Source organism: Flexivirga sp. YIM B11880, assembly GCF_058148645.1.
The window spans coordinates 450405-505815 of record NZ_JBMAMH010000001.1; the positions used below are offsets into that span (position 1 = coordinate 450405).

Genomic DNA, 55411 nt, shown 5'->3' on the forward strand with positions numbered 1-55411 from the left:
GCTGACCGTCTCCAACGAGATCGGGATGGTGTTGGCGAAGGGCTCCGGCAGCTGGAGGATCGGCGTCTCCGGCGACAACGGGCTGGTGAGGTCGATGACCTTCGCCGTGCCGCGGGTGAGCGCGTCGAGGAGGTCGGTGACTGCTGTCATGGTCGATCCTTTCGAGGGTGACTCGGTGAGATTTCAGCGGTGCAGCCGGGACAGGACCCGGCGGGCCGGTGGTGGTGCGAGGAGGGTCTGGGCGACCAGGTGGCCGGAGCCACCGCCCAGGCCCGGGCCGGGATGGGTGAACGCTCCGATGTGCCACAACCGGTCGATCTCGGTGCGGTGTCCGGTGCCGGTGCCGGGCCGCCAGCGCAGCGACTGGTCGAGTTCGGCGGCGCCGCCGTACGGATCGCCGGCGATGGCATTGGGATTCCTCGCCTGGAGGTGGTGTGGCGACAGGGCGCGGACCGCCCGGACCGAGTCCCGCAACCCCGGGGCGTGCTGCTCGACTCGGGCCAGCACCCGCTCGACGTACGCGTCCACACATGTGCCGGTCCAGCCGGACCTGGTGTCGATCTGCCCGGCGGCGTCCCCGATCGGCGCGAACGGCACCTCTTGCAGCTGCAGCCACAGCGTGGATTGGCCTGCAGGTGCTCGGGTTTCGTCCAGCACGGTCTGCTGACCGACGACGACCGTGGGTGCCTCTGGCAGCAGGCCCGCCTCGGCCTGCGCGCATGCGATGCCGGTACTGTCCGAGCCGTTGCTCACGTGCACCAGGGGTATGGCGTTCAGCCGCTCGTCAGTCCAAGTGACCGGCCGGTCGAGCGCGACGTGGACCTGCATGGCGGCACGTCCGGGCCGGTGTCGAGCGACCGCCGTGCGGCCGTGGCTGCCCGGTTGCGACAGGAGCTCGCCATACAACCGTGGGGTGGAGGTGGACGCCAGCACCGCGCGCTCGGCGACCAGCCGCCGGCCGTTCACCCGGACAGCGGTGGCGCGGCCTGCGCTGGTCTCGACGGAGTCGGCCGGTGCGCCCAGCAGGAGGTCGACCCCGCGCTCGGCGAGCAGCCGCTCGAACGCGGTGACGAAATTGCCGGCGCCGCCCTCGACGATCGGCAGACCGATCGCGTGCATGGTGAACGCCATCACCGGGAGCATCAGCCCGCCGGACGCGTGGTCCGGCGCGAGCCCGGCGTGCAGCAACCACGGTGTCCACAGCTGGTCGACCTCCCAGCCGGTGAATCGTTCCCGGGTGAATGCCCGACCGGACTGCAGCGCCACGCGGGCGAACTCGCCGGAACCCTCGCGGCCAAGGCCGCGAATTCCCTTGGTACTCAAGGCGACAAGGTCTCGTGAGCGCAGCTCGGAACCCAGCGCACCGAAGATGTATGGCGCCCGCGCGTCGAGCTCGGCCAGCATCGCGGCATACGCGTCGGCGTCGGCCCGGTCCGCGAAGCGAGCGGCAGTGGACTCCGCATCGCGGTCGGCGATCACGACGCCCCGCTCCGAGACCGATGCGGTGACCGCGCCGTCGGTGTTGCGGTAGACGAGGCCGTGCCGGTGCAGATCGGCGCCGAGCTCGGCATACCCGCCGCCGGCCACGAAGAGCGGGTGCCACGAGGAGAACGTGTCGTGCACGAAGCCCGGCTCGGTCAGTTCGCCGGAGGCGATGAAGCCGCCGATGCGCTCGTGCTCGTCGACCAGTGCGACCCGCCAGCCGGCACCCGCGAGCTCGGCGGCCGCGACGAGACCGTTGATGCCGGCGCCAATGACGACGGCGTCGTAGGAATCCGCCACGGGTCACTTCCTTTCGAGTCGGGCGGGCGCACATGGCTGGCCTGCACCGCCTGGTGAGTCGCACACTACGAGCGTCGGTGCGCGGTGGCTATCCGTCCGGCGAGGGGCATTGTCCGGATTGCGCAACCGCTACCGAGATATCACCTGTTGTCGGTATGACGCGCCCGTAACCACAACACCTGATATCTCGGCGCGTCACGCCGTGCCTGTGGAAAACGTGACGCATCAGCCCGCCCGCCTGTCGCACACTTCGGGGATGGTTCGTCGCGTGCAGCCGCTGCCACAGAGGCTTGGCGACGCCTTCACCTGGAGCGCGGCGCGGGCAGCAGGCGTGGCGCCGAGTCGGTTGCGGCATCCGAGCCTGGCAGCGCCGACTCGTGGGCTGCGGATGGTCTCGCCCGACACCGACCTGGCGGCCAGAGCCGCGGCATACTTGCTCGTCCTGCCCGAGCAGGTGGCGTTCTCGCACACGACGGCCGCGCGGCTGTTCGGGTTACCAGTTCCCGACGACGCGCACCTGCACGTCATGCTCCCGAAGGGGACGCTCGCGCGGCGGGCCGGAGTCGTCATGCACCACGGTCTGGAAGGACGGGCGATCTGGACGAGCAACGGCTTGCCGGTCACTTCTCCCGTCAGCACCTGGCTCGACCTGGCAGCACAACTCACTCCGCAGGAGCTCGTCGTGCTGGGAGACGCGATCCTGAGCCACGCACCGGAACTACAGTCGGAGTTCGCTCGGGCGGTCACCGCGTCGCCCGGCCGCCGCGGCATCCGGAGCGCACGCGTGGCGGCGTCCCTCATCCGGCCAGGCGTGCTGTCGCCTCAGGAGTCGTTGTGGCGGCTGCGTTTCCGCGATGCGGGATTTCCGGAGCCGGCACTCAACGTCGCTGTGCGGGACCACTGCGGCCGGTGGCTCGGGTACGGCGATTTCGTCTGGGAGGCGCAGCGGGTGGTGGCCGAGTACGACGGCGACTACCACTTCACCGTCGAGCAGCGGCGCAAGGACCAGCAGCGGCGTCGCGCCATGCGCGCCGCGGACTGGACGACCGTCGAGATCAACGGGGACGACAACCGCGCGCCGGGGCCGGTGCTCCGCGAACTCGGCAGAGCGCTCGGCATACAGTCGTGACTCACTCTCGAAATATCAGTTGATGTCGGTATGACGCACTCGTAACCACAACAGCTGATATCTCGGCGCGGCCACGGGCTCGAACCTACGCCCCGGCACCCGGTCGGATCAGTCGATCGTCCGGAATCACTGCGACGCCCATGATTTCGATCAGCGCCTCGGGTTGCCACAGTCCGGTGGTGCCGATGCCGGCCATCGCCGGATAGATGGGACCGGCGAGCTCCCGCCATACCCTGCCGATCTCCGCGCCGTGCGCCTGGTAGTCCGGGATGTCGGTCAGGTAGATGGTGATGCTGACCAGGTCCTCGGGGACCCCGCCGGCCGCTCGCAGCGTGCTGAGCACGTTGCCGAACGCCTGCCGGAACTGTTCGACGATCCCGCCCGGGACGATCCGCATGTTCGCGTCCAGGGCGGTCTGGCCACCCAGGTGGAGGGTGTTGCCGCTGAGCGTCCCGTGCGAATAGCCGCTCGGCGCTGGGAGGTCCGCGGGGTTCACCGGGATGGGCGTCAGGTCGGTCGACATCGGGTCTCCTTCGGGTTTCCTGGACTCGCCGATCCAGGCTAAACGATCTATTGACATTTACGCAACGATCGTGAGAGAACTGAAATGCGCGGTCACTTCGACGAGGAACGGGCGGACATGCGACTGGCGACAGTGCTCACCACCGACGGCACCACCCGTGCTGCGGTCGACGACGAGGGTTGGCGCGTCCTGCCGGCCGCCGACCTGTCGGAGTGGTTCGCTGCGGGTGCGTCGCTGACTCCGGGCGAGCGGCTTGCCGAGGCCGTGCCCGTTCTGCCGACACCCGCCCCGCGGAAGGTGATCTGCTGCGGTCTCAACTTCAGCGATCACATCCTGGAGATGGGTCGCGAACTCCCTGAGCACCCAACACTTTTCGCGAAGTTCGGGGACACTCTGACCGGGCCGGACGAGGACATCACCCTGCCCCCCGGGCACCGCGTCGACTGGGAGGCCGAGCTGACCGTCGTGGTGGGCAAGGAGCTGCGCCGCGCGAGCGAGGACGAGGCCCGGGACGCCATCGCCGGCTACACCGTGGCCAACGACATCTCGGTGCGCGACTGGCAGCAGCGCACGCTCCAGTGGTTCCAGGGCAAGGCGTGGGACGCGACTACTCCGGTGGGGCCAGTGGTGGTCACGCCCGACGAGTTGGACCCGGTTGCCGGCGTGGAGGTCATCTGCCGCGTCAACGGCGTCGAGCGACAACGCGGCAACACCGCCCGGCTGGTCTTCGACAGCGCCGCACTCCTCGCCTACGCCTCGACCTTCACCGTGCTGCGGCCCGGTGATCTGATCCTCACCGGCACACCGGGCGGCGTCGGCCAAGGTATGACGCCCCCGACCTTCCTCGCCGACGGCGACGTCGTCGAGACCGAGATCCCCGGCATCGGCCGCCTCCGCAACGTCGTCCGCTTCACCTGATGAAAGGAACCGCGATGGACCCGAATTCCGACAACTACGAGGGCATCGACATGTCGATGTACCGGAACGATGCCGGCCTGGTGGTGCCGTTCGTCACCCGCGGCGGCTACGAGCCGGATTCGGGCCTGACCGGCCAGTCCGAAGGAGCGACACGGGTTTCCGGCGTCAGCATCCAGCACACACCGGCGACCCGGATCTGGTTCGGCAAGGTGCACAACCTCGCGGGATACCGGTCGGTGCCGCACCACCACGGCGAGGCGGAGACCGGTGGCTACGTGCTCTCCGGCCGGGCCCGGATCTACTTCGGGGAGAAGTTCGAGGACTACATCGACATGTCGGAGGGCGACTGGGTCTTCGTCCCGCCATACATGCCGCACGTCGAGTGCAACCTGGACCGCAACAACCCGCTCACCTGGATGACCACCCGCACGCCGGACAACATCGTCGTCAACCTGCCGCAGGTGCCGGACGACGAACTTCGCGACTGGACCAGCCGACCATGAGTCAAAACGTCCTCACTTCAACGATATTCACCGACGCCGTCACGCTCACCGAGATCGCGCCGGAGCACTTCGACCGCGCGTTCACCGCGGTCACCCAGCCGTGTCCGTGGCCCAAGGCGTACGGCGGGGACCTGGTCGCGGCCGCCGTCGTCGCGGCAATGCGCACCGTCGACGGCAAGCACCTGCACTCGACGCACTCCTACTTCATGCGGCCGGCCGAGATCGGCGCCGAGGTCCGCTACGAGGTGGAGATCCTGCGCGACGGCCGGGGCTACAGCACCCGGCAGGTACGCGGCTACCAGGGCGGCAAGCCGATCTTCGTCTGTATGGCGAGCTTCGCGACCGGGGAGCGCGGTGGCGAGCTGCAGTCCGAAATGCCTGCCACTGCTCGAGATCCGGAAAGCCTGCCGAGTTCCGCGGACTACCTCGCCGGCAAGTCGGGCGGCACGATGACCGGCGCCTCGCGCGACTACTGGTCGCACGGTCGCAGCTTCGACATGCGACACGTGCCCGGGCCGGTCTACCTCACGGTCGACGGTGCGCAGGTGCCGCACCAGGCGGTCTGGGTGCGGCCGTTCAACGAACTGCAGCCCGTCGCAGGGCTCGACGACGTGCAGCGCGACACCGCCGCACTGAGTTACGTGTGCGACTACACCATTCTCGAGCCGACCCTGCGCGCTCTCGGGTTCGCTTGGGCCGACGAAGGATTGGTCACCGCCAGTCTGGACCACTCGATGTGGTTCCACCGCAGCGCGCCCGTCGACGGCTGGCTGCTCTACGCCCAAGAAGCGCTCTCGGCCGCCGACGGTCGTGGCCTCAACCTCGGGCGGTTCTTCACGCCCGACGGCACCCACCTGGCCACTGTCGCCCAGGAGGGCATGATCCGCACCACCTCTGGAGCCGCACGATGACAGACCTCGCACCCACCGGGTATCAGGACACGTTCGCCCGCGACCACCTCCCGCCCCAGGAGCTGTGGCCGACACTGGAGTTCACCACCGATCTGCTGCAGTACCCGCCACGTCTCAACGCCGCGGTCGAGCTGATCGACATTCCGACGCAGACGTTCGGGGCCGACCGGCCGGCCATCAAGACGCCGGACGGCGAGGTGTGGACGTATGGCGAGCTGCTGCAGCGCACCAACCAACTCGCCGGCTACCTGACCGACGAGCTCGGCCTGGTCCCCGGCAACCGGGTGCTGCTGCGTTCACCGAACAACCCGTGGACGGTCGCCGCCTGGCTGGCGGTGCTGAAGGCCGGCGGCATCGTGGTCACCACCATGTCCGCGCTGCGCGCCCGGGAGATCGCCCCGATCGTCGAAAAGACCGCTCCTGCCATGGCGTTGGTAGATCACCGGTTCGCCGACGCCATCCACGAGCTGCGCGACACCATCGCTCCCGCCCTCAAGATCGCCACGTATGGCGGGGGCGGCGACGACGACCTCACCCAGCTCATCGCCGGGAAACGGACCGACTTCACTGCGGTCGACACGGCCGCCGACGACGTCGCGCTCTTCGGGCCGACCTCGGGCAGCACCGGCGTCCCGAAGATCACCACCCACTTCCACCGGGACATCCTGTCGATCGACAACACCTTCGGAAAGACGACGCTGCGGCTCCAGCCGGACGATCTCGTCGCGTGCACCGCACCGTTCGCGTTCACCTTCGGGCTCGGGATGCTCGTTGTTTTCCCGCTGCGTGCCGGTGCGTGCGCGTTCCTCACCGAGAAGGCGACACCGGCCGAACTCGCCGACATGGTGGAAACACACGGGATCACCTCGCTGGCGACAGCCCCCACGGCATACAAGCAGATTCTGAAGGCCGGCAACGCCGCCCAGCTGCGCAGCCTGCACACGGCGGTCAGTGCCGGGGAGCACATCCAGCTGGAGACCTGGCACGAGGTCCACGAGCAGCTCGGGCTGAAGATCATCGACGGCATCGGCGCCACCGAGATGCTGCACATCTTCATCACCGCGGCCGGCGACGACATCCGAGAAGGATCCACCGGCAAACCGGTGCCGGGATATCGCGCCACCATTCTCGACGACGACGGCCACGAGGTCGGGCCCGGCGTCGCCGGGCGGCTGGCCGTGATCGGGCCGGTCGGCTGCCGTTACCTGGCCGACGACCGGCAACGCAACTACGTCGTCGACGGCTGGAACGTCACCGGCGACACGTTCCTGCGGGACGAGGACGGCTACTTCTGGTACCAGGCCCGCACCGACAACATGATCGTGTCGTCCGGCTACAACATCGGCGGCCCCGAGGTGGAGGCGGCGTTGGAGGAACACCCGGACGTCGTGGAGTGCGCAGTCGTCGCCAAACCGGACCGCGAGCGCGGCTCGATCGTCTGCGCGTTCGTGGTGCTGCGGGACGGCGTGGCGCGAGATGCTGGCAAGGTCAAAGAGATCCAGGACTTCGTCAAGGGCCACATCGCGCCGTACAAGTACCCGCGTGACGTGCGCTTCGTCGACACCCTGCCGCGCAACGCCAGCGGGAAGCTGCAGCACTTCCGGCTGCGCGACATCGTCAATCAGGAAGCCGGCACTGGGCCGCGCGTGGAGGCACCGTTGTGAAGATCGCGATCGTGGGTGGCGGCCCGGGCGGGCTCTACCTGGCCACCTTGATGAAGGACCTGGACCCCGGGCACGAGATCACCGTGTGGGAGCGCAACGCACCCGACGACACGTTCGGCTTCGGCGTGGTGTTCTCCGACGAGACGCTCGGCAGCATCGAGGGCGCCGATCCCGTGGTGCACGCCACCATGGAGCAGCGCTTCGCGCGGTGGACGGACATCGACGTCACCTTCCAGGGGCACGAATTCACCGTCGGTGGACAGGGTTTCGCGGCCATGTCGCGCAAGGAGCTGCTGCAGATCCTGCAGCGGCGGGTCGCCGAGCTCGGTGTCACCGTCCACTACCGGACCGCCGCCCCGGACGTCGACGAGCTGCGCCGCGACCATGATCTGGTGGTTGCCGCCGACGGCGTCAACTCCGCGGTGCGGACGAAGTACGCCGACGTGTTCAAGCCCAACTTGGACCGGCGGCACAACAAGTACATCTGGTTCGGCACCGACCTGGTCTTCGAGGCGTTCCAGTTCTTCGTCAAGCAGACGGAGTGGGGCACCATGCAGATCCACGGCTACCCCTACTCGGACAAGGGATCGACGTTCATCGTCGAGATGCACGAGGACGTATGGCGCGCCGCCGGCCTGGACCGCACGGAGCACGAGGACTTCCCGCCCGGTGCCTCCGACGACTACGCGGTCTCCCGCGTGGCCGAGATCTTCGCGGACGAGCTGAAGGGTCAACGGATCCTGACGAACAACTCCAAGTGGCTGAATTTCACCACGGTTCGCAATGATTCGTGGCACGACGGCAACGTGGTGCTGCTCGGCGACGCCGCGCACACCGCGCACTTCTCGATCGGGTCCGGGACGAAGCTCGCCATGGAGGACGCCCTGGCCCTGGCCGCGTGCCTGCACGAGCACGCCGGCATCGACGACGCACTGGCGGCATACCAGGAGGAGCGCAAGCCGGTGGTCGAGTCGACCCAGCGTGCGGCGCAGGCGTCGCTGGAGTGGTTCGAGAACATCGGCATGTACGCCGACCAGGACCCCGCGCAGTTCGTCTTCAACCTGCTGACCCGGTCCCGGCGGATCACCTTCGACAACCTCAAGGAGCGCGACCACGACTTCGCGGACCGGATGGAAGCCGAATTCGCCCGCCACAATGGCGCTTCCGAGGTCACGCCGGCGATGTTCCAGCCGGTGACGATCGGCGACCTGCCACTGCGCAACCGGATCATTGTGTCCTCGATGGACATGTACTCCGGCGTCGACGGCATGCCGAACGACTTCCACCTCGTGCACCTGGGCTCGAAGGCGCTCGGCGGCGCCGGGCTGGTGATGACCGAGATGATCTGCACCTCCCCGGAGGGACGGATCACGCCCGGCTGCACCGGACTGTGGACCGACGAGCAACGCGACGCCTGGCGGCGGGTCACCGAGTTCGTACACGACCGGTCGACCGCGAAGATCGGCGCCCAGATCGGGCACTCGGGCCGCAAGGGCTCCACCAAGCTGATGTGGGAGGGGATCGACGAGCCGCTCGAGGAAGGCAACTGGGAGGTCGTCGGCCCCTCACCGCTGCCGTATGGCGAGGGCTGCCACCTTCCACGTGAGGTGACCAAACCCGAACTGGACCAGATACGAGACGAATTCGTCGCCGCCGCGCGGCGCGCGGTGGACGCCGGCTTCGACCTGATCGAGGTGCACGCCGCGCACGGCTACCTACTGAGTTCGTTCCTGTCACCGGTGTCCAACCAGCGCACCGACGACTACGGCGGATCCCTGGCAAACCGCTTGCGGTATCCGTTGGAGGTCTTCGACGCCGTCCGTGCGGCGGTCCCGGCGGAGATCCCGGTGACCGTGCGCATCTCCGCCACCGACTGGCTGCCCGACGGCAACACCGAGGACGACGCGGTCGAGATCGCCCGCGCCTTCGTCGAGCACGGCGCAGCCGCCATCGACGTGTCCTCCGGCCAGATCAGCAAGGACGAGAAGCCGGCCTTCGGGCGGTCGTACCAGACGCCGTTCGCGGACAAGATCCGGCACCAGGTGGCGGGTGGCACCGACGCCAAAGTCATTGCGGTGGGTGCGATCTCCAGCTACGACGACGTCAACTCGATCCTGCTGGCCGGCCGCGCCGACCTGTGCGCCATGGGCCGGCCGCATCTCTACGATCCGCAGTGGACACTGCACGCGGCAGCGGAGCAGGAGTACGCCGGCGACGCCGCACCCTGGCCGGACCAGTTTGCGGCCGGCAGGCGCAAGCCGCCGACCTCACGGACGGACAAGATCCCGCCGCGGCTGCAACTGCTGCGCGAGGGCCAGCAGACGGACGTGCACGTTCGCTGGCAACCCGACCCGGCACAATCGGCACGATGACTCCTGCCCCGAAAGCTGCGCCGCGCGCCTCCCGGACGCTGCTGGTCACGTTCCTCGGTTCGGTCGTGCGGCAGCTGGGCGACTGGATGCCGATCGCCGGAACCATCGAGTTGATGGGTCAACTGGGTGTCGATGCCCCGGGCGTGCGGACGGCCGTCTTCCGGCTCAAGCAGCGTGGCTGGCTGGCGGCGGAGGCTCGCGACGGAGCCCGGGGCTACGCGCTGACCGAGCACGCGCTGGCGGTGCTGGCACGGGGCGACGAGGTCATCTGGCACGCCCGCCGCCCGGCCGATCTCGCCGAGGGCTGGTGCATCGTCAATTTCAGCGTGCCGGAGTCGGATCGAAGCAAACGGTACAAGTTGCGAAACCACCTGAGCCATCTCGGCTTCGGCAACATCGGCACCGCGACCTGGCTCGCGCCCGCGCGGATGCGGCCGGCTGCCGAGGAGGCGATCGCCGATCTCGGGCTGGACAAGCACGCGGCTGTCTTCGTCGGCGAGTATGCCGGCCGGCGTGACCTCACCTCGCTGCTCTACGAGAGCTGGGATCTGACCGCGATCGACCGCAGCTACCAGGAGTTCATCGACCGCTACCGGCCTGCGGAGGGCGGCGCCGCCGCGCTCGACCAGCCGACGGCCTTCGCGACGTACCTGGACCTCGTCGACGCCTGGCGGCAACTGCCGTTCCGTGACCCCGGGCTGCCGCGCGAGCTGCTCGCCGACGACTGGAGCGCCCCGGAAGCCGTCGCGCTCTTCGAGCGGCTCGTCGGCCTGCTCGAGAAGCCCGCGCTGGCACACGCCGCCCGCTTCTGGCGCGGGCCGGACTCGAGCGCCGACTGACACACCCGCCGCCGACTGACACACCTGCCGCCGAGTGGCACAGTCACCAGCGAATGGCACAGCTGCAGCTGAGCCACTCGGTGTTACCTGTGCCAGTCGGTGCGGATCTCGGCACGCCGGGCGCACTCCGACCCGGGTAACGTTCCGCACAGGAGCAACGACAGGAGAAGCCATGCAGCAGGTGAAAGCCGTTGTCGCCAAAGCCAAGGGCGAGCCGGTCAGCATCGAGACGATCAACGTGCCCGACCCGGGGCCGGGTGAGGCGCTGGTCAAGGTCCTGGCCTGCGGCGTGTGCCACACCGACCTGCACTACCGCGAGGGCGGCATCAGCGACGACTTCCCCTTCCTGCTGGGTCACGAGGCCTCCGGCATCGTCGAGTCGGTCGGCGAGGGAGTCACCGACGTCGCGCCGGGCGACTTCGTCATCCTCAACTGGCGCGCCGTCTGCGGCGAGTGCCGGGCCTGCAAGCGCGGTGAGCCGCAGTACTGCTTCGCCACCCACAACGCCACCCAGAAGATGACGCTCGAGGACGGCACCGAGCTCAGCCCGGCGCTCGGCATCGGCGCCTTCGCCGAGAAGACCCTGGTCGCTGCCGGACAGTGCACCAAGGTCGACCCGTCGGCTCGGCCGGCAGCCGCTGGCCTGCTCGGCTGCGGCGTGATGGCCGGCCTCGGCGCCGCGATCAACACCGGCGGCGCCACCCGCGGCCGCTCCGTCGCGGTCATCGGCTGTGGCGGCGTGGGCGTGGCTGCCGTCGCGGGCGCCGTGCTGGCCGGCGCCTCGCCGGTCATCGCCGTCGACATCGATTCCCGGAAACTCAACGCTGCCAAGGCTGCCGGCGCCACGCATACCATCGACTCGTCCCAGGGTGACCCGGTCGAACAGATCAAGGAGATCTGCGCGCAGGTCTACCCCGGCGCCGAGGGAGCCGACGTGGTCATCGAAGCTGTCGGTCGCCCGGAGACCTGGAAGCAGGGCTTCTACGCCCGCGACCTGGCCGGCACGCTGGTGCTCGTCGGAGTCCCGACACCCGACCTCAAGCTGCCCGAGCTGCCGCTCATCGACGTCTTCGGCCGTGGTGGCGCCCTCAAGTCCAGCTGGTATGGCGACTGCCTCCCCAGCCGCGACTTCCCGATGCTGATCGACCTCTACCAGCGCGGCCGTCTCAACCTGGACGCGTTCGTCACCGAGGAAATCGCGCTCGACGAGGTGGAGCAGGCCTTCACCCGCATGCACGACGGCGACGTGCTGCGCTCGGTCGTCGTACTCGACAGCGAGCCGGCGCAGCCATGAGCTCGGCGGCGGCGCACGCGGTGCTGGCCGGCCTCGCCGGCGCCCGCGAGGACCTGGAGAGCTTCTACCGCGAGTTGCACCAGCACCCGGAGCTGTCGCACCAGGAGACCGCGACGGCGGCAGAGGTCGCAAGACGGTTGACAGCCAGCGGTTTCGATGTGACGACCGGCATCGGCGGCACCGGTGTGGTGGGCGTGCTGGCCAACGGCGAGGGACCGCGCGTGCTGCTGCGCGCGGACATGGACGCGCTCCCGGTGCGCGAGGCGACCGGCCTGGACTACGCAAGCACGGCCACCGCGACGACCGCCGCCGGCGACTCCGTCCCGGTCATGCACGCCTGCGGACACGACGTGCACGTCTCCTGCCTGTGCACCGCGGCAGCGCTGCTCGCCGCGGGCAGGGAGCACTGGCGCGGCACGCTGATCGCGCTCTTCCAGCCGGCCGAGGAGGTCGGCGACGGTGCGCGCCGCATGGTCGACGACTCGCTGAGCAGCGTCACCGGCCCGGTCGACGTCGCGCTCGCCCAGCACGTGCTCGCGATGCCGGCCGGCACCGTCGGCACCCGAGCGGGCGCGGTCCTGTCGGCATCGGACAGCATCCGTGTCACCGTCCACGGCCGCGGTGGCCACGGCTCGATGCCGCAGGCGACGGTCGACCCGGTCGTGCTGGCCGCGATGATCGTGCTCCGGCTGCAGACGATCGTGTCCCGGGAGATCGGGCCGACCGAGCCGGCCGTCGTCACGGTCGGCAGCTTGCACGCCGGCTCCAAGAGCAACATCGTCAGCGACCATGCCGTGCTCGAGCTCAACGTCCGCAGCTACTCCGAGCGGACCCGCACCGGTGTGCTCGACGCCATCCACCGGATCGTCGAGGCGGAGTGCACCGCGTCCGGGGCGCCCCAGCCGCCGGACTTCGAGCTCTTCGAGTCGGTGCCCGGCACGGTGAACGACGAGGCGCCGACGGGACGGGTCGCCGCTGCCTTCGCCGACTTCTTCGGCGACGCGGCCGGCGAGCTACCGCTGCAGAGCCCGAGCGAGGACTTCAGCCACATCCCGGTCGCGCTCGGTGCGCCATACACCTATTGGGGCATCGGCGGCACCGATCCCGAGCTGTATGCCGCTGCCGACCGCGCCGGACGCGTCTCGTCCGACATCCCGGTCAACCACTCGCCGTACTTCGCGCCGGTGCTGCAGCCGACCCTCGACACCGGCACGCAGGCGATGGTCGTGGCCGCGCTGGCCCATCTCGACACGGTCAGCCCGACGTCGGCTCCGCACTGAGCACGTCCAGGTCACGCACCACGTAGCGGTGGTGCTCCCACTCCTCGTCGAGGATCGTGTGCAGGCACGACAGCACGGTCTCCTCACCGTCCGGATCCCATGGGTTGGGTCGTTGCTCGGCCAGCAGGGTGGGCGACACCTCTGCGAGGAAGCGCCCGACCTTGCCCACCCGATCGGTTCGGGCGGCGAGAACGGCGTCGTAGGACGGGGTGTCGGTTTCGAACACCGAGGTGTCGCGCCCCTCTTCGGCATATCCGTCGTAGGGCAGGCCGAGCGGATGAAACGGTTGCTCCTCACCCAGGATCGACCGGCCCAGCCACACGTCGGTCGCCATCACCAGGTGCCGCAACGTCTGTGCCACGGACCACTCGCCGCCGACCGACGCGTCGACGGTGCCGTCCGGCATCGCGGCCGCCCGGTCCAGCGTCGCGGACCAGGTGCGCTGCACCGCCTGCCACGCGGCGCGCAGCCCCTCAGGAGTGTCCGCGGCGCGCAACTCGCGGCCGGGGAAGCGCTTGTTGAGCTCGGCGTCGACGAACGCCCGCACGTCGACGCCGTTGACGCGCAGGTAGTGGTCGCCGTCGAACAACCACGGACTGTCGATCTCGATGTCCGGCACGTCGACGCCGCGCAGCACCGCCCCGGACAGGTCGGCGCCGGTGACGCGCACCCCGCGCAGATCGACATCGCGGAAGGTCGCGTCGCGCAGCTTGACTGCCCGGAAGCTCGAACCGCTCAGATCCTCACTGCTGAAATCCACCATGCCGGGACGCTACCCGGACGGACCGACAGGCGACGGTCGGCGGACTCAGGCCTCCCGGCGCTGCTCCGGTACGACGACGACGAGCACCAGCCCGAGGAGCGCGAGACCGAGGACGATCGCCACCGGGAGGTCGCCGACGCCGAGACCGTGCCCGAAGGACCGCGGCTTGGCGAAGCCGTCCGCGATCGACGCGCCGAGCGGCCGGGTCAGCACGTACGCGCACCAGAACCACAGCACCTCGTGCCGCCGCGTGCATCGCCAGGCGATCGCCGGTATGGCGATCATGACCGCGAAAAGCGCTGCGGAGGGGAAGAATCCGAGCCCGAGAGTAGCCGCGGTCAGGTCGCCCACAGCGGTGCCGAGCGCGAACGTGCACATGACCGCCGCCCAGTAGAACTGCTCCCGGCGCACCGTCACGATGTCGTGGATCGAGATGGTTCCCTCCGTGCGCCGCCAGGCGATGAAGACGGCCGCCGTGGCGGCGGCATACAAGAAGCTGGTGACCGGGTAGGGCAGGCCGAGTGCCACGTGGACCCCGTCGGCGAGCATCGTGCCGAACACGGCGACCGCGGCGACCGCCGCCCAGTAGCGCTCGGGGACGAACCGATGTGAGCGCATTTGCCAACGCAGCGTCGCGGCCAGGCCGACCACTCCGACGAGCACCGCGAGCGCCGGGCTGATCCCGGCCAGCCCGTCCGAGGCCGCTTCGCCGAAGGCCGTGGTGATCAGTTTGAGGAGCCAGAACGTCACTCCGACCGGAGCGACCCAGGAGATTGCCGTCGCGCGACGCGCGCGTGCGGAAACAGTAGTCACGAGCGTATCTTCCGGGCCGAGCACTGAGGAAACACTGAGATGTCCCGCGCGCCAGCGGTTTTCTGGCCCAGTATGGCGGGGTGATCTCGCTGACACCGCCCCGCGCACGCGGGCTGCGCCCATGGCTGGCGGCCGTCACCGCGGTGGCGGTGATCATCCCGCTGCTCGTCGGGGTCTTCGTGCTGGCGACCCTGCTGCAGCGATCGCTCACCAGCAGTCTCACCTCGCGGGTGCGGCAGCAGGCGGATGCGGTCGCCACCGCCGTGCATCGGGACGGCCTCCGCCGGTCGGTGCTGATCGGCGTCGACACCGCCATGAAGACGGTGGTGATCGACGACGCGGGCCGGGTCCGGCTTGCGGCGCCGGAGGACGTGACCGCGCCGCTCAGCGTGGACCGCCCGAGGGACGACCACCGGCTGGTCCGGGGTGCGCGGCACTGGTGGTGGCCGGGCGACGTCGACAACCCGATGGTGGTGTCCCAGGGCGTGGAGGCCGACGGAGAGCACTACGTCGTGCAGGTGTCGGCCTCCCAGCAACCGCAGCACGAGGCGATCAGCACCGACGCCAAGATCCTGCTGCTCGGCACACCTGTCCTCACCGGGCTCGCGGCCGGGCTCGCGTGGTGGGTTGCCGGGCGCGCGCTGGCTCCGGTGGACCGGATGCGTTCGGAGGTCGACGCGATCGAAGCCGGTCATTTGGACGCCCGAGTCGAGGTGCCGCTCCAGAAGGACGAGATTTCAGCACTCGCAGTCACGTTGAACCGGATGCTGGACCGGCTGGAGTCGTCGCAGACCCGGCAGCAACGGTTCGTCGCCGACGCGAGCCACGAACTGCGCTCGCCGCTGGCGACCCTGCAGGCAGCCACCGATCTGGCCTCCGCGGATCCGGCCAGTGAGTGGCCGGTGGTCGCGCCGACGGTGCGCGCCGAGCTGGACCGCATGAACACCCTGATCGGCGATCTGCTGCTGCTGGCCCGGATCGACGAGCGCCGCCCGTCGTCGCCGGCCGAGGAGGTCGACCTCGACGACCTCGCCCAGGCGGAGGCCGGACGATGGCGCGGCGGCCACGATGTGACGCTGCGGTATGCCGGCCGGCCGAGCCGCGCGCGTGCGCCGGAGCCGGCCGTGCAGCGGGTGGTGCGCAATCTGGTCGACAACGGCATCCGGCATGCCCGGCAGCAGGTGGTCGTGACGACGGCCACCGGCGCCGGCGGGACCGCGGTGCTGACCGTCGAGGACGACGGGCCCGGCATCCCGCCCGCGGACCGCGAGCGCGTCTTCGACCGATTCGTCCGCCTCGACGAGAGCCGCAGCCGTGGTGCGGGCGGCTCGGGCCTGGGGCTGGCCATCGTGCGCGAGCTGGTGCGCAGTGCGGGTGGCGACGTGCGGGTCGACGCGTCACCGCTCGGCGGTGCCCGCTTCACCGTGTCGCTGCCGGGGGCTCAGGACTCCTCGAGCCGGTAGCCGACTCCGCGCACGGTGGCGATCGTGTTGGTGCCGAACGGCCGGTCGATCTTGCGGCGCAGGTAGCCGACATACACCTCGACGACGTTGTCGTCGCCGTCGAACGCCGGATCCCAGACGTTCTCCAGGATCTCCGTCTTGCTGACGGTGTGGCCGGCGCGCCGCATCAGGAAGTGCAGGAGGCTGAACTCCCTTGGCGTGAGGGAGAACTCGGTGTCGCCACGGAATGCCCGAGCGCCGGCCGGGTCGAGCCGGACTCCACCCGCGGAGATGGTCACCGGCCGGGCCACCGGGGTGCGTCGGGTCAGCGCGCGCAGTCTGGCCTCCAGCACCGGGAAGCTGAACGGCTTGGTCAGGTAGTCGTCGGCGCCCAGGTCGAGTGCGTCCACCTGGTCGAAGTCGCCGTCCTTGGCCGTGAGCATCAGGACCGGTGCCCAGATCTCGCGCTCGCGCAGCCGCCGGAGGACGTCATACCCGTGGATGCCGGGCAGCATGATGTCGAGGACGATGGCGTCGAACGACTCCTCCGTGGCCAGCCACAGCCCGTCGACGCCGTCATGCGCGAGCTCGACGACGAACCCGGCCCTGGTCAGGCCGCGCTGCAGGAGCCGCGCGAGGGGCACCTCGTCCTCGACCACCAAAACCCTCATGGATGAGGAGTATTACTCCTGTGGTCGGCGTATGACGAGGCCGTGCAGCCACGGGGGCAGGAATGTCGGGCCGTTCCCGAAGCCGAGCGCGACGCCCACCGCGATCGAGCCCCACGCGAGCAGGGGCGCCGCGGTCACGTCCACCAGGTAGTGGGCACCGATGAAGAGCCGGCTGGCGGCGACGACCACGATCAGCGGGAGACCGACCAGCAGGATGACTCGTCGCAGTACGTGGTGACCGCCGACAGCGAGGAAGACCCCGGCGACCACCGATGCGGTGAACGCCGTGTGCCCGCTCGGGAAGCTGTCCGGCTGCCGCTCGACCACCAGCGCGTGCACGAGGGCGGTCGGCGGCCGGTGCCGGTGGAAGAGGATCTTGAAGATCTCGATGGACAGCCAGCCGCCGAGGGTCAGCAGCGCGGCCTGCAACGCGACGACGCGCCCGATCGTGCGCCACAGGATGACGCAGATCAGTGCCAGCCAGATCAGGCCGACGCCCGGCGCGCAGACGACGTTGATCACCTTGCTCACGTCGGCCAGCGCCGGCCCGCGGTCCCCGGCGAGCGTCTCGTCGAGGCGCAGCTCACCGGTGGCGCGCGCTCCGGTCGAGACGGCCCACACGCCGATCCCGGCGCCGATCAGGTACAGCACGGCGGCGACGACGAGCGCACGCGGTCGGGCCACGACCGACCTCGGCGAGAGGGATGGTCGCGGCCGAACTCGGCTCGGTGTCTCATGTTGCAACATTGCGCTCACCCTTACAGTTCTTCGCTGAGGCGACGCTGAGAGGCGCCCCGATCATCCGCCGCGATAGACGACGGTGCCCTTGACCTTCGCGAGCACTCCGTCCTTGTGCAGCCCCTTGCGCACCTCAGGCAGGTAGTGCGGGTCGTCCGGCCAGATCACCACGGCGTCGCCCGAGCGTAGGTATTGCAGTTCCACACCCTGCCAGGTGCGGTGTTCCGTCTTCAGCAGGGCCGGCTTGTCCTGCCCCATCAGGCGGCCGCTGACGTCGATCCAGCTCGGACAACCCGCGGCCAGCCCTCTGGTGAGTGCGTTGAGCCGAAGGAGCAGGGTCGGGGTGTTGGACATCACGCAGCGGTCGTTGCGCACCACCTGGGTGATCCTGCCGGCCCCGGCGTATGCCTGGACCGCCTCAGTGCCGGCGGCGGTGATCAGGGTGGTGAGCGCCAGGATCCCGGCGGTGAACACGCCGGCCGGCGACCGGACGAGGCGCACCCGGCGGACCGCCACGAAGGCGCTGCCGACCATGACTGCGAAGCCGACCGCGAAGTAGTCGCAGTAGAACTCGAACCACGACGGGGCTGCGATCAGGACGGCCAATTGCGCCAGGACCAGCACGACGAGGAACCGGCCGCGCCTGCTGCCCCGCCAGGCCAGGACCGCGAGCACTGCGACAGCGAGCAGGAACGCGACCGCCACGATGTCGGCTTCCCGGGGTCCTAGACGGTGCACCAACTGGTTCACCGTGCTCATGCCGGCCAGCCGATCGGCGATCGGCGTGGTCACCGTGCGGCCGAGTTGGCCGGTGACCACCGACTGCCACATCCCGGAGGGGTCGACGACGAAGAACGGCAGGCAGACCGCCGTCACACCGGCTGCGGCACCGGCCACCACCTCGAGGACCGCGCGCAGGCTGCGCCGGCAGCGCCCGTGCCACGCGAGGATCAGCACGATCGGCACGATCCACCAGATCTTCACGCTCAGCGGCAAGCCGATGAGCACGCCGGCGAGCAGAGCGGACCAGCGCGTGGGCCGGCGCTGGTCCCGCAGCAGCGCAAGCAGACCGAGCAGGAACAGAACGTTGCCGAGCGGCTCGAGCTTCACCTGGAATTCGGCGCTGATCGCGCCGTACCAGCTGGCGTAGAAGAGGCCCGCGACCACGGCGCCGGGACGAGCCACACCGAGACGCCGGCACAGCAGCACCACCAGCACGGCGTTCACCGAACCAAGGAGGCAGAAGGCGAGGTTCGCGACGATGAACGCGTGCCAGTCGGTCATCACCCGGGTGAGCGCGGCGAACGGCGTCAGCGTCAGGGTGATCCCGGGCGGGTGCACCATCGTGAAGTCGCGGTAGGGCAGCCGTCCGTGCAGCAAGGCGTCGGCGCCGGCGAAGTAGACGCCGCAGTCGTAGCCGATGATGCCGTGGATTCCGCCCTTGCGGAGTATGACGCCGAGCCGGAAGAACAACGCCACCAGGAAGACCCCGCCAGTCGCAATCCGGAAGCGGCGCGCGGACCATGCGCCCGGGGTGGCCGGCTTCCTGCAGACGTCGGGTCCGGACGTCGCGGTCAGCAGTCCTGGTGGGCGCATGGAACCACCATGGAACGTCGATCGTGAACCGACGATGTACGTCTCGGAAGCGGTTGAAAAGCTTGCCGTCATACGACACTCGGCGAACGTACAGCTGGCGTTCATGCCAAGAAGCGACCGTTGGCGTCATGCACGTGTTGGTCGTCGAGGACGAGGAGCGGCTTGCCGGCCTGTTGCAGCGTGGGCTGACGAATTCCGGTTATGCGATCACCGTCGCGCACAACGGCGTCGACGGCCTGTGGCACGCGCAGGAAACCAGCTTCGACGCGGTCGTGCTCGACGTCATGTTGCCCGGATTGGACGGACTCGAGGTTTGCCGGCGAATGCGGCAGCAGTCCATTTGGAGCCCGGTGCTGCTGCTGACGGCGCGCGGCCGGGTCGAGGACCGGGTCGAGGGCCTCGATGCGGGGGCGGACGACTATCTGATGAAGCCGTTCGCGTTCGACGAGTTGACTGCTCGGTTGCGGGCACTGCTCCGCCGGGGCGCGACGCAGCGCCCCGCCGTGCTCAGTGTCGGGAACCTGCGGGTCGACCCCGCATCACATGAAGCTGCAACGCCGTTCGGACGCGCGGAGTTGACGCCCCGCGAGTTCGCCCTGGTCGAGCTGTTCGCCCGCCGGCACGGCGAGGTGTTGCGGCGGGAGCAGATGTTCGACCACGTATGGGATTTCGCCAGCCTGCCGGCCAGCAACGTCATCGACCAGCACATCGCGAGTGTGCGGCGCAAGCTGGAGCAGGTGCACTCGACCGCCGAGATCGTGACCGTCCGCGGTGTGGGTTACCGCATGATTGCTGAGGATTCATGAACTACATCGTCACTACACCTGATCTGGCGCAGCCTGCTGTCGTGAGATCTTCCTGCCCGGTCAACCGGCACGTCGTCGTCGTTGCGCAGACCCATGGCGTGTCCAGGTCCCTGCCGCAGCTCGCGCACATCCTGCTGGCCCTGCCGCACGACCGGCTCCAGGTGCTGGTCGTCGACGACGGTCCTGCAGACGGCGCGGACGCGGTTGTCCGTGAGTTCGGCGGCCAGGTGCGGGTGCTCAACCGACCCGCGGCCGGTGAGGACCCGGGCAGCTACGGCCTGGCCGAAGCGCTGGCCGACGATCCGGACGTGGTGGTGCAGTTGGGCGCCGACGGCTCACATCTGCCCGGGGAGATCGAGACGCTGGTCACAACCCTCTTGACCTCCGGCGGTCCTGTCGCCGGATCGTCGCCCGATTTCCGCGCTTGGGATGCACACGCACTGCGGTCGATGCGGCCGGCTCAGAGCCGGGAGCTGGTCGGATGAGCACGGTGTCACCGCTGCAGAGCCGCTATGTGATCGTGGTGATCCCGACCTACAACGAACGGGAGTCGTTGCCGGGGACCGTCGATCGCCTGTTGTCGCTGCCGACCGACCGGCTCGACGTGCTGGTGGTGGACGACAACTCCCCCGACGGCACCGGTCAGCTGGCGCAGGAGATGTCGGTAGCGAGCAACCGCGTGCACGTGCTGCACCGCGCCGCCAAAGAGGGGCTCGGCCGCGCGTACGCCGCCGGGCTCACCGACGCGCTGGGGCGTGGCGCCGACGTCGTGGTCCAGATGGACGCCGACGGCTCGCACCCGCCGGAGGCGATCCCTGCCATGGTCGCCGCGCTGGTCAGCAGCGAGGCCGCGGTCGCGGTCGGCTCGCGGTATGTCGCGGGTGGTCGCGCCGACTGGGGGTTGCGATGGCACCGATGGCTGCTGTCCACCGGCGCGAACACCTATGTGAGACAAGTACTTCGGCTGCCCACCCGTGATCTGACCGCCGGCTTCAAGGCCTGGGATGCCACCGCCTTGCGGCTGCTCGACCCGGCGTCGGCGGACAGCAGCGGCTACAGCTTCCAGGTCGAGATGGCCTATCGGGTCGGCCTGGCCCACCTGCGCAGTGTCGAGGTGCCGATCCACTTCACCGATCGCAAGGAGGGCCGGTCGAAGATGACGCTGTCCGACCAGCTCGAGTCGCTCGCCATGCCGTGGCGGCTGCGCAGGTCGACGTGGCGTCCGCAACCGGCGTCGGAGGCGCACCGCACGTCCTAGCTCTTCCTGCGCGCTCCCGTCCTGAGCAACCGGCTCAGCGGGTGTCGCCGGAGCCGCTCAGCACGCCGCGGCGCTGCCGGTCGGCGAGCTTGTCGACGTTGCGCTGGGCGACCTCGTCGAGCGGGAGATCGAGAAAGTTGGCGAGCACTGCGGCATACCAGAGCACATCGCCGAGTTCGGCGGCCATGTCGGCGCGGTCCAGCTGCGCCAGGTCGCTGTTCCGGTCGCGGACCAGCTTCTTGACCTTCTCGGCGATCTCGCCGGCCTCGCCCACCAGGCCGAGGACCAGGTGCATGAACTCGTCGGGCGCGTCCTTGTCTCGCGCCGTGCGCAGGGCGGCTTGCTGGTAGTCGTTCATCTCCACCGGCTCACCGTACGTGCCGGAGAATCTCGGCGACAACGACGCCCAGCGGAGCGGTGGCGTCGATGACGATGCCGTCCGCCGGGATGTCCTCCTTGGTGCGATGGAGGCGCAGGACGAGGTCGCGCTGCTCGGGGGTGCCGCCGAACTCGTCCGGCGCCCGCGCGGCCAGGCGCTGCCGGAGCGTGGCGGCGTCGACGTCGAGCACGAAGACCGCGTCGAAGAGGTCGATGAATTTCGCGAAGTTCCGTGACCCGCCGCAGAAGAACGTCACCGGCACGCTCTGGTCGGCGACCAGCGCCTGAACCTGATCGACGTGCCAGATGTGGTGGTGATGCGAGGGCGTCTCGAGCGGCTCTCCGGTCTCGGGGTCGCCCTGGTACGCGAGTTCACGGTCACCGTGAATCGCTTGGTAGCCAAGCCGATTCAGCTCCTCGCAGACCGACGTCTTGCCGGTGCCGGACACGCCTTCGATGAGATAGTTCCGCACACCCATCTGCCCACCGCCCTTCCGGCGGCCATTATCCGGCTTCGGACAACCGATCCAGCAGCCGCGGGACGCACAAGCTGATCTGCCGGGCGAGGAAGCCGACGGTGCCGACCCGGTCGGCGAGCTCGTCGCCGGCGGCGGCGTGCAGATAGCCGCCCCAGACCGCGGCTTGAGCGGCGTCGGCGCCGCGGCTGAGCAGTCCGGCGACAAGGCCGGCCTGCACGTCGCCGGATCCGGAGACGCCGAGCCCCGGTCCGCCGCGGTCGATCTGCCAGGTCTGGTCGGTGGGTGTCGCGACGACCTTGCCCTGGCCACCGAGCAGCACGACCGCCCGCGTCTGGTCGGCGAGCCGACGAGTGGCCACCACGACTTCGTCCCCGTCGGGTTCGTCGTCGGCTTCGAGGGTGCGGGTGAGTTCGTGCGGGTTCATGGTGAGGACGGCGCGGCCGTCGAGGTGTGCCACGCCGTCGCGGTGGCGGGTGAGGTATGCCGACGCGACGGCGTCCAGCACGACAGGAGAGCGCAACCCCGGCAGCAGCCGGGTCATCAGATCCGCCGACGCCTTGGCGTCGGAGAATCCGGGTCCGAGCAGGACCGCGTCGGCCTCGGCAGCGAGTTCCTGCACCCTGTCCGCCGCCTCCGGTGCCAGGTTTCCGTCGTCGTCGATCGCCATCGGCACGACCAGCGCTTCGGGGACCGCGACCGCGAGCGCGGCGGCGACCGGCTCGGCGGTCGCGATCTGCAGTTTGCCGGCACCGGCGCGCAACGCGGCCTCGCCGGCGAGCAGCACCGCCCCGGGAGTCAGCGCGGTGCCGCCGATCACCAGGGCGCGACCACGTGCTTCCTTGTCCTCGCCCGGCTCGGGCAGCGGCCAGTGGCGCAACACGTGGTCGGTGACGGCGACCGGCGGATCGGTGTGTTCAGCGGGCACTTGCTGCTCGCTCGGTCTTGGACGGCTCGGTCGTCGTCGGTGCCGCGGACTGGTCGATGTGCTCGGCGTCGGCGAACGTGACCAGTTGCAGGCCTGCCTCGTCGGCTCGATAGCTGGTCACCGAACAGTTCGGCAGCGCAGTCGCTTTCGCAATGTCGAGCAGCTCCTTCTCGGTGAGCGACTCGACGACGTACCGGAAGCTCATGATCACGGCCTCGTGCGTGAACACCCACACGCGCTTGCCGGCATACCCCTCGCGCAGGTCGGCCAGCAGCGACCGGATCCGGAGGGCGACGTCGCACCAGCTCTCCCCCGACGGGGGCACGTAGTAGAACTTGCCGACGCGGGTGCGGCGCTCCGCCTCCTCGGCGAACTGCGCCTTGATGCCGACGGAGGTGAGGCCGTCGAAGCGACCGAGGTCGCGCTCGCGCACCCGTTCGTCGACGACCACGTCGGGATCGAGACCGGATTCGCGCAGGGCGCGCTCCGCCGTCTCTTCGGCGCGTCGGTATGGCGAGGTGACGACGAGCTCAGGACGACGGTCGGACCCGAGGTTCGTCATCAGCCGCCCGACCGCGTCCGCCTGCTCGCGACCGGTCTCCGACAGCGGCACGTCCGCGTCGCGGACGTCGAGGTCGAGCCGCTTGGCGCCCGCCTCGCGGGCCTTCCGGTCGGCGACGTTGCCGATGCTCTCGCCGTGGCGGACCAGCACGAGTTCGCTCGGGCCACGGTCGCCCAGCAGCAAGGTTCCGCGCGGCATCAACTCACCGTGTCGGTGTCGCCGTGCACGTCCCGGTCGATGTCCTCCGGGTCGTCGGTGTCGTCAGCGTTCCGGTCGTCCTCGTTCCGGTCCTCACTGATGCCGCCGCTGGCGACGTCGTTCTGCGCGCCGCCCGTCTCCGACTGGGCGCCGGGCCCGCCGTCCTGCTGATCGACCTCGGCCCGGTAGGTCTCCGGCTGGTCGTCCTTGGCTGCGTTCATCGGTCGTCACTTCTCGTCTCGTCGCGGTGCCGCCCGGCAGTGCACGTCGCGCGGCCTTCGTCACGGCCTGTTACCCAGCGGGGCAAGACTTACCCGTCCGGCTCGCCCTCAGCCCCGACCCACGGCGCAGCTGATGCAGGTCCGCGCAGCAGGTCTGGCCTCGAGGCGACTCGGCGAGATGAGCTGCCCACAGCGCTCGCAGAACCCGTAGCTGCCGGCAGCGAGCCGGTCGAGTGCGGCGTCGATCTCGGCCAGGTGACCGCGAACCTGCTGCGCGAGCGCGGACACCTGGGCCCGCTCGAAGGCGATGGTGGCGCCCTCGGGGTCATGCTCGTCGTCCGCGTTGGAGTCGCGGGACGCCTCCACCACGTCGTTGAAGTCGCCGGTCAGATAGCCCAGCCGGCGCAGCGCCTGCTCGCGTTCTGCTTCGAGCAGTTCGCGCGCGCCGTCCATCCGGTCATGCTGACACGAGTCGGGGCTAGGGTCGACTTTGTGCACGAACACACGCGATTCGACGACGAGGCAGCGACGTGGGACGACGACCCCGGCCATGAGAAGCGCCAGGTTGCCGTCGCCCGGGCGATCGAGCGGGCGGTGGAGCTCGACTCCGGGATGCGCGCTCTGGACCTCGGTGGCGGCACCGGCCGGCTGAGCATCCTGCTGGCCGACCGGGTCGGCTCGGTCCTCGTGACGGATCCGTCCGCCGGGATGGTGCGGGTCGCGCAGGAACGGATCGCAGCGGCGGGCCTCGCCGACCGGCTGCGCCCCATACAGGCGGACCTGACGACCGACCGGGTCGACGGGACCTATGACGTGGTGTGGAGTTCGATGGCGCTGCACCACGTGCACGACATCGATGCGCTGTTCCAGGCTGTGGCGACGCTCTTGGGCGAGGACGGCCGGCTGGCCGTCGCGGATCTCGACGCGGATCCGGAGGGGCTGTTCCATGCGGACAAGCCCGAATTCGATGGGCATGACGGATTCGATCGCGACGACCTCGCCGACCGGCTGGCGCACGCCGGTTTCACCGACATCCGCTTCACCGACGCGACCAGCATCACCAAGGGCGACCGCGAGTTCGGCCTGTTCCTCTGCACCGCAACCAAGGCGTAGCGACCCGAGCAGTCAGCGGCGGTAGAGCAGGTATTGCCGCCGGGTCCGGTCGAACGCCCTCAGCTCCGGCTGCCACGCCGCCACGATCTGCGCTGCACTGTCGCCGGCGGTGAACATCTTGAGGAACCGGTCCGACCCGGTCAGCAGGTTGATCCAGCGGCCGGCGTCGCCGCGCCAGTCGAACTCGGCATACAGGTCGCGCAGCGTGGTCATCATGGTGGTGGCCGTGCGGATCGCGTCGACGCGGCTCGGCTCGATGATGTGCACTTGCACGCCGCCGCAGACCTGGCCGGCGTTCTTGGAAAAGGTCGGGTTGAAGTACGCCTCGCGGAACTCCACGCCGGGCAGGTTCTCGCCGGCCAACCGCTGCGCCCACTTGTAGTCGACGTATGGCGCGCCGATCAGCTCGAACGGCCGTGTGGTGCCGCGGCCTTCGGACAGGTTGGTGGCTTCGAACATGCACGTCCCCGGGTAGAGCAGCGCGGTGTCGGTCGTGGGCATGTTCGGTGACGGCATGATCCACGGCGCGCCGGTGCCGGCATACAGCTCGTCGGGTGACCAGCCCTCGACCTTGACGACGTCGAGGTCGATGACCTTCGCCCCGGCGACGGTCGGCATGAACTCGCCGTTGAAGAAGCGCGCCAGTTCGCCGACTGTCATGCCGTGCTGCTGGGCGATCTTGTCCAGGCCGACGCCGGAGGTGAAGCCGTCCTTGAGGACGGGTCCTTTCGCTTGTCCGCCAACAGGATTAGGCCGGTCGAGTATGACGAACCGCTTGCCGAGTTTTGCGGCGGCGGCCATCGCGTTGTACATGGTCCAGATGTAGGTGTAGAACCGCGCGCCGACGTCCTGGATGTCGAAGACGATCGTGTCGACCTTGGCGGTCTGGTAGTAGCCGGCGAACTTCTCGATGGTGGCGCCGTAGGCGTCATACACGGTGACGCCGGTGCGCTCGTCGACATACGTGCCCTCGGACTCGCCGGCCTGCGCGGTGCCGCGGAAGCCGTGCTCGGGTCCGAAGACACCGCCGATCTCGACCTTGCCGGACTCGACCATGACGTCGACGATGCTGCGCAGCCCGTCGCGGACGACGCCGGTCGGGTTGGTGATGACGCCGATGCGCTGTCCGGAGAAGACTTTCCAGCCGTCACCGGCTGCGACGTCGGCGCCGCAGCGGAAGCCGGTATGACGGCGCCCGCTGGTCGCAGCACTCGCCCGCTCCGCGGCACCGACCGACAGTGCTCCGGCGCCGGTGATCGCCGCCGCGCTCAGGAAGCCGCGTCGGCCCAGGCGCCCGTTGCTGAATTCGCTTGTGTTGTCCATCATCCGAGCCTGCCGCAGCGGGGTGACGCGGTGGCGGAACGCGGGCAATTGTTTTCGGAAGCTGTCAAGTAGTGGTAATCAACGACCTGAGCCGGCCGAGCTTCGGCAATATCGGTGAGCGGTGCCGGATCTTCCGCCACACTCGTGCTCCTCACGGTCACTGAGTGAAAAGGGGGGTGTCGTGGAGGAACCGGTGCAGATAGTGCGTGTTCAGTCGCTGAGCCGGTGTGCCTGCGGGAGGGCATGGGCCCAGGTGATCGGGCGGGCCGCATCGGAGGACGCGGCACATTGGTGTGCTTGTGGTGCCTGGCGGACATCCAGGCCGGACGGCCGCGGCCTCGACGACGGGCGGGTGCGAGCGCGTGGCCGGTGCCCGCGACGCGGCAGCGTCATACAACGGCTGCCCGGCGGTCAGGATCGGGCCGGCGGCGCTGGACGGCCGTCCTCATGGCGGCATCGGTGTTCGTCGCGGTCGGCGCCCTTTACCTGCAGTCGCACGTCTTCGGCGCGTCGACGAGCACGGTGGCGCACGGGCTGCACGTTCCGGGCACTGATGTAGTCGTCGGGGACGGCTCGTCACTCGTGAGTCAGCACAGCCGCGGGGCGCGTGGCCTTTGGCCACCGGTGCCGAGCGACGCCAGCGCGCACCCGCTCGGCGCTCCACCGGCCTCGGCGTCGTCATCGCGTGAATTCGCTTTCATGAGAACGATCTCCGGTTCGGACCGCCCGGTCGCGTGGGATCCCTGCCGACCGATTCACTTGGCCGTCAACGACACCGAGCAGCCGGTCGGCGGCGAGCAGCTGGTCGAGGAGGCGGTCGCGCAGGTGAGCGCGGCGACCGGGTTGCGCTTCGTCATCGACGCACCGACCGCGGAGGCACCGTCGACGACGCGCGGTCCGATGGACAAGAATCGGTATGGCGACAGGTGGTCGCCCGTGCTGGTGGCATGGACCGACCCCTCCGTGATCCCTCGTCTGGCGGGACGGGTCGCGGGTCTGGCCGGGCCGTACGGAGCGCCGTTCTCCTCCCCTGACGAGCAGCACTGGGTGAGCGGCGAGGTCGATCTCGACGGCCCGGACTTCGCCGAGATCCTGCGTCTCCCCGACGGCTGGCCGCTCGCGCGGGCGATCGTGATGCACGAGCTCGGCCATCTTGTCGGACTGCAGCACGTGCCGGACGCCCACGAGCTGATGAATGCCGAAAACACCGGCCAGATCGCCTTCGGGCCGGGCGATCGGGAAGGTCTGCGACAGCTCGGCCTCGGGCCGTGCTTCACCGACTGACGGGCGTTATCGGTCGCCGGCGAGTTCCTGCAGGTGCCGATGCATCTCCGCCATACCGTCGTTGCCGATGCGCGGGTCGGCCGACTGCCCGCCGCGCATCACCTCGTCGAGGTAGCGGCGGTCGGCATCCAACCGCTGGCGCGCATCCGTGCCGATTCGACCGTGACCGGGCACGACGAACTCCGCGAGATCGACGACTTCGGCGAGCCGGTCGAGACCCGCGAGGTATGCCGGCACGTCGTCGGGCCAGAACGGCAGCGGCAGTTCCACGTCGCTGAGCATGTCGCCGGGGAGCAGCACGCGCTGGCGCGGAAGCCAGAGCGCGGTGTGGCCGGGCGCGTGGCCGTCGTGGATCACCAGTTCGATCTCGAAGCCGTCCGGCAAGGCGTCAGTCGCCAACTTCGTTGTGGGACACACCCGACCCATCAGGTCCGTGAGCTCGGCCGGGAAGTCGCCGAGGGCCTCAACCAGCTCGTCTCGTTCGGTGACGGCGAGTTCGGCTGTTTCCGGTGACGCCCAGCGCGCCGCGTCACCGAACCCGGGATGCCACAGCAGGTGGTCGTGATGCGCGTGCGTCGCGAAACCACCGATGACTTCCAGACCCGCTCTCGCGAGATCCACTGCCAAAGAGTCCAGTTCGTCCGGATCCCAAGCCGGATCGATCAGGAAGGCATGGCAACCGTCGGTCAAAATGGTCGAAGTCGTCACCATCCGACGGCTCGTGGTCACCCAGACGCCAGACGCGATCTCGGCTGCGTTGCGGAACACCACGTCATCCTGTCAGGACCCGATTGCCTGGGCCGATCTGGAAGGCCTTGCGGCACGGTCATTAAGGCATTTACGGATGTACTTCGCCCGTGATCGGAAAGATCGGCGGCAAGCCGGACTTCAGCGGCATCAAGCCCGGTGCGGTGCCGCTGGGTGCGTTCTCGATCGTCGCGCGATGCGGAGTGGTGCGCCTGCACATCGCAGGTGCACCACTCCTTCTTGTGTCGAACTGGACAGGCGGCGGGGGATGCCACGAGAACGACGCAGGCAGACGACCTGCGAGTCCTCCCGTCTATAAGGTCAGGTCCATGGATCAAGCTCACCGCAGCAGGTATGTCGACCTCATCCAGCTCCTGGTCCGCTACGGGCGCTCCGACCTGTTCGCGGGCGCCAGGGCCGACGAGTTCCTCACCGAGGATGCAGAACCCGACCTCGACGAAGAGGCGCCGAACCAGCTCGTCGAAGATCTCGAGCGCATGGGTCCGACGTACATCAAGCTCGGCCAACTGCTTTCGACGCGAGTCGACCTGCTTCCCGCGCCGTACACCGAGGCGTTGACCCGGTTACAGGACGAGGTCGAGCCGTTCCCCGTCACGCAGGTCCGGGAGATCATCGAGGCCGAGCTGGGAGCGCCGGTCAAGAGCCTCTTCTCCGAGTTCGACGACAGCCCCCTGGCCGCGGCGTCCCTGGCGCAGGTTCATCGGGCCGTCACGCGCAACGGCCGTGACGTCGTCGTGAAGGTCCAGCGGCCCGGCGTGCGTGAGCGCGTCCGCGACGACATGGAGGTGCTTGCTGGCCTGGCTGAGAAGGCCGAAAGACACACCGACGGCGGTCGGCGCTTCCAGGTCGCCTCGCTGCTCGCGCACTTCCGACGCTCGCTGGCGGACGAACTGGACTACCGGCGCGAGTCGGCTAACCTCGTACGTTTCGGGGAGCTGACCCAGCCCTACGAGCACCTGCTCATCCCGCAGCCGATCGCGGACCTATCGACCTCCAAGGTCCTCACGATGGACCGCGTTACCGGGAAACCGGTCACCGATGTCGGCCCGCTTGGTCTCCTCGAGGTCGACCGATATCCGCTGGTTGAGGAACTGTTCAGCGCATACCTGCGGATGATCTTGGTCGACGGCACGCTCCACGCGGATCCCCACCCGGGAAACGTGCTGTTGACCGAGGACGGGCGCCTCGCGCTCATCGACTTCGGGATGGTCGCCACGGTCCCGAGAAGGGTGCAGGGCAAGATCGTGAAGCTGCTGATGGCCCTCAGCGAGGGTGACGGGGAGGAAGCCGCCCTCGTCCTGGCAGAGATGGGCCACGCCCTCGCGGGCTACGATGCGGCGCGGTTCCGCGATGACGTGTCGCACCTGGTGTCGAGCGCAGTGGCCCTCCACGGCGAGGTGGAGGTCGGCACGGTCCTGCTCGAACTGTCACGCCTCTGCGGGGTTCACGGGCTGCGACCGCCGGCGGAGATGGCCATGGTCGGCAAGACCCTGCTCAATCTCGACCAGGTCATCAAGCATCTTGCCCCCGATTTCGACCCGACACAGGCGATCCAGGAAAACAGCGAGGAGATCCTTCACGGCGGGCTGTCGCTTTCGCTGTCGGGGGCGCTCTCCTCGGCCATCGAAGCCAAGGACTTCGCCGCTCAGCTGCCGAGGCGGGCCAACCGCATCCTGGATGCCCTCTCCGACGGCGAGCTGGCCGTACGGGTCAAGACCATCGACGAGGTGCGTTTCCTGTCGGTCCTCCAGCGGTCGGCAAACCGCCTGACGATGGGCATCATTCTCGCGGCCATCGTGGTCGGTGCAGCTTTGATGATGCAGGTCCGGACGTCCAGGACGATTCTCGGCTACCCAGCGATAGCAATGACCTTCTTCCTGCTCGCAGCGATCGCCGGCGGGGTCCTCATGGCCGCGATCGTCGTCGGCGACCGGAACGCACAAAAGGCCGCCCTGCGCGATCGCGACGGCTGACCCCCGTTGACGCGCTGTGCTTGCTCGTCCAGAGTCGATCTGCCTGGTGCACTGTCGCAGGTCAATAGCGCCCGTCCACCAGGCCGTAGTCGTAGTGGGTTCTCGCGCCGACCAGAGGTCGTGCGAAGCATCGCCGATCGCATTCGGGTGCGGTCGATCCGGCCGAGGGCCGGGTCGGGTTGCACCGGCCAGGCGTCGATGTTCGGGTCGAGCGCGGTCCGCAACCATGCGATGCTCGCCTGCTGGATCAAGGCGACCCGGGCGGGGCTCTCGTCGGTGGTGTGCGGGTCCTGGGCGCCATAGATTCCGCCGAGGGAGTGCTCCCCTCCGTGCAGCGTCAGCAGATCCGTGATGCCGCGCGCGAGGCGGAACGCGTCGGTGAACCAGTCGGGGCCGCGCACGCTGAGCGCAGAGTCGTCGGCGTCACCGGCGATCAGCAGCGTCGGCGTGGTGAGGTCGCTGTGCATCGGCGCTCAGCAGCGCGAGGAGTACGACGCCACGAAGATGGTCCAGGTTCTCCTGTCCGGCCTGAGCTACGCGGACCGCTGAGTACGACCGCACACCGTGCCGTGTGCGACGGGTCACACGGGGAATCGGCACAATGAGGACATGCGTGCCGAGCACATCGCGACGTCAACTCACTGCGACACCCCGGACGCCGTGATCGATCGACGGCGGGTCGCCGAGCTTCAGGCGTATGACGTGCTCGGACGCCAGGCGCCGAGCGAGCTGTTCGACCTGGCGCAGCTGGCGGCCGTCGCGTGCGCCGTCCCGAGCGCGGCCGTCAACCTGATCGATGGCACCGAGCAGCACGGCGTGGCGACATACGGCATCCCTACCTCCGTGTGCACGCGGGACGAGTCGATGTGTGAGATCGCGATGCACGAAACGGACACCGTTGTGCTGCGTGACGCGCGGACCGATGAGCGGTTCGCCGACAATCCTTTCGTCACCGGCGTTCTTGCGGATGTGCGGTTCTACGCCGCCAGCCAGCTGCGCACTCCGAGCGGGGTGACGATCGGGACGCTGTGCGTCTTCGACACCCGGACCCGTGACCTCACGCCGGCGCAGGCCGACGCACTCGACACCCTCGCCCGCCAGGTGATCGAGGTGCTGGAGCTGCGCCGGCGAACCTCCGAGCTGGAGGTGCTGCTCGCCGAGCTCGACGCCGCCAGGTCGGAGCTACGCAGATCCAACGAACAGCTCGGCAGCTTCGCGCACCAGGTCAGTCACGACCTGCGCAACCCGCTCACGGCGATCATCGGCTACCTGGAGGTGCTCCACGAGACGACCGCGATCTCAACGGTGCCCGAGCTCGAGACGATGGTGGCGCGGGCACGACGCGCAGGCGGGCGGATGATCGACCAGATGAACGAGCTGCTGGACTACGCACAGGTCGACGGAGTGCTCGGCAGTGCACCGGTCGACCTCGGTGATGTCGCCGAGTCCGTCCAGGAGGATCTCACCGAACTCATCCAGCGCCGCTCCGCGGAACTCACCGTGGTGGATCTGCCGGTTGTGCGCGGCGACCGTCTGCAGCTGCACTCCCTCTTGCTCAACCTGGTCACCAACGCGATCAAGTACACCGACCCGGACGCCGACTGCACGGTGCAGATTCGCGGACAGGTCCGCGGCGGCCGCGTTCGGATCGAGGTCGCCGACCGCGGGATCGGCGTTGCGCCAAACGACCAAGACGACGTCTTCGAACTCTATTCGCGAGCGCGGCAACTCGACGTCGACGGCCACGGCATCGGGCTGGCTACCTGCCGGCGGATCGTCGAGGCGCACGGCGGCACGATCGGGCTCGAGCCACGGTCGGGTGGCGGCACGCTTGCGTGGTTCGAGCTTCCAGCGGACGTCTGAGCGCAGCTCTCCCTCCGCATTGGTGCGCAGTCCGGCAACTGTCCGTCTGCTCTCGCGCCGGCGACGACTACTGGCTGCTGGCGGGCGATCGGCCGCCGACGGCGCGCGCCACCGGAGTGTCGCCACGGTCCACCTGCGCAGTGAGCTCCGCGTGGTGGGCCGGATGGTGCCACCGCCGCCGAGCGCCATACACGAGCGCGCCCGCAGCGAGCAGGACGAAGCCGATGAGGACCTGGACCCACCCGATGAATACCAGCTGGCTGAGCGCGGTCACGAGCCCGAGAGCCGGGATGACCGGCCCGCCCGGCAGGCCGATCCCCTGGTCGTCGTGCCGGCGGAGCGCGACGAAGGCCCCGATGTTGATGACGGCCATGGCGCCGATCGCTGCGACGTTGGCGAGGGCCACGACCGACTCGGTCGAGCCGGAGAGGAGGAGTACGACATACACCACCGCACCGCCGAGGACAGTCACGGTCGGATGGCCGTGCCACATGCGTCCGAGGAAGGTCGGCACGTCCCGGCTCTTGGCCAAACGCACCATGATGTCGGAGGAGCCCAGGATGTTCGCGTTCGCCGCGGAGAGGGTCGAGACCAGGGCACCGATCGGGATCAGGATGCCGCCCCAGGACCCCATGAGGTTGCTCGCGGCACGTCCCACCGACGCCTCGTCATACGTGTGGATCCCGCCGGCGAGCAGAGCGACGACGACGCCGAGGTAGACCACCGCGACGATTCCCATGCTCAGGACGATGGCCCGTGGGATCGTGCGCGGCGCGTCCTCGACGTCCGGCGCCATGTTGCAGACGACGTTGAAACCGAGGTAGGCGACGAAGAGCAGGCCGCTCGTCGTCACGACCGACATGCCGCCATGGGGAACGAACGGGCTGAAGTGCGCGCGCCCCAGGTGGATGAACGCGAACACGATCAGCAGCACGAGGATGCTGATCTTCACCGCGACGAGCACGGTCTCGGCGCGCCCGATGAGGTCGGCCGGACCGAGGTTGAGCAGGGTCAGCAGAACCGCTGCCGCGAGTGCCCACACCACGGGCGACACGCCACCGACGAAGAAGTCATGGACATAGGTCCCGAAGGCGCCGAGGACGAACGCCACGCCGATCACCCCGCCCACGTAGAACGCCCAGGACGCCAGGAAGCGCCAGAACGGTCCGAGAGCCCGGCCGACGTATGCGTACCCTGACTCTCCCGCTCTCGCCCGGCTCGCGACCACGGCGAAGGAGAGCGCGGAGAGCAGGACGAGGATCCCGGCGAGGAGGAAGGACACGAGAGCGGCCGGTCCGGCCTTCTGCACGGCGATCCCGGAGAGGACGAAGACACCGGCTCCGACCATTGTCCCGACGGCGAAGGCGACGCACGAGAGGAGTCCGATGCGTCCGTGGCCGGACTTCGTGGTGGCAGGTGTGGTGGAGGTCCGGCTCATCGGGCGAGGGCGTGTGGTCCGCGGGGCACGGGGCAGGCGTACCCGCCATTCTCTCCACCGAACCGCTGCGGGGTATGCCGCCCGATGTCGTCCGCTTCGTGAGCCGGTGATTGAGCAGTGTCACCCGGTGGGTGCCGAGGAGCAGGTCATCGCGAGCTGTCCGGCGTCCATGTCGGGAGCGGACCGTCCGGGTATGGCGAACAGGGCCGCCGGTCAGCTCCACTCGATCTTGACGATCCCCGGATCCGCGCTGTTGAAGGCCACCGTGTGCTGCAGTTTGTTGGCCCGGAAGATGCTCAGCGAGTAGCGGTCGCCGGTGCGGTCGGTGAAGTACAGGTACATCGACCCCGAGAAGGCGCCGTGCGGACCTTCGGCGACCACACTGACGACATAGCTGTAGAAACCGGACTGCTTGGCCAGTTTCACGCTGTAGACCTTGGCGCCGCTGTTGCCGACGATGCACGAGCTGAGGTCCTCGCTGCCGTTCATCGTCACGGTGCCACCGGGTTGCAGACAGCCGATCTCGGACATGCTGGTCCCGCTGGTCTTGCCCGCATCCGTCGTGCTGAACGGTGCGGTGCCACCGGGCGGCACCCAGCTGCCGGACTGGTCGATCGACACGACACCCAGATCGGGCATCAGGTAGGAGCCGCCACCGAACGCCCAGGTCTGGTTGGAGTTGAACACCTGGTCGGACCGGCACAGGTTCCACAGCTCCCCGCCGGGGGCGTGCCACTGTTCCAGCGAGATGAGCTGGCCGTTGCTCTGGACCTTGCTCGGGAAGAGCGCCTGGATCTGCTGCACGGTGGTGTCGGTGCCACCGCGGGCGAGAATGTCGGCGATCGACTGCTGGGACAGTTGAGCGGCGGCGCTGGCGGCCGCGGCGCCCGTGCCGCCGTTGAGCATCGTGTCATCGCCCCAGATCACATAGTCCGAGCCCTGCGCAGAAGCGGCGGCGACCGATCGCCCGTCGAGGACGTCGTGCAGCTCGTTCGTGACGATCTGCACGATCGGGCTGTCGAGCATGGCGAGGTAGGACTGATATGCCTGGTCCAGGTTCTGTCCGGCGGCTGCCACAACTCCGGAGTTGGCCGTCCGCTGCGCGAGAGTGGGTTGCTCCTCGGTGGTCTGCGGGTCGGTGCCGAGCCCGTCATACGCCGGGTCGTAGAGCCGCCGGTTGGTCAGACCCGGCTGGTTGCCCGGGGTCAGCAGCTTGAAGGCGTCCCAGTTGTAGACCGGCAGGAGCGGGATGCCGGTGGCCCACTCGATGAACCACTGCATGACCAGCGTCTTGTTGACCAGGTGCCCCGCGGCGAACGAGTCCTGCAGGAAGTGATCGGCATAGCCGTGCGCCAGCCAGGCCTGTCGCACGAGCTCACTGTTGCCCGTCTGGTACGCCTGCTTGGCGGTCGCCACCGCCACGGAGTAGGAGGCCTTCCACCGCCACCAGGTGTATGGCGCGAAGTGACAGGCGTTGCGGGCCAATGACCCCTTGTAGTGGTCGCGACCACTCGGGCCGAGACCGCGGGTCAGAGAGTCCAGCTGCTCGGTCTCCAGGATCGCAGCGACCGAGCCGGGGCAGAAGGACTGCAGCCACGAGGTGAAGTCGGGTTGCTGGTCAGGCGTAGTGCGCAGCGCGTTGAGCTTCTCCCAGCCCTGATGCCGGACCATCTGCAGGATCGGCAGCATGATGTCCGCGGAGAGTTCATCGATCTCGGCGGCCCCGGTGAGGAAGTCGGCCATCGTGTTGAGCTCGCCGTAGGTGACTTGCAGCCCGCTGCCGGTGAGGGTGACCATCCGCACGGGGAACCCCGCCAGTTCGGACACTTTCACCGGGTCGATGCTCGTCGGATTCGCTCCGAGGTAATCCAGCAGAGCGCATGCGCTTGCCAGCCCTGCGTCGCGGTCGCCTCGGCTGCCCTGACCGGCGACGAGGGCGTTGAGCAGATTGGTCGGGGTGTCGCCGAGCAGCCGGTGCTCGAACGAGTCGTGGCCCTGGAGCCGCCATCCGGGTTCCTGGAGGTCCCGGCGGCGCGGCGGAAGCGGCCGATCCTCCGCCGTGAGCCGGCCGAGGGCGGTCGCCTCGGCCTCCATGGCCGCTGCTGAGTCGTCGCTTCGGTGCCAGCGCGCACCTTCCGTCTGCTGCAGCACATGGACCAACTCGTGTGCGAGCACAGCTCGCCGCTCGGCCGGGCCGGCGAGGGCGAGAGCGCTCTCGTCGAGATAGACCGTCGACCCGAGGGTTGCGGCGATCAGCTCTCGGCCCCGCAACGCACGGGAGACAGCGTGACCACCGGCCCGTTTCACTGTCACCGGATCGGCACCCAGCTGCGCGGCGAGGGCACTGAATCCGTCATCCTCCGATCGACGGTCGGGAGACGGAACTATTTGTGGTTTACGAAGATTCGCGGATGTGAACGCAGACATGTCATGCGCCTTCGTCTCAGTGGGTGACTCGCGAGCGGAGCGTTGGCCGGCGGCCTACGCGCCCCACTCGATCTTGACGATCGCCGGGTCGGAGCTGTTGTAGGCGACCGTGTGCTGGAGCTTCTCCGACTTCCAGATGCCGAGTGCGTAGCGGTCGCCGGTGCGGTCGGTGAAATAGAGGTTGAGCCAGCCGGAGCCGAGTCCGTGCGGGCCCTCCGCGACGACGGTGACGACGTAGCTGTAGAAACCGGACTGCTCGGCCAAGGTGACGCTGTAGAGCTTGGCGTTGCTGTTGCCGACGATGCACGGGCTCAGGTCGATGCTGCCGTTGATCTCGACCTGATCACCCGGGTTGAGCGGTCCCCCGACCGGCACGCACTCACCGCTCTTACTGCCACAACTGTTGTTGGTGAACGGGACATTACCCATGACGGAGTTCCTCTCGAAAACGGCCAGGACGAATCAATGGAGTTCGTCGAGTCCTCAGCTAAGAAAAATGGAGGTAGCAAGGTGCTATCTGGCGCAATGAGAGTCGATCGCGGGAGCCGTACCTTGTTCCCGAAGTGTGCTCCCGCAACCGTTTGCTGTCAATAATTCCGTGCATCCCCGAATTGAAGTGCGGCGGACTCTTCCGACTGCGCGTGGACAAGTGCCGTGTCACCGGGCAGCGCGCCGGCCGATCAGGTTGAGTCACCCGCTGTCCCAGGGGCGTTCGCAGAAATGGCTTCTTCACGAAAGCGTATGGAACTGTTAAGTCTTTGGCAATTTTTGAAGCAACTCGGCCGGCCTGCGCCACACTTGTGCTCAGCAGCTTCCGACCGCCGATGATCGGCTCATGTCGCTTTCCAGCTGCTTACCGAACGATCATTTCGGTTGATCAGTTATGCCCTAGAGCCAATTCCCCTGCACATTCATCCCCCGGCATATTCACATTCGTCATACCTGCTCAACCGACGCTGCGCAGATACTTCCCGAAGTGCGGCACGGTAAACGCAATGCGGCCGCGCTCACCGGAGTAGATCAAGCCCTTCTTCAGCAGCGCGTCCCGCGCCGGCGAGAGCGACTGCGGCTTGCGGCCGAGGACCTGGGCGACAGCGGCAGTTGGCACTGACTCGACGCCGTCCCGTTCCTCGTCGGGTATGTCGCTCGCGGCGTCCGCCATGGCTCGCAGGTATTCACGTTCACCGGGGGTGGCTCTCTCATAGCGAGATCCGAAGAATCCGACCGCGAGCTCGGCCTCCGCTGCGGGTGCTGCCACGTCGATGTCGGCGGCGGTCACCGGTGAGCCGGGAGCAACATCCCACGCGACCTTGCCGTAGGCCTGGATGAAGTAGGGGTAGCCGCCGGTGGCGGCATACATCGCATCAAGCGCGGCGTCGTCGAACTTCGCGTCCTCCTCCTGCGCCGGCGACTGCAATGCCTTGTCCGCCGCCTCCCGCGGGAGGCGGTCGATGCGGGCGTAGCGAAACAGCCGCTCGCTGTAGGACTTCGACGCCGACAACACCGCCGGCAAATGCGGCAGGCCGGCGCCGACCACGATCACCGGCAGCGACGCCTGGCTGATCTCGTGGCACGCCGCGCACAGCGCCGACACGTCCTCCGGATCCAAGTCCTGCATCTCGTCGATGAAGATCGCAATGCCGCGGCCCATGTCGGCCGCCAATCCGCCTGCGTCGGAAAGCAATTCGACCAGATCGATCTCGATGTCGCCTGAGTCGGCACGGCCGGTGACTGCGGGTGCATCGATGCCAGGGTTCCACCGGTCGCGCAGTTTCGCGTTCGGGCCGGCGTCGCGCTGCGCGAACGCCTTGATGACGCCGAGCACCTGGTCGACGTCGGCCTGCTGGGAGTGGCCGAGCTCGCGCACCGCTTGGTGGAGCGCCGACGACAGCGGCCGGCGGAGCCGCTGGTCGGGCCGGGCCTCCAGCTTGCCGGTGCCCCACTTGGCGCGAACAGCCGATGAGCGCAACGAATTCAGCAGCACTGTCTTGCCGACGCCGCGCAAACCGGTCAGCACGATCGAGCGCTCCGGACGGCCGCGCGCGACGCGCTCCAGCACCACGTCAAAGGTGCGCAGCTCGTCGTCACGACCGGCCAGCTCGGGCGGCCGCTGCCCGGCGCCGGGCGCGTAGGGGTTGCGTATCGGGTCCACGCGAGGACTGTATGGGCTTATCTAGGACTGGACTGATACATCCTTAGCGTGTCGCATTGGACGGGCGCGCTGACCTCGACGCGGGCTCGCCCTTGCGGGCTCGCCCGGCTCGGCCACCACTTAGAAACGCTCCGCTCGACCACCGCTTGGTGAGACTCTCCAGGGCGGTTTCGACACGGGCTCGGCCAAGATTTAGAACCTTGGCCACGGCTCAGCGCAGAAGAGTGGCGAGCAGTTCGGTGCCCACCAACAGCAGCACGATCAGACTGGTGAATGCTACGTTGCGCCCGTCATACCGCCGGGCCTGGGCGCCTGCCGATGAACCGCGACACTGGTATCGCACCCCGCTGCTCCGGAAGAGCATCCCGCCCAGCATGACGGCGAAGACGGTGCAGAGCAGTGCCGTGCCACCGAGCTCGGCATACGTCAGCCGACTGATCGCCGCGGCGCCCGCGACGAGTGACAGCGCGGTGCGCTGCCAGGCCAGCGCGGTCCGCTCGTTCTGCAGCCCGGGCAGCTCCCGAGCACTCTCCACCACGTCGGGATCAGCCGTAGGTGCGGTCACACCGCCACCAGCAACCCGACAGACATCGCGACCACGCCGACCGCGACCAACGACGAAAGGCGACTCGACGGCAACGGTTCGCCACGCCGCATCGCGCGCTCGGCCAGGCACCATCGCAGCCACGCCGAGAGCGCACAGACGCCACCGAGCACGAGCAGTCCGAGCGCCAGGGAGTGCCGAACGGGATACGACCACGACAGATGCACCGACTCCAGGGCCACACCGCCGGCCACCAGAGCCAGCGCGGTTCGGATCCACGCCAGGAAGGTCCGCTCGTTGGCGAAGGAGAAGCGGTAATCCGGGTCCTCCCCGACTCGATAAACCCAGCGCGGCCACCGTCCCTCGTCACTCATCCCGAACCTCCATCTCCGGACCCGGCACGGGCCTGCCGTGGTGCAGCTCGCCATCGGCGCGCACCGCTGCGCTGAGCAACGTCGCGCCGGCCTCCTGGTGCCGGGCGATCAGCTTGTTCCATCGGCGCAGGTCCGCACGGCTCTGGACCACAAAACTCTGCGCCGCCGGGTTCAGGCTGCCCGGCCGGTGCACGCTGCCGAAGTAGGTCGAGATCAGCGGGCTCGTCTCCACCACGACGGCGCCGAGCCGGTGCGCCGCCACCGCCATACGAAGCGGCAGGAACGCACTGCCGCTGCCGTTGAGGACAAGCGCGAGTTGTGCGTGCCGGTTCGGCACGCACGCGGTAACCCGCGGCTTCACCGAGGCATCCTGCAGCGCGGTCATGACGACATGGCTCTCCCGGACGGCCGCGTTGCTGGTGATGAGCGGTATGCCGTCCAGGTCGGCCAGCTCGACGGTCGAATCCATTGCCGTCTCATGAGTTTCGGGCGGCATGACGAGCAGCAGACGTTGCTGCCCGAGGTCGACCCGCTCCAGCCCTGCCACCGGAATCGGATAGGTGGTGAACCCGATCTCACAGCCCCCGGTGAGCACCTCCTCGCACAAAGTCTTCGCGCTGTCGTACTCCGCAAGCTCGATCTGGATCCCGGGATAGAGCCGGCTGAACGAGCCGCTCCAGGCCGCGACAGCCTCGCTCGACATCTCCGGCATGGTGCCGACGCGCAGCGAGCCGACCTGGATGTCGCGGGCGCCGCTCATGATGTCCTTGATCGCGAGCAGATCGTCGAGGACCTTGCGGGCCGGCTCGACCAGCAGTTCACCCGCCGGTGTCGGCACCAGGTTGCGCCCCGTGCGGTGGAAGAGACTGAGGTCGAGCTCGCGCTCCAGCCGCTGGATGCCCTGGGACAGGGACGCCTGGGCGACGCCGAGGTGCTCCGCGGCGCGGTTCATGCCGTGGCAGTTGACCACGGCCAGGAAATACTCCAGTTGACGGATCTCCACGAGTTCGATTCTTCCTCGGTGAGCAGCTGCTCACACGCGATAGGTGTCCGGCAGTGAGCCGTGCTCGCGGACTGAGCGCACCATCGCCCGGGCCAGGTTGCGTTCGTGGATCGGCGAGGACCCCTCGTAAATGCGCAGGGCCCGGACGTCGCGCCACATCCGCGGCACCGGGTGAGGGCCGACGATGCCGGCACCGCCGAGCAGCTGCACACACCGATCCGCTACGTGACCGACCATTTCGGAGCAGTAGAGCTTGGCCGCCGAGATGCGGTGCCGCGGAATGCTGCCTCGGTCGAAGGCAGCCGCACAGTCGAGCACGAGAGCTCGCCCTGCTTCCAGCTCCGCAAAACTCGCACCGAGGACCGCCTGGACCGCGCCGAGGTCGGACAAGGGTGCACCGAACTGCTTGCGATGGTTGAGATGGTCCACCGTCTCTTCGAGCAATCGGGTGCCCTGGCCAACACAGGTCGCCGCGACGTGCAGGCGCGCATGGTTGATGCCACGAAGCGCAGCCTGGAATCCGCGGCCTTCAACGCCGCCCAGCAGGTTCGTCGCCGGGACGACGACGTCGGTGAACGAGATCTCCCCTACGGGCGCCTCCGCATGGCCGTTCATGAGTCCGGGCAGCGACGTCTTCACGCCAGGTGTGTCCGCGTCGATGATCAGCGCCGAGACGCCGCCACTTCCCTCGTCCGCCGGATCGGTGCGCACGAAGGCCAGGAATGCGTCCGCCCAGGCGGCGTTGGTGATGTAGCGCTTGGCGCCGTTGACGAGGTAGTCACCGTCGCCGTTGTGGATCGCAGTCGTGCTCAGGCTGGCGGCGTCGCTGCCCGCGTCCTCCTCGGTGAGTGCGAATGCTGTCACCTGCTCACCGGCAGCCATCCGGGGCAGCAGCGTCGACTGCTGGTCCGGAGTTCCGTGGTCCAGGATGGCTTGCGAGCACAGGCCGATCACCGTCGAGAACCGGGACCGGTAGACGCACGAGGCACGGGTGAACTCCAGGGTCAGCCGGACCTGCTGCTCCATCGACCATTCCAGGCCGCCGAACCGGCGAGGGATGGAGATGCCGAAGAGTCCGAGAGCCGCCATACGATCGACCAACCGCTGCGGGACCGCAGCAGCTGCAACCATTTCGTCCTCGGCCGGAATCAGCTCCTCAGCGGTGAAGTCGGCGATGGTGCTCACGTAGGTGTCGAAGTCCTGGCCGTAGATGTCCGCGTCGATCACCGGCGTGCTCCTTGCTGGTCGGTGTGAATGGTCCCGGTGGAGATCAGCCGGTCGATGTCGTCCTCGCTGTGGCCGAGCTCGTGCAGGATCTCCCGGCTGTGCTGGCCGCACGTGGGAGCGGACAGCGAGCAGGTGCGGCGTGCTCCGTCGATGCTGAACCCGAGGCCGGGACTCGTGCTGCCGTTGCCGTTCGGCTCCAACACATCGACGAGGATGTCCGACGCCAGGACGTCCTTGTCGTCGGCAACATCGGCGAGGGAACGGATGGCGCCGCACACGATGCCCGCGGAGTCGAGCACTCCGATGGCTTGCGCGCGGGTCATCCCGGTGAACGCCTCGCTCAGCGTATGGAGCAACTGCGGCCGATGTGCCACGCGGGTCGCGTTGTCAGCATACCGAGGGTCAGCGATCAGCTCCGGTCGGCCGATCAGGCGACACAACGCCGCCCATTTGTGATCGGTGTATGCCGACAGGACGATCGCACCGTCGTCGACCTGGATGACGTCGGCAGCCGGGGCGGCGAGAGCCTGGCCGTTGCCCTTGCGGGCCGGAGCGATCCCGGTCTGCTGATATTCGTTCCAGAGCGCGGCCTGCAGCGAGACGACCGCCTCCAGCAGGGAGGTGTGGACCTGGCCTCCGCGACCCGTCGTGGCGCGACGGCACAGCGCCGCCAGGATGCCGGTGGCCAGAGCGTTGGCCGCGCTGATGTCCGCGATGGCGACGCCGACGCGCTGCGGTTCGCCGTCCGCCTGGCCGGTGGAATACATCAGGCCGAACTCCGCCTGCGCCGCAATGTCCAATCCCGGACGGTCCCGCGACGGTCCGCGGAGTCCGAAACCGGAGACCTGCGCGTAGATCAGTCGCGCGTAGCGGGCACAGAGCTCGTCGGCTCCGAGGCCCAGCCGTTCCGCGGAGTCGGCGCGAAAGTTGTGGATCAGCACGTCCGCACCGGCCAGCAGTTCGTGCAACACCGACAGTCCGTCAGCCCGCCGCAGATCCACGGCAATGCTGCGCTTGTCCCGGTTGTATGCCGCGACCATGGCCTCGCCGAACAGTCCGATGTTGCGCGCTTGGTCGCCCGTCGGGCTCTCCACCTTGATCACGTCGGCGCCCAGATCGGCCAGGACCTGCCCAGTGCCCGGTGCGGCGATGTACTGGCCGAGATCGAGCACGCGGATGCCGTCCAGCGGCGCGGTATCCGCGGTCACTTGGCACCACCGATCGAACGCTCGAGGGCGACGGTCTCGAGGGTGGCCCGTGCACGTTCGGGATTGACCAGCATGCCGCCGATCCCACCGAGCACCGCGATGATGATGCCGATCCACAGAAACCCCTGTGCGTAGCCCGCGGCCGGCGTCTTCGCGTGCTCGATGACCATTCCGAGCGCGTATGGCGCGGCGATGCCGGCGAGGCTGTAGACGCCGATGATGCACCCGAAGAACGCGGTTCGCTGTTTCGCGGGCAGGAAGTCGGAGGCACCGTGGAAGGCGATCAAGAAGGGGACACTGTTCACCGCGAAAGCCACGACCACGAGGGCAAGCTGGATCGGACCGGGCTGGAGACGGGTGAAGAGAGCCATCGCCAGACCGCCGATCACCAGCAGCACGGCGGTGAGCCGGCCGCGGGCGACGTGCGAAGAGTGACCACGCCGCAACAGCCGGCCCGAGAGGAGCCCCGCACCGAGCAGTACCACGATCGTCGCGAGGTAAGGGAGGATCATCAGGTTTCCGGCCGCCTGGTGCGAATACCCGAGTGCCTTGTGCAGATAGGCCGGCAGCCAGGTGACCTCCAGCGCGGCGATGAGATAGCCGGCAAAGCACGCCATCGCCAGGTCCCCAGAAGCTGCGCAGCGCCAGGAGCCTGCCGAACGGCACGTCGATGTCGACCACTGGCTCCTCGGCGAGAGGCTCGCTGTCGCCACGGTTTTCGATCCATCCGGGCACGACACGGGACGCAGATCGCCGCAGCGGGAAGCGGTCGACATACAACAGCCAGCAGACCAGCCACACCGCGGCACAGACGGCAAGTACCGCGAAGGCGGCATGCCAGGAGAAGGTGAGGATGACCCAGGTGAGTGCCGGCGCAGCGATGAGCGGGCCGACGGACGATCCCGCGTTGACCACTGCGCCGGCGAACGCGCGGCGGTTCGGGCCGAAGAGGTCGGCGATCGTGGACTGGCACAGCGCGTGGGTCGGACCCTCGACGAAACCGAGCACGATCCGTGAGGCCAGCAACCCACCGAAGGAGATCGGGAAGATCGCGGGAGCGAGGCAGATCAACCAGCTCAGCATCAAGAACGCCGCGGCCCACGTGTAGTAGGTCTTCTTGAAGATCCAGGTGAACAGAATCGCTCCGGCCGCGAAGAGCCAGAAGAACGCGCTGCCCAATAGTCCGAACTGTGCCGCCGAGATGCCGAAGTCGCTCCTGATCTGGTCGCTGGCCAGGCCGACGACCGCCTTGTCCGCGAAGTTCAGGCTGAAGAAGAAGAACAGGAGAATCGTCACGCCCCAGGCGCGCCGTCGGTTTCGCGTCACTCGGCTGCTCGGCATGGGCGGGTGTACTTCCAGGGTGGTCATGAGGTCTCCGTCTCACCGGGAGGTCGCTCGCGGGTCGGGGTGACCCACATCACGATCTGGTCCTTCCATGGCACCAGCGGGACCCACGCCCTACAACGGCCAGTTCGCTGCCGGATCGTTCGGAATTGCCTATCGGCGGGCGGTCGTCAGCCGACCGGCATGGCCTTCAGTGTCACGACGGCGGCGGCGCCGGTGGTTGCGTCGACCGTCGCCTCGTCGCCCTCCTCGAGGCGCACCAGATCGAAGGCGGTCAGCTCGCTGCCGCAGTGCACCGTGCCGTCGAGGCAGACGACGAACGCCTGCGCGCCGGTCGGCACCCCCACGGCCGAGCTGTCGTTGACGACGGTCGCGACGTCCGCGACATACAAGCCTCGGCGGGTCATCACGTTGAAGTCGCGCGTCGGCCCGTCGGGGACGGTGCAGCTGACCGCTGTGCCACCGTCGAAGCGGTATGGCGAAAAGCGCTCCAGGAGACGACCGTTCAGCGTCATCCGACCAGGCGAGCACAGCACGATGACCCGATCGATCCCGTCCAGCCGCGAGAACGCACCGTCCTGCTGCACCTCCGCCACGCTCAGCCGCCAGCCGAAGTCTCCGTCGGCCGGGTGACGGGCGAGCTCGTGCGTGATGCCCCCGCCGCCCAGCCAAGGCATCGTCGTGGCGTCCGCGAAACGAATCACCTTGTCAGCCATCTGCTTTCGCCTTCCGTTATGCCGAGCCGTGGTGTCCCAACAGGCTCTCCGGTCGCCCTACTCAACCACCGATCGGCCCCTATCGGCTTGTATCGGTGTTTCCCTAGACAACGCTAGACGAGTCGATCGAGGGAACCACTCGCGTCATACCGACCGATTTGCCAGACTCGGGCGGTGACCGAATCGAGCCTCGACCTGCCCGACGTGCGCCACGACGCGTGGAAGGCGGGCTACCCCTACGACGTCAAGATGACTCGCAAGGAGTACGAGCGGATCAAACGAGGCCTGCAGATCGAGATGCTCAAGGTGCAGGCGTGGGTGAAGGACACCGGGCAGCAGGTCGCGATCGTGTTCGAGGGCCGGGACGCGGCCGGCAAGGGCGGTGCGATCAAGCGCTTCACCGAGCACCTCAACCCGCGCGGGGCGACCGTGGTCGCGCTCGGCACACCGACCGAGCGTGAGCAGTCGGAGTGGTATTTCCAGCGGTATGTCGCCCACCTGCCGGCCGCCGGGGAGATCGTCTTCTTCGACCGCTCGTGGTACAACCGAGCCGGCGTCGAGCGCGTCATGGGCTACTGCACCAACGCGCAGTATGACGAATTCATGCACTCCTGCCCGCAATTGGAGCAGATGTGGGTCAACGCCGGCATCCGGCTGATCAAGCTGTGGTTCTCCGTCGGGCGTCAGGAGCAGATCGCCCGCTTCGAGCGCCGCTCCACCGACCCGGTGAAACAGTGGAAGCTCAGCCCGACCGACCTCGCCAGCCTCGACAAGTGGAACGCCTACACGCAGGCGAAGGAGGCGATGTTCGAGCACACCGACACATCCTGGGCGCCGTGGACGGTGATCAAGTCCAACGACAAGAAGCGCGGCCGGCTCGAGGCGATGCGATACGTGCTCGACAGCCTCCCCTACCCCGGGAAGGACCGCGCGGTGATCGGCTACCCGGACCCCAAGGTCGTCGGCTCGGCCAAGCAGATCCTCGACGAGGGCGAGGACGGCTTCCAGGGCGGCTACCGCTCCGCCCGCTGAGCGCTGAGCACCCGCAAAAGCGCTTGTACCGCTGGGGTTTCGCGCGCCTGCGGCGACGACACGAGACACAGCTGCCAGCGCAACTGCTCCTTCAGCGGTCGTATGACGACTCCGGCCGGCAGTCCTCCGTCGGGCTCCGGGACCACCGCCACACCGAGGCCGGCGCGCACGTAGTCCGGCACCGTCGTCAGGTCCGGCACTTCGGCGAGCACCGAGCGCCGCAGTCCCTCACTCGCGAGGTAGCGGTCCACCTGCAACCGGTTGCCGAATCCCGCCGGCACGTCGACGAACGGCTCGCGGGCGAGGTCACGGACCGACACCACCGCCTCGTCCGCGCAGGAATGCTCCCGCGGCAGCATCGCGACGAACCGGACGTCCTGCAGCACGGTCGGCGCGAGATCCGCCACCTCCCGCGAGTCGAGGCCGACCAGGCCGGCATCGAGCCGGCCGGCCCGCAGCTCGCGCACGATGTCGCTCGATCCGCGAGGTCGCTGGGTCAGCGACAGCTTCACGTCCGGGTGCCGGCGGTGGAAGTCGCCGAGCCGTCCGGGAATGTCCAGCCAGCCGAGGCTGGTCAGCGTGCCGAACCGGATCCGGCCACGCAGCGGCGCCACCGGCTCACCACCGATCGCTCGGATCAGCTTCTCGTCGGCCAGGATCCGCTCCGCGATGGGCAGCAACCGCGCTCCCTCCGGGGTGAGCTCGACACGGCGGGTAGAGCGCAGCAGCACGGCATACCGGAGCTCCTTCTCCAGTGCGGCGACACCGGCGCTGACCGTCGACTGCACCGCGTTGAGCCGCGCCGCAGCCTGGGTAAAGCTGCGCGCGTGAGCGACCGTGACGAAGTATTCGAGCTGCCGCGTGTCCATGCCCGCCGATTCTAATCGGCAATAGCGATAACTGATGTGAGATTGTTCGTTGGACACGATAGGCCGCCAAGGCGGACGAGGGAGACCATGATGACAACCGCTCCCGGCCAGGCAGCTGCCCGGCCCGACACCGCGCGGCACCGCCACGCGTTCTGGCTGGTGGCCGCGGCCTTCGCCGCGACGATGTCCTTCACCACCGTGCGACTCCGATGTACGGGCTCTACCAGGCGCGGGACGGCTTCCCCACCCTGATGATCACGGTGATCTTCGCGGCCTACGGCTTCGGTGTCATGGGCGGTCTCTACCTGGCCGGCCACGTGTCGGACTACCTCGGCCGGCGCAGCGTGCTGCTGGCCGCCGTCGTCACCGAGCTGGTGTCCTGCCTGATCTTCGTCTTCTTCAAGGACGTCACGAGCCTGCTCGTCGCGCGCTTCATCTGCGGCGTCGGCATCGGCGCGCTCACCTCCACCGCGACCGCGCACCTCGCCGAGCTGCGCGGGATCGGCGCACCCGACGAGGACGGCCGCCGCGCCAGTCTGGTCGCGAGCGCGGTGAACACCGGCGGCCTCGCGCTCGGCCCGCTGATCGGCGGCATGCTCACCGAGTGGCTGCCCGACCCGCTCACCCTGCCGTACCTGGCATTCCTCGTCGCCCTGGCGCTCGTCGCGGCGGTGGCGCTGATCGCCCCGGAAACGGTCGAGGCCCCGGGCCGCCGGCCGGCATACCGACCGCAGCGCGTGCGCGTATCGCCTGAAGTCAGAGGTGAATTCATCGCCACCGGGCTGGCCGCCGCCGGATCGTTCGCGGTGCTCGGCTTCTTCACCTCGCTCACCGGCAGCGTGCTCGGCGAGGTGATGCACGTGCACTCGCGACTCGTGACCGGGCTCGTCGTCTTCGGCGCCATGGGTGCCTCGTCGGTCTCCCAGGTGGCGCTGCACGGCCTCCGGCCACGGCCCAAGCTGCAGGCCGGAATCGGGCTCATCGTGGCCGGCCTGGTGCTCGTCGCGGTCGGCGCCCTCGGTGCCTCGCTGGCGGTCTTCAGCACCGGCGGGGTGGTCGCCGGCGCGGGCATCGGACTGATCTTCGCGTCGAGCATCGCCGCCGCCAACCGGATGGCGGATCCGGCCGCCCGCGGAGAGACCGTGGCAGGGATGTTCCTCGCGGCATACACCGGCATCACCGTGCCGGTCATCGCCTGCGGCGTGCTGCTCACCTGGGTGCCCACGGTCGCCCTGGTGGTCAGCTTCGCCGGGCTGATCATCGTCGTCGCGGTGGCGTCCACCTGGCGGATGCTGCAGTTCACCCGTTGACAGCGTCACCGGCATACCCTGACGGTCGCACTCACGCCTGACGGCCGAATTCGACCGTCAGACGTGAATCTGGCCGTCAGAGTCGGCGAGGCAGCGGTGACACCGCTGACTGCTGCCGTCACTCAGCGCAGCGGCACGACCTCGAACCGCCCCTGCGGGTGCGCGATCGCGTCCTGCGACTGGATCAGCTGGATCTCCCGGGTGCCCGCGTCGTGAGTGCGCTCCATGATGGCGAACACCGCGTCCGCCGTATCGGCAAGCGCTTTCGCCGGTTCTTCGGTCATCCAGCGCGCCAGGAAGATCGCCGCGGTGGCGTCGCCGGCACCGGAGACGTACATCGGCAGCAGCGGCGTCGTCACCAGCCAGGCGCCGTCGTCGGTGACCACCGCCAGCTGCACCGAGTCCGCCGGCGTCTGGTCGGTCTGCACCGACGTCACCAGCACCACCCGCGGGCCGCGAGCACGCAATGCGTCGACGGCGCGCAGCAGCTCCTCGACCGTGCGCACCTCGGATCCGGTCAGGTAGTCCAGCTCGAACTGGTTGGGCGTGACGATGTCCGCCGCCGGAATCACCTTGTCCCGCATGAACTCCGGGATGCCGGGCCGCACGAAGAAACCGCGCTCGACATCCCCCATCACCGGATCGGCGCAGTAGATCGCCTTCGGGTTGGCGGCCTTCACCCGGGCGACCGCGTCCAGGATCACCGCGCCGACCTGCTCGCCGCCCTGATAGCCGGACAGCACGGCGTCGCACTCCCCGAGCACGCCGCGCTCCTCGATGCCGGTGATCACGTCGGCGACGGTCCCGGGCTCGAAGACGGGACCACGCCATTCGCCATACCCGGTGTGGTTGGAGAAGTGCACCGTGTAGACCGGCCACACCTCAAAACCCAGCCGCTGCAACGGAAACACCGCCGAGCTGTTGCCCGCGTGACCGAAGGCGACCGAGGACTGGATCGACAGGATGTTCACCGCGGCAGTGTATTGGGAGGACACCCCACGAAGTTCGACTCCTCCGCTGCGCTCCTCCGTCGATACTTCGCGGGGACCCCGAAAGGAGGCTCAGATCACCTGAGCCTCAGCGCCCGAGTCCGCGACGACCGGCTTGCCGGCGACCGCCCACTGCTTCATGCCGCCGTCGACGTTGACCACGTCGAAGCCCTGCTGACTCAACCAGGCGACCGCACGGCCGGAGCGGTTGCCGGACCGGCAGACGATCGGCAGCGGGTCGCGCTCGTCGGCCTCGGGGAGCTCGCCGAGCCGCGCCGGCAGCTCGCCCAGCGGGATGTGGATGGCGCCCGGGGCATGCCCAGCGTCCCATTCGTTCTGCTCGCGCACGTCGATCACGACGGCGTCGTCGGCCAGCTGCTCGGGAGTCGTCGATTCGCTCATGGGTCCATCCTCACCTACTTGAGCAGGCGCGACATACGCCGGTCGGCCAGCGGTTTGCCGCCGGTCTGACAGGTCGCGCAGTATTGCATCGACCGGTCGGCGAACGACACCTCGCGGATCACGTCGCCGCACACCGGACACTGCTCGCCGGTGCGCCCGTGCACCCGCATACCGGAGCGCTTCGCGTCCTTCAGCTCCTTCGCCGGTTTGCCGGACGCTCCCGCGATCGCCTCGGTGAGGACGTCGCGCAGGGCGTCATACAGCCGGTCGACCTGCTCCTCGTCCAGCTTCCCGGCGACGGCGTATGGCGAGAGCTTCGCGGCGTGCAGCGCCTCGTCGGAGTAGGCGTTGCCGACCCCCGCGATCACCGACTGGTCGCGCAGCAGACCCTTGACCTGGCTGCGCGAGCCGCGCAGCAGCTCGGCGAAGTCCGCCCGCGACAGCGAGAACGGGTCCGGCCCCAATGAGGCAATCCCGGGCACAGCGGAAGGGTCGCGCACGACGTGGACGGCCAGTCGCTTCTGGGTGCCCGCCTCGGTGAGGTCGAAGCCGGAGTCGTCGGCGAACCGCACCCGCAGGGCGATCGGTGACTTGCCGGGTCGCACCACCGTCTGCGGCAGCGCGTCGGACCAGCGCAGCCACCCGGCGCGGGACAGGTGGAAGACCAGGTGAATGCCGTCGACGTCCAGATCGATCCACTTGCCGTGCCGGGTCACGTCGGTCACCGACAGCCCGCCCAGCGAGTCCACCGGCGGGTCATACGTTTTGAGCACCGAGAAGGAGCCCAGCTCGACGCGGGCGACCGGCAGTCCGACGACGCGGGACGCCAGGAAGTCGACCAGTCCCTGGACTTCAGGCAACTCAGGCACCGGCATCACTCCTTGCGCCGTCGGACTCCTGGGCGAGCGCCCGCCGCACCAGCCGGTGCAGCGTGAAGCCGTCGGGGCCCTCGCACACCATCGTCCGGATCGGCCGGCCGCGCAGCTCGTCGCGCACCAACGGGTGACCGTGCGACAGCAGTTGCTGAGTCGGCGTCAGCTGCCGGATCGCAATGCAGGCAACGTTGTCCGGGTGGTCGACCGCGAAATCCTCGTAGAGCACCGGGTCGTGCTGACCGTCGTCACCGACGAGCAGCCAAGCGATGTGCGGGAACTCGCGGGCCAGCCGCCGCAGCGACTCGTGCTTGTGCGCTCGTCCGCTGCGGAAGATGCTGTCGCCCGTCGGGCCCCAGTCGGTCAGCAGCATCGGTCCCGACGGGAAGCCGTGCCGGCGCAGGAACCGAGCGAGGATCGGCTGCGTGTTCCACGCGCCGGTGGACAGGTAGACGATGGGCGCGCCCGGCCGGGACGCGAGCACCGATCGGTACATCGCGGGCATGCCGGGCACGACCTTGCGGGCGGTCTCCTGCAGCACGAAGCTGTTCCAGGCCGCGATCATCGGTCGCGGCAGCGTGGTCACCAGGCAGGTGTCGTCGACGTCGCTGATGATGCCGAAGCGCACGTCCGGGCCGATGACCTGCAGCGGCGCCGCGACCTGCAGGTCGTCGACGCTGATGGTCGCCGTGTGCCAGCCGGGCTCGAGGCCGTGCCCGGTCAGCTCGACGTCGAGATAACCGCCGCGGTCCGTCGTGGCCGTCGCGGTCGCCGTCCCGCACCGCACACTCACCTCGACGTCGGCGAGCGGCGCGGTGAAGAAGGCCATGAAGCCGCGCCGGTTCACCGCGGCCTCGACGGTCGGGACGGCAGCGCCCTGGCCGGCACGCGCCAGCACGACGCGAGCCAGCACGCGCGCGAAGCCGGTGCCGGCATAGCCGGTGTAGGGCAGCACCCGCAGCTTCCAGCCCCGCTTGCGCAGCCGTCGGGCGACGACCGCATTGATCGCGTCCTCGGCTCGGGCGGCGGGGTGGACTTTCGCCATACGGCTCAGGTTACGGGGCAGCGCGGACTACTGGTCACGGTCGTCCGGGTGAACCACGCGCAGGATGATCTCGGTCGCACTGCGCAGCGCCTCGCGCTCCTGGTCACTCAACCGGGCCAGCTCGGGTGCGAGCGCCGCGGCCCGAGCTGCGCGCAGCCGCTCCAGCTGCTCGCGGCCCTCGTCGGTCAGTTGGATCAGGGCGACCCGCGCGTCACTGTCGTCCGCGGAGCGAGTCGCCCAGCCCGCGGCCTCCAGCCGCTGCACCTGGGTCGTCATCGTCGGCTGGCTGCAGTGGTCGGCATGCGCCAGCTCACCGATGCGCGCCGGGCCGATCTGGTCGATGAGCGACAGGAGTCGGCCCTGGGCCGGCGGGATCCGCAACTCGGCGTGCCGGGTCGCCCAGCGATTGAGCCGGGCCACTGCCGCCAGCAGGCGGGCGCCCTCGAGATCGACGTCTTCGGAGACCATGACCGGCACCTTACATAGATATTCTATGTGCCGTCAATCCGCGCGGAGCTCGCGTTTGAGGATCTTGCCGGTCGCGCCCTTGGGCAGCGCGTCCAGGAAGGTGATCGTCCGCGGATATTTGTATGCCGCGACGCGTTCCTTCACGTAGTCGGTCAACGTCTCGGCGTCCAGTGTTGACCCCGGCTCCTTCACGACGTATGCCGCCACCTCCTCGCCGTAGTGCTCGTGCGGCACGCCGATGACCGCCGCCTCGACGACCTCGGGATGTGCGTAGAGAACCTCCTCCACCTCCCGCGGATAGACGTTGTAGCCGCCGCGGATGATCATGTCCTTCGCCCGGTCGACGATGAAGAAGTAGCCGTCCTCGTCCTGACGGGCGAGATCCCCGGAGAAGAACCAGCCATCGCGGATCGCGGCGGCGGTGGCGTCCGGGCGGCCCCAGTAGCCCTTCATGATCAGGTCGCCCTTGATCGCGATCTCGCCGATCTCGCCCTTCGGGGTGTCCGAGCCGTCCGACTCGGCGAGCCGCATCTCGACCCCCTTGAGCGGCACCCCGATGGAGCCGACCTTGCGCGGCCGGTCCGGCAGGTTGAACGACGCGACCGGCGACGTCTCGGACAGCCCGTAGCCCTCCAGGATCGTGGCGCCGAAGCGCTCCTCGAACTTGCGCATCACCTCGCCCGGCAACGATGCCCCACCGGAACAGCAGGTGCGCAGCGACGACAGGTCGACGTCGTGGTCGGCGGCCGCGGCGAGCATCGCGTTGTACATCGTCGGCACGCCCTGGAACACGGTGGTCCGGTCGCGCTGCATGATCTCCAGCACCTTGCCCGGCTCGAAGCGCGGGATCAGCGTGATCGCGGCGCCCGCGGCGACGGCGGTGTTGAGCCCGCAGGTCAGGCCGAAGACGTGGAAGAGCGGCAGGCAGCCCATGATCACGTCGCCGGGACCGACCGGCACCAACTGGTCGAGAACCATGCGCGCGTTGTCGTCGAGGTTGTGGTGGGTCAGCTCGGCGCCCTTGGGGTGCCCGGTGGTGCCGGAGGTATAGAGGATGACGGCGGTGTCGTCGTCGGCGCGGTCCACCGGCTCGGGCAGCGGATCGGCGTCGCCGAGCAGCGCAGCGAGGCCGGTCGGATCCACGACCTCGTAGTCGGTGCCGGTCTCCTGTGCGCCCTCTTGGCCGTCGCCCGGCATACCGAACATCACCGAGGCACCCGAGTCGGACAGGTAGTAGGCGATCTCGCGCGGCTTGAGGAGCGGGTTCATCGGCACGACGGTCGCGCCCGCCCAGAGTGCGCCGTAGAAGATCGCCGGGAAGGTCGGCAGGTTGGGCTGGGACAGCGCGACGCGATCGCCGGGCCGTATGCCGCGGGCGGCCAGCTTGCCGGCGAACTGAGCGGCGGCGTCGCGCAACTGTGCGTAGGTCAGCGTGAAGTCGTCGAGCTTGATCGCCAGGGCGTCCGGGTGCTGCTCGGCGGTCTGGGCGAGGTTGGCCGCGAGGTTCGTCATGGCGCAACTGTAGTTGGCTCACGTGATCCAGGTCACAGGATCAGCGCGGCGCGACCGGTTCAGTGGGCGACGGCCGCCGAGACGCTGCCGTCGCCCTGCTGCAGCAGCTCGTCCGCACTGTCCGCGCCGACGCCCGCGAGCAGCATGACGACGGCGACCTTGGTCCGGCCGCCGGCCTCCTCCAACGCCGCGGCGGCGGCGTCCTCGTCGACATCGGTCGCGGCGGCCACGATGCGCCGCGCCCGGTCGACCAGCTTGGCGTTCGTGGGCCGCATGTCGACCATGAAGTTGCCGTAGGTCTTGCCGGTCCGCACCATCGCCGCGGTCGAGAGCATGTTGCAGACCATCTTCTGCGCGGTGCCGGCCTTCAGCCGGGTCGACCCGGTGAGGACCTCCGGCCCGGTCGGGACCTCGATCGCGACCCGTGCCTCCCGGCCGATGAGCGAGCCGGTGTTGCAGGCCAGCGCCACGGTGTGGGCGCCGCGTTCGCGGGCCCGCCGCAGTCCGCCGATCACGTATGGCGTGCGCCCGCTCGCCGCGATGCCGACGACGGTGTCGCGCGGTCCGACGTCCAGGCCATCGATGTCCTCGGCGGCGGCGACCACGTCGTCCTCCGCACCCTCGACGGCTTGCACGAACGCGTCCTGGCCGCCGGCCAGCAGCGCGGTCACCTGGCCCGGGTCGGTGGCGAAGGTGGGCGGGCACTCCACCGCGTCGAGCAGTCCGAGCCGTCCGCTGGTGCCCGCACCGAGATAGATCAATCGACCGCCGGAGCCGAGCGATTCGGCAATCAGCTCGACGGCTTCGGTGATCTCCGGGAGCGCGCGCCGCACGGCGAGCGCCACGGTCTGGTCCTCGTCGTTCATCAGCTCGAGCAGCTGCCGGGTGTCCATCGCGTCCAGACCGTTGCTGCGCGGGTTGCGGGCTTCGGTGGTGAGGTCGCCGAGGTTCACGGTTGGCTCCGCCGCCGAGCCGACCGGCGCCGTTTGAGCGGTTTGCCGGCGCGCACCGCCTGATGGGTCCGCGCCAGCGCCTCGGTCGTCGCCTCCAGCGCCGACCGCGCGACGCCGACGAAGAGGAAGTCGACGACCGCGAGCTGGGCGGTGCGGCTGGCCAGCGCCCCCGAACGGAACGCGGTCTCCCGGGCGGCGGTGGTCAGCACGATGTCGGCGTGCTCGACGATCGGCGATCCGGCGAAGTTGGTGATCGCGATCGTCGTCGCGCCGGCCTCCTTGGCCGCCGCGAGCGCCTCGATGACGTCGAGCGTGCTGCCCGAGTGCGAGATGCCGATGGCGACGTCCCCGGCACCGAGCAGCACCGCCGACGTCATGGCGGCGTGGAACTCGGTCCAGGCGAAGGCGACCCGGCCCGCGCGGATCAGCTTGTACTGCAGGTCCGTCGCGACCAGACCGCTCGCCTGCACGCCGAAGATCTCGACCCGCGGAGCCGCCGCGACCGCCGCGACCGCCGCGTCGAGCGCCGACAGGTCGAGGTGCTCGGCGGTCTCCTGCAGCGCCCGCACCTCGTGGTGCACGATCGCCGCCACGATGTCCTCGGTCGTCTCCGCCTCGTCCAGATCGGCCGGGGGCCGCCGGCCCGGCGCTCCGAGCGCCGACTCGCGTGCGGCGGCACCGGCGAGCGCCAGCCGCAGCTGCGGGTAGCCGCCGAAGCCGACGCTGTGGCTGAAGCGGGCGACGGTGGCCACGGAGGTGTCGGCGCGGCCGGCCAGTTCGGTGATGGAAAGTTGTGCCGCCGCAGCGGGGTCCTTGAGGACCACCTCGGCGACGCGGTGCTCGGCGGGCTGCAGTTGCGGCAGCGCCGATCTCATCCGCACCAGCACGTCACGGGTCGGATCTGCCGACGGATCAGTGGAATCCTTGGCCATGACGCCCCTTTCGGCCCTCGACGCGAGGCGTCGCGAGATGCGATTCGTAGTGGCTGGTGCCCCTATACCTCCTGCGGTTCTCGCCCGTCACTGTAACCACCCGCCGGAAAGCTTGTGCCAATTGTGTGCCAGGAATCGAAAAAGATTCACATCAGCTCGGGCGTGACGGGTGGGCTTCATGACGGTTCATTCGACGCGATCGGAT

56 protein-coding genes and 1 pseudogene (1 of these 57 running past the window's edge) are annotated in these 55411 nt (G+C 68.8%); 20 read left to right on the forward strand and 37 right to left on the reverse strand.

The features are described 5' to 3' along the window. Together ACN8HC_RS02145 and ACN8HC_RS02150 are read right to left on the reverse strand one after the other, a co-directional pair. Positions 1-150: the 5' portion of a cyclase family protein gene (locus tag ACN8HC_RS02145; protein ID WP_490073221.1), read on the reverse strand. 630 nt of this gene lie to the left of the window's left edge; the window shows 150 of its 780 coding nt (coding positions 1-150); the start codon lies at positions 148-150; its stop codon lies beyond the left edge, outside the window. Positions 151-183: 33 nt separating this feature from the next. Further along, positions 184-1782: a phytoene desaturase family protein gene (locus ACN8HC_RS02150; RefSeq protein WP_490073222.1), complete on the reverse strand. Its 1599-nt coding sequence runs from the start codon at positions 1780-1782 to the stop codon at positions 184-186. Between the two features lie 256 nt (positions 1783-2038). Between ACN8HC_RS02150 and ACN8HC_RS02155 the strand changes: the two genes are divergently transcribed. Continuing rightward, the gene (locus ACN8HC_RS02155; RefSeq protein ID WP_490073223.1) at positions 2039-2911 is read left to right on the forward strand and encodes a hypothetical protein; all 873 of its coding nucleotides are present in this window, start codon (positions 2039-2041) and stop codon (positions 2909-2911) included. An 85-nt stretch (positions 2912-2996) separates the two neighbouring features. On the opposite strand, the gene ACN8HC_RS02160 is transcribed toward ACN8HC_RS02155, so the two are convergent. Next, the gene (locus tag ACN8HC_RS02160; RefSeq protein WP_490073224.1) at positions 2997-3434 is read right to left on the reverse strand and encodes a RidA family protein; all 438 of its coding nucleotides are present in this window, start codon (positions 3432-3434) and stop codon (positions 2997-2999) included. A 117-nt stretch (positions 3435-3551) separates the two neighbouring features. On the opposite strand from ACN8HC_RS02160, the gene ACN8HC_RS02165 reads away from it, so the two are divergent. The 8 genes from ACN8HC_RS02165 to ACN8HC_RS02200 all read left to right on the forward strand — a co-directional run bounded on the left by ACN8HC_RS02165 (position 3552) and on the right by ACN8HC_RS02200 (position 13215). After that, on the forward strand, positions 3552-4352 hold the full coding sequence (locus ACN8HC_RS02165; protein WP_490073225.1) for a fumarylacetoacetate hydrolase family protein: 801 nt from the start codon (positions 3552-3554) through the stop codon (positions 4350-4352). 14 nt (positions 4353-4366) lie between these two features. Then, positions 4367-4855, forward strand: coding sequence for a cupin domain-containing protein (locus tag ACN8HC_RS02170; RefSeq protein ID WP_490073226.1), 489 nt, complete (start codon positions 4367-4369; stop codon positions 4853-4855). Then, positions 4852-5766: an acyl-CoA thioesterase gene (locus ACN8HC_RS02175; protein WP_490073227.1), complete on the forward strand. Its 915-nt coding sequence runs from the start codon at positions 4852-4854 to the stop codon at positions 5764-5766. Before ACN8HC_RS02170 ends, ACN8HC_RS02175 begins: the two co-directional genes overlap by 4 nt. Further along, a complete protein-coding gene (locus ACN8HC_RS02180; RefSeq protein ID WP_490073228.1) occupies positions 5763-7430 on the forward strand; it encodes an AMP-binding protein in 1668 nt (555 codons plus the stop codon). The genes ACN8HC_RS02175 and ACN8HC_RS02180 overlap by 4 nt, the downstream gene beginning before the upstream one ends. Then, complete coding sequence (locus tag ACN8HC_RS02185; protein WP_490073229.1) at positions 7427-9802, forward strand: bifunctional salicylyl-CoA 5-hydroxylase/oxidoreductase; 2376 nt, start codon at positions 7427-7429, stop codon at positions 9800-9802. The genes ACN8HC_RS02180 and ACN8HC_RS02185 overlap by 4 nt, the downstream gene beginning before the upstream one ends. Further along, positions 9799-10641, forward strand: a complete 843-nt coding sequence (locus ACN8HC_RS02190) for a PaaX family transcriptional regulator (protein ID WP_490073230.1) — start codon at positions 9799-9801, stop codon at positions 10639-10641. The genes ACN8HC_RS02185 and ACN8HC_RS02190 overlap by 4 nt, the downstream gene beginning before the upstream one ends. Positions 10642-10813: 172 nt before the next feature. Beyond that, positions 10814-11935, forward strand: a complete 1122-nt coding sequence (locus ACN8HC_RS02195; RefSeq protein ID WP_490073231.1) for an S-(hydroxymethyl)mycothiol dehydrogenase — start codon at positions 10814-10816, stop codon at positions 11933-11935. Continuing rightward, on the forward strand, positions 11932-13215 hold the full coding sequence (locus ACN8HC_RS02200; protein WP_490073232.1) for an amidohydrolase: 1284 nt from the start codon (positions 11932-11934) through the stop codon (positions 13213-13215). The genes ACN8HC_RS02195 and ACN8HC_RS02200 overlap by 4 nt, the downstream gene beginning before the upstream one ends. Here the strand turns inward: ACN8HC_RS02200 and ACN8HC_RS02205 are convergent. After that, entirely contained in the window at positions 13190-13978 is a 789-nt protein-coding gene (locus tag ACN8HC_RS02205; RefSeq protein WP_490073233.1) for a DinB family protein, read from the reverse strand. The genes ACN8HC_RS02200 and ACN8HC_RS02205 overlap by 26 nt on opposite strands. Positions 13979-14023: 45 nt before the next feature. Continuing rightward, positions 14024-14791: a COG4705 family protein gene (locus ACN8HC_RS02210; RefSeq protein WP_490073234.1), complete on the reverse strand. Its 768-nt coding sequence runs from the start codon at positions 14789-14791 to the stop codon at positions 14024-14026. An 80-nt stretch (positions 14792-14871) separates the two neighbouring features. Between ACN8HC_RS02210 and ACN8HC_RS02215 the strand changes: the two genes are divergently transcribed. Next, a complete protein-coding gene (locus ACN8HC_RS02215) occupies positions 14872-16254 on the forward strand; it encodes a sensor histidine kinase (protein ID WP_490073235.1) in 1383 nt (460 codons plus the stop codon). On the opposite strand, the gene ACN8HC_RS02220 is transcribed toward ACN8HC_RS02215, so the two are convergent. The 3 genes from ACN8HC_RS02220 to ACN8HC_RS02230 form a co-directional block, all read right to left on the reverse strand. Next, positions 16233-16904 (reverse strand): response regulator transcription factor, encoded by a 672-nt coding sequence (locus ACN8HC_RS02220; protein ID WP_490073236.1) that lies wholly within the window; start codon positions 16902-16904, stop codon positions 16233-16235. The genes ACN8HC_RS02215 and ACN8HC_RS02220 overlap by 22 nt on opposite strands. A gap of 12 nt (positions 16905-16916) precedes the next feature. Beyond that, entirely contained in the window at positions 16917-17588 is a 672-nt protein-coding gene (locus ACN8HC_RS02225; protein WP_490073237.1) for a phosphatase PAP2 family protein, read from the reverse strand. A gap of 114 nt (positions 17589-17702) precedes the next feature. Beyond that, positions 17703-19238 carry a glycosyltransferase 87 family protein gene (locus tag ACN8HC_RS02230; RefSeq protein ID WP_490073238.1) on the reverse strand — a complete coding sequence of 512 codons (1536 nt, stop codon included), beginning with the start codon at positions 19236-19238 and terminating at the stop codon, positions 17703-17705. A 128-nt stretch (positions 19239-19366) separates the two neighbouring features. Here ACN8HC_RS02230 and ACN8HC_RS02235 point away from each other — a divergent pair, with 128 nt between their 5' ends. Genes ACN8HC_RS02235 through ACN8HC_RS02245 form a run of 3 tightly spaced genes read left to right on the forward strand, consistent with a single transcriptional unit; the run spans position 19367 to position 21302 of the window. After that, a complete protein-coding gene (locus tag ACN8HC_RS02235) occupies positions 19367-20044 on the forward strand; it encodes a response regulator transcription factor (protein ID WP_490073239.1) in 678 nt (225 codons plus the stop codon). After that, positions 20041-20529 (forward strand): glycosyltransferase, encoded by a 489-nt coding sequence (locus ACN8HC_RS02240; RefSeq protein ID WP_490073240.1) that lies wholly within the window; start codon positions 20041-20043, stop codon positions 20527-20529. Before ACN8HC_RS02235 ends, ACN8HC_RS02240 begins: the two co-directional genes overlap by 4 nt. Then, the gene (locus ACN8HC_RS02245) at positions 20526-21302 is read left to right on the forward strand and encodes a polyprenol monophosphomannose synthase (protein ID WP_490073241.1); all 777 of its coding nucleotides are present in this window, start codon (positions 20526-20528) and stop codon (positions 21300-21302) included. The genes ACN8HC_RS02240 and ACN8HC_RS02245 overlap by 4 nt, the downstream gene beginning before the upstream one ends. Positions 21303-21336: 34 nt before the next feature. On the opposite strand, the gene ACN8HC_RS02250 is transcribed toward ACN8HC_RS02245, so the two are convergent. The 6 genes from ACN8HC_RS02250 to ACN8HC_RS02275 all read right to left on the reverse strand — a co-directional run bounded on the left by ACN8HC_RS02250 (position 21337) and on the right by ACN8HC_RS02275 (position 24518). Next, positions 21337-21660 (reverse strand): nucleoside triphosphate pyrophosphohydrolase family protein, encoded by a 324-nt coding sequence (locus ACN8HC_RS02250; RefSeq protein WP_490073677.1) that lies wholly within the window; start codon positions 21658-21660, stop codon positions 21337-21339. A gap of 10 nt (positions 21661-21670) precedes the next feature. Next, positions 21671-22159, reverse strand: coding sequence for an AAA family ATPase (locus ACN8HC_RS02255; protein ID WP_490073242.1), 489 nt, complete (start codon positions 22157-22159; stop codon positions 21671-21673). A 25-nt stretch (positions 22160-22184) separates the two neighbouring features. Then, positions 22185-23084, reverse strand: coding sequence for an NAD(P)H-hydrate dehydratase (locus ACN8HC_RS02260; protein ID WP_490073243.1), 900 nt, complete (start codon positions 23082-23084; stop codon positions 22185-22187). Beyond that, positions 23074-23844: a histidine phosphatase family protein gene (locus tag ACN8HC_RS02265; RefSeq protein WP_490073244.1), complete on the reverse strand. Its 771-nt coding sequence runs from the start codon at positions 23842-23844 to the stop codon at positions 23074-23076. Before ACN8HC_RS02265 ends, ACN8HC_RS02260 begins: the two co-directional genes overlap by 11 nt. After that, entirely contained in the window at positions 23844-24065 is a 222-nt protein-coding gene (locus tag ACN8HC_RS02270; protein WP_490073245.1) for a hypothetical protein, read from the reverse strand. Before ACN8HC_RS02270 ends, ACN8HC_RS02265 begins: the two co-directional genes overlap by 1 nt. Positions 24066-24173: 108 nt before the next feature. Then, positions 24174-24518, reverse strand: a complete 345-nt coding sequence (locus ACN8HC_RS02275; protein WP_490073246.1) for a TraR/DksA family transcriptional regulator — start codon at positions 24516-24518, stop codon at positions 24174-24176. 39 nt (positions 24519-24557) lie between these two features. Here ACN8HC_RS02275 and ACN8HC_RS02280 point away from each other — a divergent pair, with 39 nt between their 5' ends. Beyond that, entirely contained in the window at positions 24558-25178 is a 621-nt protein-coding gene (locus ACN8HC_RS02280; protein WP_490073247.1) for a class I SAM-dependent methyltransferase, read from the forward strand. 12 nt (positions 25179-25190) lie between these two features. Here ACN8HC_RS02280 and ACN8HC_RS02285 read toward each other — a convergent pair whose 3' ends face one another. Continuing rightward, positions 25191-26501 carry an exo-beta-N-acetylmuramidase NamZ family protein gene (locus tag ACN8HC_RS02285; protein ID WP_490073248.1) on the reverse strand — a complete coding sequence of 437 codons (1311 nt, stop codon included), beginning with the start codon at positions 26499-26501 and terminating at the stop codon, positions 25191-25193. 699 nt (positions 26502-27200) lie between these two features. On the opposite strand from ACN8HC_RS02285, the gene ACN8HC_RS02290 reads away from it, so the two are divergent. Continuing rightward, positions 27201-27785: a M10 family metallopeptidase domain-containing protein gene (locus ACN8HC_RS02290; protein ID WP_490073249.1), complete on the forward strand. Its 585-nt coding sequence runs from the start codon at positions 27201-27203 to the stop codon at positions 27783-27785. Positions 27786-27791: 6 nt separating this feature from the next. Here ACN8HC_RS02290 and ACN8HC_RS02295 read toward each other — a convergent pair whose 3' ends face one another. Continuing rightward, positions 27792-28496, reverse strand: coding sequence for an MBL fold metallo-hydrolase (locus ACN8HC_RS02295; RefSeq protein ID WP_490073678.1), 705 nt, complete (start codon positions 28494-28496; stop codon positions 27792-27794). A gap of 365 nt (positions 28497-28861) precedes the next feature. Between ACN8HC_RS02295 and ACN8HC_RS02300 the strand changes: the two genes are divergently transcribed. The 3 genes from ACN8HC_RS02300 (at position 28862) to ACN8HC_RS02310 (ending at position 32389) form a co-directional block, all read left to right on the forward strand. Continuing rightward, positions 28862-30526: an ABC1 kinase family protein gene (locus tag ACN8HC_RS02300; RefSeq protein ID WP_490073250.1), complete on the forward strand. Its 1665-nt coding sequence runs from the start codon at positions 28862-28864 to the stop codon at positions 30524-30526. A 378-nt stretch (positions 30527-30904) separates the two neighbouring features. Next, entirely contained in the window at positions 30905-31075 is a 171-nt protein-coding gene (locus tag ACN8HC_RS02305) for a hypothetical protein (RefSeq protein WP_490073251.1), read from the forward strand. 60 nt (positions 31076-31135) lie between these two features. Next, positions 31136-32389: a sensor histidine kinase gene (locus ACN8HC_RS02310; protein ID WP_490073252.1), complete on the forward strand. Its 1254-nt coding sequence runs from the start codon at positions 31136-31138 to the stop codon at positions 32387-32389. A gap of 67 nt (positions 32390-32456) precedes the next feature. Here ACN8HC_RS02310 and ACN8HC_RS02315 read toward each other — a convergent pair whose 3' ends face one another. From ACN8HC_RS02315 to ACN8HC_RS02370, 12 genes and pseudogenes are all read right to left on the reverse strand, one after another. Next, on the reverse strand, positions 32457-33827 hold the full coding sequence (locus tag ACN8HC_RS02315; RefSeq protein ID WP_490073253.1) for an APC family permease: 1371 nt from the start codon (positions 33825-33827) through the stop codon (positions 32457-32459). A 213-nt stretch (positions 33828-34040) separates the two neighbouring features. Next, positions 34041-36254 (reverse strand): eCIS core domain-containing protein, encoded by a 2214-nt coding sequence (locus ACN8HC_RS02320; RefSeq protein WP_490073254.1) that lies wholly within the window; start codon positions 36252-36254, stop codon positions 34041-34043. Positions 36255-36308: 54 nt separating this feature from the next. Beyond that, complete coding sequence (locus tag ACN8HC_RS02325) at positions 36309-36683, reverse strand: hypothetical protein (RefSeq protein ID WP_490073255.1); 375 nt, start codon at positions 36681-36683, stop codon at positions 36309-36311. 517 nt (positions 36684-37200) lie between these two features. Beyond that, entirely contained in the window at positions 37201-38406 is a 1206-nt protein-coding gene (locus tag ACN8HC_RS02330) for an ATP-binding protein (RefSeq protein WP_490073256.1), read from the reverse strand. A 211-nt stretch (positions 38407-38617) separates the two neighbouring features. Then, positions 38618-38971, reverse strand: a complete 354-nt coding sequence (locus ACN8HC_RS02335) for a DUF202 domain-containing protein (RefSeq protein ID WP_490073257.1) — start codon at positions 38969-38971, stop codon at positions 38618-38620. Then, a complete protein-coding gene (locus ACN8HC_RS02340) occupies positions 38968-39324 on the reverse strand; it encodes a YidH family protein (protein ID WP_490073258.1) in 357 nt (118 codons plus the stop codon). Before ACN8HC_RS02340 ends, ACN8HC_RS02335 begins: the two co-directional genes overlap by 4 nt. After that, entirely contained in the window at positions 39317-40327 is a 1011-nt protein-coding gene (locus ACN8HC_RS02345) for a LysR family transcriptional regulator (RefSeq protein WP_490073259.1), read from the reverse strand. Before ACN8HC_RS02345 ends, ACN8HC_RS02340 begins: the two co-directional genes overlap by 8 nt. Before the next feature lie 30 nt (positions 40328-40357). After that, positions 40358-41554, reverse strand: a complete 1197-nt coding sequence (locus ACN8HC_RS02350) for an acyl-CoA dehydrogenase family protein (RefSeq protein ID WP_490073260.1) — start codon at positions 41552-41554, stop codon at positions 40358-40360. Beyond that, positions 41551-42762, reverse strand: coding sequence for a CaiB/BaiF CoA transferase family protein (locus ACN8HC_RS02355; protein ID WP_490073679.1), 1212 nt, complete (start codon positions 42760-42762; stop codon positions 41551-41553). Before ACN8HC_RS02355 ends, ACN8HC_RS02350 begins: the two co-directional genes overlap by 4 nt. Beyond that, on the reverse strand, positions 42759-43598 hold the full coding sequence (locus tag ACN8HC_RS02360) for an MFS transporter (protein ID WP_490073680.1): 840 nt from the start codon (positions 43596-43598) through the stop codon (positions 42759-42761). Before ACN8HC_RS02360 ends, ACN8HC_RS02355 begins: the two co-directional genes overlap by 4 nt. Continuing rightward, positions 43528-44130 (reverse strand): annotated as a pseudogene (locus ACN8HC_RS02365) (MFS transporter); the annotation flags it as partial. The pseudogene ACN8HC_RS02365 and the gene ACN8HC_RS02360, both read right to left, overlap by 71 nt. Before the next feature lie 146 nt (positions 44131-44276). After that, the gene (locus tag ACN8HC_RS02370) at positions 44277-44822 is read right to left on the reverse strand and encodes a HutD/Ves family protein (RefSeq protein WP_490073261.1); all 546 of its coding nucleotides are present in this window, start codon (positions 44820-44822) and stop codon (positions 44277-44279) included. 174 nt (positions 44823-44996) lie between these two features. Here ACN8HC_RS02370 and ppk2 point away from each other — a divergent pair, with 174 nt between their 5' ends. Beyond that, entirely contained in the window at positions 44997-45854 is an 858-nt protein-coding gene (ppk2, locus tag ACN8HC_RS02375; protein ID WP_490073262.1) for a polyphosphate kinase 2, read from the forward strand. On the opposite strand, the gene ACN8HC_RS02380 is transcribed toward ppk2, so the two are convergent. Further along, on the reverse strand, positions 45836-46723 hold the full coding sequence (locus ACN8HC_RS02380; RefSeq protein WP_490073263.1) for a LysR family transcriptional regulator: 888 nt from the start codon (positions 46721-46723) through the stop codon (positions 45836-45838). The two genes, ppk2 and ACN8HC_RS02380, sit on opposite strands and share 19 nt — an antisense overlap. Positions 46724-46932: 209 nt before the next feature. Between ACN8HC_RS02380 and ACN8HC_RS02385 the strand changes: the two genes are divergently transcribed. Next, positions 46933-48033 carry an MFS transporter gene (locus tag ACN8HC_RS02385; RefSeq protein ID WP_490073264.1) on the forward strand — a complete coding sequence of 367 codons (1101 nt, stop codon included), beginning with the start codon at positions 46933-46935 and terminating at the stop codon, positions 48031-48033. Between the two features lie 122 nt (positions 48034-48155). Here ACN8HC_RS02385 and pdxY read toward each other — a convergent pair whose 3' ends face one another. The 8 genes from pdxY to ACN8HC_RS02425 form a co-directional block, all read right to left on the reverse strand. Further along, complete coding sequence (pdxY, locus tag ACN8HC_RS02390; RefSeq protein ID WP_490073265.1) at positions 48156-49004, reverse strand: pyridoxal kinase PdxY; 849 nt, start codon at positions 49002-49004, stop codon at positions 48156-48158. A gap of 90 nt (positions 49005-49094) precedes the next feature. Next, positions 49095-49424, reverse strand: coding sequence for a rhodanese-like domain-containing protein (locus tag ACN8HC_RS02395; protein WP_490073266.1), 330 nt, complete (start codon positions 49422-49424; stop codon positions 49095-49097). A 14-nt stretch (positions 49425-49438) separates the two neighbouring features. Further along, entirely contained in the window at positions 49439-50293 is an 855-nt protein-coding gene (locus ACN8HC_RS02400) for an Fpg/Nei family DNA glycosylase (protein ID WP_490073267.1), read from the reverse strand. Further along, positions 50286-51341 carry an App1 family protein phosphatidate phosphatase gene (locus tag ACN8HC_RS02405; RefSeq protein ID WP_490073268.1) on the reverse strand — a complete coding sequence of 352 codons (1056 nt, stop codon included), beginning with the start codon at positions 51339-51341 and terminating at the stop codon, positions 50286-50288. The genes ACN8HC_RS02400 and ACN8HC_RS02405 overlap by 8 nt, the downstream gene beginning before the upstream one ends. Before the next feature lie 27 nt (positions 51342-51368). Further along, positions 51369-51809, reverse strand: a complete 441-nt coding sequence (locus ACN8HC_RS02410; RefSeq protein WP_490073269.1) for a MarR family winged helix-turn-helix transcriptional regulator — start codon at positions 51807-51809, stop codon at positions 51369-51371. A gap of 33 nt (positions 51810-51842) precedes the next feature. Beyond that, entirely contained in the window at positions 51843-53321 is a 1479-nt protein-coding gene (locus ACN8HC_RS02415; RefSeq protein WP_490073270.1) for a long-chain-fatty-acid--CoA ligase, read from the reverse strand. Between the two features lie 59 nt (positions 53322-53380). After that, positions 53381-54274, reverse strand: a complete 894-nt coding sequence (murQ, locus tag ACN8HC_RS02420; protein ID WP_490073271.1) for an N-acetylmuramic acid 6-phosphate etherase — start codon at positions 54272-54274, stop codon at positions 53381-53383. Next, complete coding sequence (locus ACN8HC_RS02425; protein WP_490073272.1) at positions 54271-55206, reverse strand: MurR/RpiR family transcriptional regulator; 936 nt, start codon at positions 55204-55206, stop codon at positions 54271-54273. Before ACN8HC_RS02425 ends, murQ begins: the two co-directional genes overlap by 4 nt. Positions 55207-55411 lie beyond the last annotated feature (205 nt).

Excerpts from the sequence above, each read along its gene's own strand:
- ACN8HC_RS02155 (WP_490073223.1), top strand. The coding sequence starts at position 2,039 with ATGGTTCGTCGCGTGCAGCCGCTGCCACAGAGGCTTGGCGACGCCTTC.
- ACN8HC_RS02160 (WP_490073224.1), bottom strand. The coding sequence starts at position 3,434 with ATGTCGACCGACCTGACGCCCATCCCGGTGAACCCCGCGGACCTCCCA.
- ACN8HC_RS02165 (WP_490073225.1), top strand. The coding sequence starts at position 3,552 with ATGCGACTGGCGACAGTGCTCACCACCGACGGCACCACCCGTGCTGCG.
- ACN8HC_RS02170 (WP_490073226.1), top strand. The coding sequence starts at position 4,367 with ATGGACCCGAATTCCGACAACTACGAGGGCATCGACATGTCGATGTAC.
- ACN8HC_RS02175 (WP_490073227.1), top strand. The coding sequence starts at position 4,852 with ATGAGTCAAAACGTCCTCACTTCAACGATATTCACCGACGCCGTCACG.
- ACN8HC_RS02180 (WP_490073228.1), top strand. The coding sequence starts at position 5,763 with ATGACAGACCTCGCACCCACCGGGTATCAGGACACGTTCGCCCGCGAC.
- ACN8HC_RS02190 (WP_490073230.1), top strand. The coding sequence starts at position 9,799 with ATGACTCCTGCCCCGAAAGCTGCGCCGCGCGCCTCCCGGACGCTGCTG.
- ACN8HC_RS02195 (WP_490073231.1), top strand. The coding sequence starts at position 10,814 with ATGCAGCAGGTGAAAGCCGTTGTCGCCAAAGCCAAGGGCGAGCCGGTC.
- ACN8HC_RS02200 (WP_490073232.1), top strand. The coding sequence starts at position 11,932 with ATGAGCTCGGCGGCGGCGCACGCGGTGCTGGCCGGCCTCGCCGGCGCC.
- ACN8HC_RS02205 (WP_490073233.1), bottom strand. The coding sequence starts at position 13,978 with ATGGTGGATTTCAGCAGTGAGGATCTGAGCGGTTCGAGCTTCCGGGCA.
- ACN8HC_RS02220 (WP_490073236.1), bottom strand. The coding sequence starts at position 16,904 with ATGAGGGTTTTGGTGGTCGAGGACGAGGTGCCCCTCGCGCGGCTCCTG.
- ACN8HC_RS02230 (WP_490073238.1), bottom strand. The coding sequence starts at position 19,238 with ATGCGCCCACCAGGACTGCTGACCGCGACGTCCGGACCCGACGTCTGC.
- ACN8HC_RS02235 (WP_490073239.1), top strand. The coding sequence starts at position 19,367 with ATGCACGTGTTGGTCGTCGAGGACGAGGAGCGGCTTGCCGGCCTGTTG.
- ACN8HC_RS02240 (WP_490073240.1), top strand. The coding sequence starts at position 20,041 with ATGAACTACATCGTCACTACACCTGATCTGGCGCAGCCTGCTGTCGTG.
- ACN8HC_RS02245 (WP_490073241.1), top strand. The coding sequence starts at position 20,526 with ATGAGCACGGTGTCACCGCTGCAGAGCCGCTATGTGATCGTGGTGATC.
- ACN8HC_RS02250 (WP_490073677.1), bottom strand. The coding sequence starts at position 21,660 with ATGAACGACTACCAGCAAGCCGCCCTGCGCACGGCGCGAGACAAGGAC.
- ACN8HC_RS02255 (WP_490073242.1), bottom strand. The coding sequence starts at position 22,159 with ATGGGTGTGCGGAACTATCTCATCGAAGGCGTGTCCGGCACCGGCAAG.
- ACN8HC_RS02265 (WP_490073244.1), bottom strand. The coding sequence starts at position 23,844 with ATGCCGCGCGGAACCTTGCTGCTGGGCGACCGTGGCCCGAGCGAACTC.
- ACN8HC_RS02270 (WP_490073245.1), bottom strand. The coding sequence starts at position 24,065 with ATGAACGCAGCCAAGGACGACCAGCCGGAGACCTACCGGGCCGAGGTC.
- ACN8HC_RS02275 (WP_490073246.1), bottom strand. The coding sequence starts at position 24,518 with ATGGACGGCGCGCGCGAACTGCTCGAAGCAGAACGCGAGCAGGCGCTG.
- ACN8HC_RS02285 (WP_490073248.1), bottom strand. The coding sequence starts at position 26,501 with ATGGACAACACAAGCGAATTCAGCAACGGGCGCCTGGGCCGACGCGGC.
- ACN8HC_RS02290 (WP_490073249.1), top strand. The coding sequence starts at position 27,201 with ATGAGAACGATCTCCGGTTCGGACCGCCCGGTCGCGTGGGATCCCTGC.
- ACN8HC_RS02295 (WP_490073678.1), bottom strand. The coding sequence starts at position 28,496 with ATGGTGACGACTTCGACCATTTTGACCGACGGTTGCCATGCCTTCCTG.
- ACN8HC_RS02300 (WP_490073250.1), top strand. The coding sequence starts at position 28,862 with ATGGATCAAGCTCACCGCAGCAGGTATGTCGACCTCATCCAGCTCCTG.
- ACN8HC_RS02310 (WP_490073252.1), top strand. The coding sequence starts at position 31,136 with ATGCGTGCCGAGCACATCGCGACGTCAACTCACTGCGACACCCCGGAC.
- ACN8HC_RS02315 (WP_490073253.1), bottom strand. The coding sequence starts at position 33,827 with ATGAGCCGGACCTCCACCACACCTGCCACCACGAAGTCCGGCCACGGA.
- ACN8HC_RS02320 (WP_490073254.1), bottom strand. The coding sequence starts at position 36,254 with ATGTCTGCGTTCACATCCGCGAATCTTCGTAAACCACAAATAGTTCCG.
- ACN8HC_RS02325 (WP_490073255.1), bottom strand. The coding sequence starts at position 36,683 with ATGGGTAATGTCCCGTTCACCAACAACAGTTGTGGCAGTAAGAGCGGT.
- ACN8HC_RS02340 (WP_490073258.1), bottom strand. The coding sequence starts at position 39,324 with ATGAGTGACGAGGGACGGTGGCCGCGCTGGGTTTATCGAGTCGGGGAG.
- ACN8HC_RS02360 (WP_490073680.1), bottom strand. The coding sequence starts at position 43,598 with ATGCCGCCTTCGCGGTACTTGCCGTCTGTGCCGCGGTGTGGCTGGTCT.
- ACN8HC_RS02370 (WP_490073261.1), bottom strand. The coding sequence starts at position 44,822 with ATGGCTGACAAGGTGATTCGTTTCGCGGACGCCACGACGATGCCTTGG.
- ACN8HC_RS02380 (WP_490073263.1), bottom strand. The coding sequence starts at position 46,723 with ATGGACACGCGGCAGCTCGAATACTTCGTCACGGTCGCTCACGCGCGC.
- ACN8HC_RS02385 (WP_490073264.1), top strand. The coding sequence starts at position 46,933 with ATGTACGGGCTCTACCAGGCGCGGGACGGCTTCCCCACCCTGATGATC.
- ACN8HC_RS02395 (WP_490073266.1), bottom strand. The coding sequence starts at position 49,424 with ATGAGCGAATCGACGACTCCCGAGCAGCTGGCCGACGACGCCGTCGTG.
- ACN8HC_RS02405 (WP_490073268.1), bottom strand. The coding sequence starts at position 51,341 with ATGGCGAAAGTCCACCCCGCCGCCCGAGCCGAGGACGCGATCAATGCG.
- ACN8HC_RS02410 (WP_490073269.1), bottom strand. The coding sequence starts at position 51,809 with ATGGTCTCCGAAGACGTCGATCTCGAGGGCGCCCGCCTGCTGGCGGCA.
- ACN8HC_RS02415 (WP_490073270.1), bottom strand. The coding sequence starts at position 53,321 with ATGACGAACCTCGCGGCCAACCTCGCCCAGACCGCCGAGCAGCACCCG.
- ACN8HC_RS02425 (WP_490073272.1), bottom strand. The coding sequence starts at position 55,206 with ATGGCCAAGGATTCCACTGATCCGTCGGCAGATCCGACCCGTGACGTG.